The following is a 57,000-nucleotide window of genomic DNA, read 5'->3' on the forward strand; positions in this document are numbered from 1 at the left end:
AACTGGGAGTTTCGCAACTGCTTATCTGCACCTATCCGCACGCTGCGCTTGGCTTCGCGCGATTCTGCAAGACCGACGATTTATTTGGAAGTTGAAATTCCATGTATCGATAGACATTCACGCGGCGCGCAATATATAAATACCGCTCATTCAACGAGCCGGATACTTTTTAATGCGCGCCGTTTCAATGGAGAAAGCCGAATGAATGCAAAATGGAATATGGCCTGGATTATCGCAATTGCGTCGATTGCCGCGCCCGTTTATGCGCAAGATACGTCGCTCGCCGACGCCGCGCAAAAAGTCGTGAGCGCGGCGGAGCCGGTTCACAAGCAGGCGGAGATCATCGGTATCGACGCCGCCACGCGCACCCTGACGCTGCGCGGGCCTAAAGGCGCGACGACGACGGCGGTCGTGAGCGATCAGGTCAGGAATTTCGACCAGCTGAAAATCGGCGATAAGGTCGACGTGTTATATAAAAACGCGCTGCTCGTCACGGCCAGTAAGGCGACGGGTGCGGACAAGGGCATTCGAAAGCGCGTCGATACTGCGGTTTATGCGCCGGCGTCCGGTGCGAACGGATTCGAATCCTCGCGGCAGGTGGAAATTCTCGCGACGGTTGAAAGCATCACTCGCAAGAACGGAACGATTACGCTGCGCGGTCCGTGGCGCACGGATACCTTCGATATTCCGCACGACCTGGATACTAAAAACCTCAAACCCGGCGACACCATCCACGCGGTTTTCGTTTCAGCCGCAGCGGTGGAAGTCACACCGAAAAGCGTCGCGAAATAACAAAAAAGCCTGGCGTGACGCCAGGCTTTTTTTCACCGCTTCAACGGCAAATCAAACCGCCATGCACAGATACTTGATCACGACATAGTCGTCGATGCCGTAATGCGAGCCTTCTCGGCCCAGGCCCGATTGCTTCACACCGCCGAACGGCGCGACTTCGTTTGAAATCAGCCCGGTATTGATGCCGACCATGCCGTATTCCAGCGCTTCCGCGACGCGCCACACCCGCCCGATGTCGCGGCTGTAGAAATACGCAGCCAGCCCGAATTCGGTGTCGTTTGCCATGCGCACGACTTCTTCATCCGACGAAAACCGGAAAATCGGTGCGAGCGGACCGAACGTCTCTTCCTTCGCGACTTTCATGTCCGGCGTGACGCCGGTCAGCACGGTTGGCTCGAAAAAGCCGTGTCCGAGCGCGTGGCGCTTGCCGCCGGCCACGATCGATGCGCCTTTCGTCAGCGCGTCCTCGATGTGCGATTCGACCTTCAGCACCGCCGCCTCGTTGATCAGCGGCCCGAGCGCGACGCCGCTTTCCGTGCCGCGTCCGACCTTGAGCTTGCCGACCGCTTCGGCGAGCTTGGCGGCAAAGGCGTCGTAGACACGCTCGTGCACGTAGAAACGGTTCGTGCAAACACAAGTCTGCCCGCTGTTCCGATACTTCGACGCGATCGCGCCTTCCACGGCAGCGTCGACATCGGCGTCTTCGAACACGACGAAGGGCGCGTTGCCGCCGAGTTCCAGCGAGACTTTCTTGATCGTCGGCGCGCTTTGCGCCGCGAGCAGCCGGCCGACCGCCGTCGAGCCGGTAAACGACAGCTTGCGGACGACCGGATTGCCCGTCATTTCGCCGCCGATCGCTTTCGGGTCGCCGGTCACGATGTTCAGCACGCCCTTCGGCACGCCCGCGCGCTCGGCGAGCACGGCCATCGCGAACGCGGAGAACGGCGTCGCTTCGGCCGGTTTCACGACGATCGGACAGCCCGCCGCGAGCGCCGGGCCGACCTTGCGCGTGATCATCGCGGCCGGGAAGTTCCACGGCGTGATCGCGGCGCACACGCCGATCGGCTCCTTCGTCACGACGATGCGCTTGTCGGCGGCGGGTGTGGCGAGCGTGTCGCCCGCGACTCGTTTGCCTTCTTCCGCGAACCATTCGATGAACGACGCCGCGTACATGATCTCGCCCTTCGCCTCGGCGAGCGGCTTGCCTTGCTCGGTCGTGAGAATGAGCGCGAGGTCGTCGGCGTTGGCGAGCGTCAGCTCGTACCAGCGGCGCATGATCGCGGCACGTTCCTTCGCCGTCTTCTTGCGCCATGCGGGCCACGCGGCGTTGGCCGCGGCGATCGCGCGGCGCGTCTCGGCCGCGCCCATCATCGGCACGCCGCCGAGCGACGCACCGTTCGACGGATCGACGACTTCAAAGGTCGCGCCGCTGTCGGCGCCTTGCCATTCGCCGTCGATATAGGCTTCGTGACGCAGAAGTGTCGGATCTTTCAGATTCATCAGCAATACTCCTAGATCAGGCCGTTGCGCCAATCGTTTCGGTCAGCACGTCTTCGAGGATGGCGAGTGCTTCGTCGAACACGGCGTCCTGAATGGTGAGCGGGAACAGGAAGCGCACGACGTTGCTGTACACGCCGCACACGAGCAGCAGCAAGCCGCGTTCGAGCGCGCGTGCCTGGACGCGTTTCGTGAATTCCTGATCGGGCTCGTCGGAGCCCGGCTGGCAGAATTCCACCGCAACCATCCCGCCGGGGCCGCGCACGTCGGCGATCTGGGGCACTTCTTTCTTCAGTGCGTTGAGCTTCGCCTTCAGCTTGTCGCCGAGGACCGTCGCGCGCTCGCACAGCTTTTCATCGTCGATGATGTCGAGCACCGCGTGCGCCGACGCCACCGCGAGCGGATTGCCCGCATACGTTCCGCCGAGGCCGCCGGGCGCCGGGGCATCCATGATCTCCGCGCGTCCGACGACGCCCGACAGCGGCATGCCGCCCGCGAGGCTCTTCGCCATCGTCATGAGATCGGGGACGACGTCGTAGTGCTGCATCGCGAACAGCTTGCCGGTGCGCGCGAAGCCGGTCTGAACTTCGTCCGCGATCAGAAGAATGCCGTGCTCGTTACAGATTTTTCTCAACGCACGCACAAATTCGAGCGGCGCCTGATAGAAGCCGCCTTCGCCCTGAACCGGTTCGAAGATGATCGCCGCGACGCGTGTCGCTTCGATATCGGCCTTGAACAGGTGCTCGATCGCGCGCAGCGAATCAGCGACCGAGACGCCGTGCAACGGATTCGGGAACGGCGCGTGGAACACGTCCGACGGGAACGGCCCGAAGCCGATCTTGTACGGCGCGACCTTGCCGGTCAGCGCCATGCCCATCAGCGTGCGGCCGTGGAAGCCGCCCGTGAAAGCGATCACGCCCGGACGGCCGGTCGCGGCGCGCGCGATCTTGATCGCGTTTTCGACGGCTTCCGCGCCGGTCGTGAAGAACGCGGTCTTTTTCGGATGATCGCCGGGCGCGCGGGCGCTGATCTTCTCGGCGAGAGAAAGATAAGACTCGTACGGAACGATCTGATACGCGGTATGCGTGAAGCAGTCGAGCTGCGCGCGGATCGCCTCGACGATCTTCGGATGGCGGTGGCCCGTGTTGCACACCGCGATGCCGGCCGCGAAGTCGATGAAACGGCGGCCTTCGACGTCCCACAGTTCGGCGTTCTCGGCGCGCGCCGCATAGAAATCGCACATCACGCCGACGCCGCGCGGGGTCGCGGCATTCTTGCGCGTTTGCAGGTCGGCGTTTTTCAGATTGTTGGTCACGGCAGGGATCTCCTTCGCGCGGGGCGCGGTTGGTCAGTCGAGTCGATGTGTCGACTATAGTAAGATTTGGCTCTTAAGTTCAGAGCCATTTCAATAAATCTATAGGAGCCAATTCAATGCGGGCGAGCGTGCTGTCCGACTGGCTGGCGCAGCGGCTCGACCGCGGAAACGGCCAGCCGATCTATCGGCAACTGCATCGGCTGTTGCAGCAGGCGATCCTTTCGCGCGAATTGCCGGCCGGGACCAAAGTGCCTTCATCGCGGCTGCTCGCAGCCGAACTGGGCGTCGGGCGCAATACCGTCACGCAGGTGTACGAGCAACTGGCGCTGGAAGGGTATGTGTCGTCCGCGACGGGGCGCGGCACGTTCGTCGCGGACAGCGCGCCCGACGAGATCGTCTTCGATGAACGGCCGTCGCGCATCGAGGTCGCGCCGGCCGTGCTCTCGACGCGCGGCGAGCGGCTGATTGCGGGCGCGGGCGTCTCGAAGCGCCAGGGCGGCGCATTCATGCCGGGCGTGCCGGACGTGTCGCGTTTTCCGGCGCGCGTATGGAGCCGGCTGCATGCGAAATACTGGCGGCGCCCGCGCTCCGATCTGCTGACGTACGCTCCGGGCGGCGGGCTCGCGTCGCTGCGCCACGCGCTCGCGGACTATCTGCGCACCTCGCGCTCCGTGCAGTGCTCGCCGGAGCAGATCGTCGTGACGACCGGCATCCATCAGTCGATCGACCTCGCCGTGCGCCTCCTTTCCGATGCCGGCGACATGATCTGGACCGAGGACCCGTGCTATTGGGGCGTGAGAAGCGTCTTACAGGTATCGGGCCTCGATCTGAGGGCGATCCGCGTGGATTCGGAAGGCATCGATCCTTCGCCCGACGATCTTGCGAATCCGCCGAAGCTGATGCTCGTGACGCCGTCGCATCAGTATCCGCTCGGGATGGTGATGAGCCTCGCGCGGCGCCGGATGCTGCTCGAATACGCGCGCCAGCACCGCTGCTGGATCATCGAGGATGACTATGACAGCGAGTTCCGCTACGGCAGCCGGCCGCTCGCGTCGCTGCAGGGGCTCGACACGGCGGGGCAGGTGATCTATGTCGGCAGCTTCGGCAAGACGCTGTTTCCGGGCTTGCGGATCGGCTATATCGTCGTGCCCGAGGCGCTCGCGGCGAGTTTCGCGACCGCATCCGCCGAGTTGTATCGCGAAGGGCAGTTGCTGCAGCAAGCGGTGCTCGCGGAATTTATCGCGGAAGGGCATTTCACCTCGCATATCCGGCGCATGCGCGCGCTGTACGGCCAGCGGCGCGAACTGATGCTCGCGACGATTGCGAAGCGTTACGGCGGGAAGCTCGACATCGTCGGCGGCGATGCGGGGCTGCATCTCGTGCTGCGGCTGCCCGATCACGTCGACGACCGCGCGGTCGCGGCCCGGGCGCTGGCGGAGAACATCGTCGTGCGGCCGCTGTCGGGATATTTCGCGCGGCGCGCCGATGCGCATTCGGGGCTTCTGATCGGCTACGCGTGCGTGCCGGACGAGGAGATCGAGCCGGCGTTCGAAACGCTGGCGGGGGTGATCGACGGGTTTCTCGGCTGACCGTTACGACGCGATACGTAGCGCGCAAAACTGGCGCCGGACTTCCGTCTGTTGGATCATGTGCGCTTCGGCTGAAAAGCCGCCGCACCGACTCCGACAAATAAGGTTTCCCCCGATGACTCTTGCTTCCCGCTACACCGAAGTCGCCGATCTCTCCGACGACATCCTCTCCCTGCGCGAAATCCGCCACCACATCCACCAGCACCCCGAACTCGCCTACGAGGAACTGCAAACCGCGGCGCTCGTCGCGGAGAAGCTTGCCGAATGGGGCTGGCAGGTGACGCGCGGTGTCGGCGAGACGGGTGTCGTCGGCACGCTGAAGGTGGGCGAGGGCACGCGCAGCATCGGCCTGCGCGCGGACATGGACGCGCTGCCGATCGTCGAGCAGACCGGCAAGCCCTACGCCAGCGCGACCCACGGCAAGATGCACGCATGCGGCCACGACGGTCACACAACGATGCTCCTCGGTGCCGCCCGCCATCTCGCACGCACGCGGCGTTTCAGCGGCACGGTGCATCTCTATTTCCAGCCGGCGGAAGAACACGGCGTGCCGAGCGGCGCGCAGAAGATGATCGCGGACGGCCTCTTCAAGCGCTTTCCCTGCGACGCCGTGTTCGGCGTGCACAACCATCCGGGCATGCCGCCGGGCACGTTCCTGTTTCGCAAGGGCGCGTTCATGGCCGCGGGCGACAAGGTGACGATCACGATCGAAGGCGTCGGCGGCCATGCGGCGCGGCCGCACCTGACGGTCGATCCGGTTGTGGTGGCGTCGAGCGTGGTGATGGCGCTGCAGACTATCGTCGCGCGCAACGTCGATCCTTCGCAGCCGGCCGTCGTCACGGTCGGATCGCTGCATGCGGGCACGGCGAACAATGTCATCTCGAATTCGGCGAAGCTGGAACTGAGCGTGCGCTCGTTCAGCGAGGAGGTGCGCGCGCTGCTCAAGCGCCGCATCGCGGAACTGGTGCAGGCGCAGGCCGCGAGCTACGGCGCGACGGCGGTGGTGGCCTACGAGGAGGGCTATCCGGTCGTCGTGGACACCGACGCGGAGACGGAGTTCGCCACGCAGGTGGCACGTGAACTGGTCGGGGAAGAGAACGTCGTCGCGAACGCGGACATCCTGATGGGCAGCGAAGACTTCGCGTTCATGCTGCACGAGCGCCCAGGCTCGTTCCTGCGCATCGGCAACGGCGCGGGCGAGGACGGATCCATGGTCCACAACCCGCACTACGACTTCAACGATGCGAACCTGCCGGTTGGCGCGGCCTACTGGACGCGCCTCGTTGAAAAGTTTCTCGCGCAATAACTTTTATAAAACTTTATGCGCATAACGCTCGCGAGCGTCATGCGCTTCGTCGATTAGTCGGTCAGGCCGGCAGCGAGAAGCTTTCGATCGCTTCGCGCAGTACGTCGACCTGATCCTTCAGCGAATGGGCGGCGGCCGCCGCTTCTTCGACGAGCGCGGCGTTCTGCTGCGTGACCTGATCCATCTCGACCACCGCGCGGTTCACCTGCTCGATACCGGCGCTCTGTTCGCGCGACGCGTGGCTGATCTCGTCGAGGATCTCGTTGACGCGGCGCACCGACTGCACGATTTCGCCCATCGTCGCGCCGGCGTTCGTCACGAGCGACGCGCCTTCCTCGACCGTCTGCGTCGACGTCTCGATCAGCGCCTTGATTTCCTTCGCCGCCGTCGCCGAGCGCTGCGCGAGGCTGCGCACTTCCGCCGCGACTACCGCGAAACCGCGTCCCTGTTCGCCGGCCCGCGCGGCTTCGACCGCGGCATTGAGCGCCAGGATGTTTGTCTGGAACGCAATGCCGTCGATTACGCCGATAATGTCGCCGATCTGACGCGAACTGTCGGTAATGCGCGTCATCGTGTGGATCACGTCGTCGACCACGCTGCTGCCGCGCGTCGCGACGTCCGCAGCCTGCTCGGCGAGGCGCGCGGCCTGCGTCGCGCTGTCGGCGTTCTGTTTCACGTTGGCCGTCATCTCGTCCATGCTCGACGCCGTCTCGACCAGCGCGGTAGCTTGTTGCTCCGTGCGCTGCGACAGGTCGGTGTTGCCCGCCGCGATCTCCGACGCGCCGACGTTGATGTTTTCCGTGCCGTTGCGAACGCGCGAAACCGTCTCGACCAGGCCACTTTGCATCGTCGAAAGCGCGTAGAGCAGGCTCGACGTGTCCTTTTCGTGGACATGGACGGGCGTCGTCAGGTCGCCGCGCGCGATGCGCTGCGCCGCGCTCACCGCGAGTTCCAGGTCGCCGCCGAGATTGCGCTTGACGCTCTTCAGCACCAGCAGCATCGCGACGGTCGCGAGCACGCCGAGCAGCGCCGTGATCGCGAGCCAGCGCAACGCGCTCGCGTAGAACGCGGACTGCACGTCGTCCATGTACATGCCTGTGACGAGATACCAGTCCCACGGCGCGAAGCGCTGCGAATAGCTCATCTTCGCGACCGGCTTGTCGTGGCCCGGCTTCGGCCAGAGGTAGTTCACGAAGCCGCCTTTCTCGTGATTGCCCGCCTTGACGATCTCGACGAAGAGCTTCGTGCCTTGCGGATCAGCGAAATTCGAGACGTCCTGCCCGTTCATCGCGGACTTGATCGGGTGCATCACGATGGTCGGATGCGAGTCGTTGATCGAGATGTAGCCGTCGGTGCCGTAGCGCATCGAGGCGATCACTTCGAGGGTCTTCTTCTTCGCTTCGTCCTCGGTGATCGTGCGGTTGACCGCGAGGGTCTGGAAATGCGACGCCACGCTGTGCGCCTCGCCGATCAGCGTGGTCAACTGGTCGCGCCGGTCCTCGATCATCGACGCGCGGTTCTGCCACGCGCCGATGATCCCGATTGCGATGAGGCCGATCCACAGCACGGCGATCATCGAGCCGAGCTTTTGATTCAACGTCAGTTTGTTCATGTTCCGCGGGCCGCCTGTTATATGTCCAAGGCGCGGCAAAAGGCCGCGCATGAGGGCATTACGGCAAACGGCGGCGCGGATGTAGGGGCGGGGAAACCCCTAGCGGGAATATCTGCTGAAAATTTTCTTTTTAGTGACTTGCGCGATTCGTGTCTAGATCGGGTCCTTGTCAGGCGGGGCGTCGGGGTGCTGCGGCTCGTCCGGGCGATGGCCCGGCGAGGGCGGCGTGAGCGGGTCGGCTTCAGGGTCGCGGTTCGGATCGGCGATCGGGTCCGGAACGGGAGAAGTCTGCATCTCGAAAGTCATGGTCTCGCACTCATTGGGTAGGGAAGGCGCCGGCCTGCGCTATGCCGCGTCGTGCAGCGCCGGGGTGTGCAGCGTGAAGGGGTCGCCCGGGTGCGCGCTGTCCTCGCTCGCGAGCGCGGCGCGCGCTTCGATTGCGACGGCTTCACTCGTCGCGTCGCCGTGGTGTTCTTCCAGCGCGATCAGCGGCGTGCCGAGCGCGCGCGCCGCGGCCACTGGCGAAGGCGTTGCGGCGTCGTCGGAGAGGACGAGGCGCGCGTCGCCGATCAGCCGCATCAGCGTTTCCGGCGACATCGTGCCGGCCAGAAAGAGCGCCGCCGTCTGCATCGCGCCGAGCACGGCGCCGGTGCGCTCGGGTTCGAGCGCATCTCCGACGATCGCGATCTGCCAGCCGTCGGCGCCAAGCTGGTCCGCGACTTCCGCATAGCGCTCGACGGGCCACGCGGGCGTGGCGCCGTGGCTGCCCGGATGGATCAGCACGAGCCGCTCTCGCTCGATGCCGTGAAACACCACGAGTTCGTCGTAATCGGCATCGGGCCGTGCGGGCGAGGGCGCGCAGGCGCGGGGTGCGGCGGGGGCGTCAGGCATCAGGGCGAGATTGTCGGACAGCGCGTTGAGGGAACGGGATCGCATCGTGGCTCCTGCTCTGGAGTGACGGTTGGGACCGCCCGGGGACGTCGCGCGTCGCCTCGAGCAGCCGATTGCCTCAGCACGTGCCGTGCCCGCTGCCTGTTTTTTATCGCACGGTCCCTGGCTCACGATCCGGTCTGCGCGGCCCGCGCCATCCCCCGCACGGTCACCGGCACGGCCTTGGCCGCCGGCACCTTGCTGCGCTTCGCGTGATGCGCGAGCGGAATCAGCGGGTTGCATTCCGGGTAATAGCCCATCGCGCAGCCGGCCGGGATGTCGAAGGCGTGAACCCGCAGGCCGTCGATCTTCCGTCCGACGCCGTCGCCCGAGACGGTTGCGACCGTCACCGCTTCGTCTTCCGTGAGGCCGAGCCGCGTCATGTCGTCGCGATTCATCAGCAACACCTGTCGGGTATTGAAGACACCGCGAAAGCGATCGTCAAGGGAATAAACCGTCGTATTGAACTGGCTGTCGCCGCGCGTGGTCATGAGGCGCAGTGTGCGATCGCCGTCGAACGACATGTCGGGGTCCTCGCCCATGTCCGGCGGCGTGATGAAATTCGCCTTGCCGGTCTTCGTCTTCCATTCGCGCTTCGCCGCCGCGAGCGGCCGGTGAAAGCCGCCCGGCTGCGACATGCGCTGGTTGAAGTCGTTGAACTGGTCGGGATAGGTCTTCTCGATGGCATCGCGCACGAGCGAATAGTCGCCGACCCACGCGTCCCAGTCGACCGAGCCGCTTGCGGGCGTCAGCGTCGCCTTCGCGAGTCCCGCGACGATCGCCGGCTCCGACAGCAGATGATCGCTCGCGGGCGCGGCGAAACCGCGTGACGCGTGGATGCACGCGGTGCTGTCCTCGACAGTGACGATCTGCGCGCCTCCCGCCTGCCGGTCGACTTCGATTCGTCCAAGACACGGCAGCAAATAAGCCGCCCGCCCGTGCAGCAGATGACTGCGGTTCAGGTGCGTCGCGATCTGCACGGTGAGCGGCAGCTTTTTCCACGCGGGTTCGAGCACGCCGTGATCGGGCGTCGCGCGCGCAAAATTGCCGCCAAGGCAGATGAACGCATCGACAGTGCCGTCGCGCACGCCTTCGCAGGCATCGACCGTGGTCATGCCGACATCGCGCGGCGGGTCGAAGCGATACATCTCGGCGAGCTTGTCGAGCGGCACGAGCGACGGCTTTTCCGTGATGCCCACCGTGCGCTGTCCCTGCACGTTCGAGTGTCCGCGAATCGGGCAGATGCCTGCGCCCGGCTTGCCGATGTTGCCGCGAAGCAGCATCAGGTTGGTGAGCATCTGCACGGCGAGCACGCCTTCACGGTGCTGCGTGATGCCCATGCCGTACAGGATCATGACAGCTTCCGACTTCGCGTAGTCGGTGGCGGCGGCTTCGAGCGCCGAGCGCGTGAGCCCGCTTTCCACTTCGATGTCGCGCCAGTTCGCGGATCGCATCGCGCCCGCAAAAGTGTCGAAGCCGTGCGTGTGCTCGGCGATGAACGCGGTGTCCAGTACGCGCGGTGCGCCTTCTTTTTGCGCACGGTCGTCGGCTTCGATCAGCGCCTTGCAGATGCCGGTGACGGCCGCGATGTCGCCTCCGATTTTCACCTGATGGTATTGCGTGCTGATGCAGGTCTCGTCAGGCGTCAGCATTTGTCCGGGCGACTGCGGATTCGCGAACGAAACAAGCCCGCGTTCCTTGACCGGATTGAACGTGACGATGCGCGCGTGACGCTTCCTCGCTTCCTGCAGCGGATGCAGCATGCGCGGGGCGTTGGTGCCGGTGTTGTGGCCGAAGAAGAAAAAGCAGTCGGTGTGCTGGAAGTCGTCGAGCGTCACGGTGCCCACGGGAACGCCGATCGTTTCCGGCAGCGCCACCGACGTGCTCTCGTGACACATGTTCGAGCTGTCCGGCAGGTTGTTGGTGCCGTACATGCGCGCGAAGAGCTGGTACATGTACGACGTTTCGAGCGACGCGCGGCCCGACGCATAGAACACGACGCGCTTCGGATCGAAGCCGCGCAACTGCGCGCCGATTTCGTCGAAGGCCTGCTGCCAGGGGATTGGCAGATAGCGGTCGGTGACGGCGTCGTAGCGCATCGGTTCGGTCAGGCGCCCTTGCGATTCGAGTTCGAAGTCGGTCCAGGCTTCGAGCGCGGCGAGCGTGTGATGCTGGAAGAATTCGGGCGTCGCGCGCTTGCTCGTGACTTCCCAGGCGGTTGCCTTCGCGCCGTTCTCGCAGAACTCGAAGAGATGGGGATCGGCGGGCTTGGCCCACGAGCAGCTGACGCACGCGAAGCCGTCGGGCTTGTTCTGATGCATCAGGATGCGCGAGCCGTTCACGGCGACGTGCTCCTTCAGCAGGATCGACGCGACCGCTTTCGCGGAGCCCCAGCCGCCGGCCGGATGACTGTATTTCTCGATGCGCGGGAGCTTGCTCATTGCGGGTTTTCTCCACGTGGATGCAGGGTTATCCGTGGATCAGCAATAAACAGACTCGGCGCGCGGCGCGTGAGGCGGTCAGGAAAACGAAAGCCGCCGGCCCGCAGGAGCGGGGCGGCGGCTTTCAGTGGGCGACGGGCAGGCGTCCCGTCTGTTGCTCAGGTTTCCGTATTCCCCTCATCCACCGGCAACATCTTCGGCACGAAGGCTTCGGCGCGTTCGCGGATCGCGTCGATTTCGCCGGTCACGAAGGTCCGGTTGTCGGCGGCGAGGGCGCTCTGGTACGACGCGCCTTCCGGCACGCGATGCAACAGCGCGCGCAATTCGCCTTGCGTCGTCTGCTCGACGGGTTCGAAGTTGTAGAGCCTGAGCATCAGTTCCGCGCGCTCGTGGAGCACGAACAGACACCCGGCGAACACCGCGACGCCCAGCACTTCCTGCGCGCCGAAGCGGAATTCGCCTGGCACCGGCGAGAACGGCAGCCACAGGATCACGGCGAGGCCGGCGAGCGCCAGCGCGATGGTCGCGTTGAGCAGGAGGCCGGTGCGCGCGACGATCCGGTCGCGTTCCGCGCGGAGCTGTCCTGCCGATTTCGGCACGAGAGCGGCGAGGGGTTTCTGTTGACGGAGTGCAGAGAACGGAAGGGCGGCCATGTGAGCGGTATGCCTCGGGTAGCGGACGGTAACGATCGTATTAACGCCTCGCTTACAGGAACGTTGACGCGGGTTACGTCCTGTTGCACCTGAATCATCCGGAAAAACTCACGCCTTGAACGGCGTCCTCACGCTGGCGGTGCCTTCGGCGATCTGGCTCGCGAACACGAGCGCCTCGACGATCGTCCCGATCACTTCGTCGCGCACCTTCGGGTCCATCACGCGCAGCGCATACGTCGGATGATAGGTCGGCACGATGAGCCGTCCGCGATGCTCGATCGTCTTGCCGAGGTACTCCGAGAGCGCCGTGCGATGGCCCGTCAGCGACTTGAGCGCCGTCGCCCCGAGCGCGACGACGACTTTCGGCGCGATCCGCGTCAGTTCTTCGTCGAGCCAGTAGCGGCAGGCTTCGCGCTCGCGCTGCGCGGGCTGCTGCGGCAGGCGCTCCTTGCCTTGCGCTTCCCATTTGAAGTGCTTGAGCGCGTTCGTCAGATAAAGCGACTCACGGGCAAGCCCCGCTTCCTCGATCGCCTGATCGAGCAGCTTGCCCGCCGGCCCGACGAACGGCCGGCCCGCCAGGTCCTCCTGATCGCCCGGCTGCTCGCCGACCAGCATGATGCGCGCATCGGCGGGACCCGCGCCCGGAACGGGCTGCGTCGCGTTGCGCCAGAGCGCGCAGCGCTTGCAGCCGTCGAGCGAGACGGGCTTCGTCTTCAGCGACGGGCCGTCGAGCGGCTCCATGTCGATCGCGACTTCCATCTCCGGCGGCACATTGCGCGCGCGGCGGTCGCGGCGGGCGGCGGGATCGGCGCGGGCGATCAGCGTGGGATCGCTCTTCGCGTCCGGGCGGCTCTTCCAGTAGCGCACCGGCATGTGCGACGCCATTTCCTTCGCGTGGGCGACGGCCGGCGCGAACGTGCTCTCGTAGTACGCGAGCCAGAGCGCTTCGATCGCGTCGCCGCTGACCGCCTCGCCCGGCGACGCCAGTTCGGTCGGCTTCGGCTCCGGCTCGCTCGTGCGGTCGACGCGCAAGAGGGCGCCGTCCCAGAACGCCGCGCCGTGCGGGGTCGCGATCATCCAGGTGGCGCTGCCCATGCGCGTCGCGAAGCCGAGCGCGGCGTGCTCCAGCAAGTCGTGCACCGGCTCGAACCAGCTGATGAACTCGGGCGGCCCGAGCGACGGATCGCGATGCCGGAAACGCAGGAACTTCTGCATGCGCTCTTCTTCGGCGCGCACGTCGTCGATCATCCGGTTGAAGCGCTGGCCGTCGGGATCGCCGGCGGAAACGACCGCGCGATCGCCCTGCGTCCAGCGCCAGAGCACCTTGTAGAGGAACGGCCAGCGGTCGCGCACGCGACAGCACGCGGCCGTCTCCAGAAGCTCCAGAAAGCCGCGCGCGATCTTCACGGGTGGCGGCGCGCCCGGTTCGGCAGGCTCGGCGTCGAGCGTGCCGAACACCGTCGCGGATTCCGATGCCTCCCGCCACAGCAGCCCCTCGGGCGACACGCCGCGCGCGAGCAGATCGCGCGCGGCGCTGCGCCAGGAGGCAAATGAAGGTTCGATGACGACGCTATTCATCGGCTGGCGGGAGGTGAGTTGTTGGCTCGAAATACTGTATATGCATACAGTGATTCTAGCGATGCCAGCACCGTCGCCGCAACTTTTTTGGGATGATCCGGCCCCGTTGGAGTTTTTGTCCGCGCGCCGTCGCGATTATTTTGCGACAAGAAACGGTGGGAATGGCCATTGCTGTAAGCCGTGCATCGCGGCCGCCGGGGCGGCTCGCCGGACCATACGAACGGAGTCAACAATGCTCGGCATCATCATTCCCGCCCATGACGAGGCGGCGCACATCGGGGAATGCGTGACAAGCGCATGGCGGGCCGCGAACCACCATCAGTTGCTAGGCGAGGAAGTGCGCGTGATCGTCGTGCTCGATACCTGCACCGACGACACCGGGGTAATCGCCCGGTCGCTCGGCGCGGACGTGACGCACATCGATGCGCGCAACGTCGGCATCGCGCGTGCGCACGGCGCCGAACGGGCGCTCGCACTCGGCGCGCGCTGGCTCTCGTTCACCGACGCCGACACCGCCGTCGCGGACGACTGGCTCGTGCAGCAACTCGATTGCTGCGCTGATGCGGTGTGCGGCGTGGTCGGCGTGCGCGACTGGTCGCCACATATCGCCGCGGTGCGAGAGCATTTCGGCAATACCTATACCGACGCGGACGGGCATCGGCATATTCACGGCGCGAACCTCGGCGTGTCGGCGCATGCGTACCTGCGCGCGGGCGGTTTTCCGCCACTGGAATCGAGCGAGGATGTCGCGCTGGTGGAGGCGCTGATCGCGAGCGGGGCGTGCATCGAGTGGAGCGCGGCGCCGCGCGTGGTCACGAGCGCGCGCACGGATTTCCGCGCAAAGAAGGGGTTCGGTGCGACGCTGGCGGAAGTGGGCAGGCGATATTTCGGTGCGGTGCCCGCGCCAGTTGGGGCGGAACCGGCGGTGCTCGCGGCTTAGGCCGTTCGCCGGTCGCATGGCCGTAGCGGCCTATCGTCCCGACAAATCCGCCGGGAAATCCACGTCCCGCAGGATATTCGGATCGTCGACATCGATCCGCCGCACCGGATTGAGCGCGAGAAGCGAGCGCGCGCCCGCGTCGCCGTCGAGCGTGCCGAGCGCCTCGCGGTGTGCGCGGCCGAAGCCGACCGGATGCCCGCGCTCGCCGCGATAATACGGCGCGACGAGCGATGTCCCGCCGTCGAGCGCGCGCGCCACTGCTTCGATCGTCTGCGCTTCGATCCACGGCATGTCGCCAAGCGCGACGAGCCAGCCTTCCGCGTCGGACCTCGCCCGTACGCCGGCCGCGAGCGTCGCGCCCATGCCGCGCTCGGCATCGATCACGAAGATCACGTCGCAGCCGGCTTCGTTCAGCACGTCGGCGAGTTTTTCGGCGCCGGGCCTGACCACCGCGACCACCTGTTCGACCACCGACAGCAGCCGCCGCGCCGACTGGAACACGACCGGCGTGCCATTAGGGAGAGGCGCAAGCAGCTTGTTATGGATACCGGACGGATCGAAGCGAGTGCCGAGACCGGCGGCGAGCAGGATGCCGGTCGCGTTCGATGAATAGGTCATGGCCGGTCGTCCACGTTGAGGGATGCGTCGATTGTGCAGTGCGTCGAAGAGGGTCGCAAGGGAGCGCCCGCATGCGCGCCCCTTCGAGGTCATACCATCGGCTTTGGCAAGACTTCGTCGAGCGTCACTGGCAGATCGCGCACGCGCACGCCGGTTGCGTGATACACCGCGTTCGCGATCGCCCCCGACACGCCCGTGATCCCGATCTCGCCGATTCCCCGCGCGCCGAGCGGATTGATGTGCGGATCGGGCGGACCGACGAACGAAATGTCGAGTTCGCCGATGTCGGCATTCACCGGCACGTGATACTCGGCGAGATTCGCGTTCGTATAGCGGCCGTAGCGCGCGTCGAGATCGCTTTTCTCCAGCAGCGCCGAGCCGATGCCCCACACGATGCCGCCCATCAGCTGGCTGTGCGCGGTCTTCGCGTTCAGCAGCGTGCCGACGTCGTACACGCCGACGATGCGTGCCACCCGGATCGTGCCGAGATCTTCATCGACGTGCACTTCCGCGAACACCGCGCCGAACGAGTGAAACGAGTACTGCTGCTTCTCGTTGCCCGGCTTGACGGTCGCCGTCGCTTCGATCGGCCGGCCGCCGTTGCGCGCGATGATCGCCGCCGCCGGATCGCGCTTCGCAGGCGTCGTGCGGCTGACGACCCAGCCGTTGTCGACCGTCACGTCGTCGCGCGACATGCCGGCGAGCGGCGAGCCCGCATCCGCGAGCGCCATCGCGATCAGCTGGTCGCGGGCCTGCATCGCCGCCGCCTGCACCGCCGGCGACACGCTCGCGGCCGACTGCGATCCGCCCGACACCGGCGCTTTCGGCAACGACGAATCGCCGAGCGCGAAGCGCACGTTCTCGGGCGCGAAGCCGAGCGTGTCGGCGGCGACCTGCGTCATCACCGTGTAGGTGCCGGTGCCGAGATCCTGCGTGCCCGAGGCGACCATCGCGGTGCCGTCGGGCAGGATGCGCGCGATCGCGGAGGCCTCGCTGCGGTTCGCCGGGTAGGTCGCGGTGGCGACGCCCATGCCGATCAGCGTGTGACCGTCGCGCATCGAACGCGGCTTCGGGTTGCGCCGCGCCCAGCCGAATTTCTCGGCGCCGGACTGGTAGCACTCCCGCAGCGCCTTGCTCGACCACGGCTTCTTTTCCTGCGGCTCGTTTTCCGCGTAGTTCTTCAGGCGAAACGCGAGCGGGTCCATGCGCAACTGATACGCCATCTCGTCCATCGCGGATTCGAGCGCGAACGAGCCGCTCGTCTCGCCGGGCGCACGCGTGAAGGTCGGCGTGCCGATGTCGAGCTTGACGAGCCGGTGCGACGTCGACTGGTTCGGCACCGCGTACATCATCCGCGAGACGATCGCGGAGGTTTCGGTCCAGTCCTCGAAGGTCGAGGTGGTCGAGATCGAGTCGTGGCGCATGCCGGTGAGCGTGCCGTCCTCGCGCGCGGCCACCTGGATGCGCTGCTCGGTGAACGGCCGGTTGCCGATGATGCCCCACATCTGCGGACGTTCGAGCACGAGCCGCACGGGGCGCCCGGTCTGCTTCGCGGCCATCGCGGCGAGCACGACGTGCGACCACACCGAGCCCTTGCAGCCGAAGCCGCCGCCGACGAACGGGCAGATCACCCGCACGTTCGCTTCCGGAATCCCGAGGATCTTCGACACCGCGCTCTTCGCGCCTGACACGCCTTGCGTGGCGTCGTAGAGCGTGAGATTCGGGCCGTCCCAGCGCGCGAGCGTCGCGTGCGGCTCCATCGGATTGTGATGCTCGTAAGGCGTCGTGTAGACGGCATCGAGCCGCGTCGGACCCTGGCTCAGACCGGCATCGGCGTCGCCGCGCGAGGTGTTCACCGGGCGGTTGTTCATCTTCTGCGGCGAGTAGGCGGAAGCCTTCGCGCGCTCGAAGTCCGCGTTCGGCGCGGCGGCTTCGTAGCGCACCTGCACGTGGCGTGCGGCATCGACGGCGCGTTCCCGCGTATCCGCGACCACGACGGCCACCGGCTCGCCGCTGTAGCGCACGTCGCTGGTCTGCAGGAGCGTGAGCTTGCGCACGGCGGGCGGCTGCGCGTCGGGGTTGCCGCCGTTCGGCAGCCGCATCGCCGTCTGGTAAGTCATGACGAGCAGCACGCCCGGCATTGCCTGTGCGCCGGATATCTCGATCGACGCGATCCGGCCTTTCGCAATCGTGCTCGTCACGATGACTGCGTGCGCGAGCATCGACTCGGGGTTGTCGGCCGAATAGCGGGCCTGGCCGGTGACTTTGAGCACGCCGTCGGTGCGGTCGAGCGGTTTTCCGATGACGCTCATGCTGCACCTCCTGCCTGCGCTCCGGCTTGTTCGACCGCGCGCACGATCGCCCGCTGCGCGAGTTCGACCTTGAACGCGTTGTCGCGATACGGCTTCGCACCGCGCACCGCGAGCGCGGCCGCGCTTTGCAGCGTCGCGCGGGAGAGCGGCTTGCCGGCGAGCATCTGTTCCGCCTCGCTCGCGCGCCACGGCTTGTGCGCGACGCCGCCGAGCGCGATGCGCGCTGTCTTTACGGTGTCGCCGTCCATTTCCAGCGCGGCCGCGACCGAAACCAGCGCGAACGCGTAGCTCGCGCGGTCGCGCACTTTCAGGTATTTCGCGTGCTGCGCGAAGCGCGACGGCGGCAGATCGACGGCCGTGATGAGTTCGCCCGGCTGCAGCGTCGTGTCGAGTTCGGGCCGCTCGCCCGGCAGGCGATGGAATTCAGCGATCGGAATCGCGCGCTCGCCTCTCGGGCCGGACACGCGCACGACGGCTTCGAGCGCCGCCAGCGCGACGCTCATGTCGGACGGATTGGTCGCGATGCACTGCGCGCTTGCGCCGAGGATCGCGTGGATGCGGTTGTTGCCTTCCAGCGCGGCGCAGCCGCTGCCGGGCGTGCGCTTGTTGCACTGGGGAAAACCGGTGTCGTAGAAGTAATAGCAGCGCGTGCGCTGCATCAGGTTGCCGCCGACGGTCGCCATGTTGCGCAGTTGCGCCGACGCGCCCGCCAGAAACGCCTGCGACAGCAGCGGGTAGCGCTCCCGCACCCATGCGTGATTGGCTGCGTCGCTGTTGCGGGCGAGCGCGCCGATGCGCAGTCCGCCGTCGGGCAGGGGCGTGATCCGGTCCATGCCGTCGATATGCGTGATGTCGACGAGCTTCACCGGCCGCGCGACGCCGCCCTTCATCAGGTCGAGCAGGTTGGTGCCGCCGCCGATGAACACCACGCCCGGCTGGCTAGCCGAGCGGATTGCCGCGGCCGCGTCGGGCGCGCGTTCGTAGGAGATCGCATCCATGTCGTCTCCTAGGACTGGTTCGACGCCACGGCCGACACTGCCGCGACGATGTTGGTGTACGCGCCGCAGCGGCAGATGTTGCCGCTCATGCGCTCGCGGATTTCGTCGGCGGAGAGTTGCGGCGGACGCGCGCGGACGTTCGCCGTGACGGCGCTCGCGTTGCCGGCGCGGTATTCGTCGAGGAGGGCGGTCGCCGAACACAGCTGCCCGGGCGTACAGAAGCCGCACTGGAAGGCGTCGTGTTCGATGAATGCGCGCTGTATCGGGCTCAGGTTCTCGCCGGATGCGAGGCCTTCCACTGTCGTCACCGATTCGCAGCTGTGCATCACCGCCAGCGTGAGGCACGAGTTGATCCGCTTGCCGTTTGCGATCACCGTGCACGCGCCGCACTGGCCGCGGTCGCAGCCTTTCTTCGTGCCGGTGAGGCCCGCGTATTCGCGCAGGGCGTCGAGGAGCGTCGTGCGCGCTTCGAGTTGCAGTTCGTAGGGACGCCCGTTGATCGTCAGATGCACCGGCATCAGCGGCGCGGCGGCGGGCGGCGGCGCGACCGCCGGCGTGACGGCAGCCGGCTGCTGGGCTCGCGCGAGCGGCGCGGCGCTGACGGCTACCGTGGCGGCCGCGGATTGCAGAAAGCGCCTGCGGGACGGCTTCTGCGCCTGCTCTTCGTTGTGTGGGGGATTTTTCGCTTTGATATCGGACATGGCGATACGACGCTCCTCGCTCGTTCGAATGGGCGCTGCGCTGGCTGGCTCGTCGGGCGCGGATGCGGAGCGTGCGTCGGGCGCGCTGGCTGATGGCGGCGCTGATGCGGAGCGCCGGATAATGGGCGCGCCGCGACTTACGGCTGCGAGCAAGTCCGGTGCCACGCGCGCGCATGCAGCGTCCGCATCGACGACGATTATTTGTTCGCAGGTAAATGCTGCATCGAGCGGTAAATTTGCACAACGGGCGAAGGATTCGCATGACAGCCGCGAAAGTGGCGCGACCGGCTGTTGTTGGTCTGTTGCCGGGCGGCCGTTTGCTGCGCGTCAGGTTCGCGTCATCTGACCGGTTAGTTCATCTGATGGGACGCAGGCGCGCCGCGCGCCATGCGGGCCGGCCCGTAGGGATCGGGATTGCCGTAGCGCGGAATGGTGCCGTCGGAACGGGCACGCGCGAGGTCGGCGCGCACCTGCGCGCGCGTGACCGGAGTGTTTGCGGCCATCATGCCACCGGCCGCCGGTGTCCCGACCATGTCCTCGTACGTGTTCATCTGGGCGTATTGCTTCGGGTCCTGGCTCGACTGCGCAGCCGCAGCCGTCGAGCCCGCGGCGAGCGCGCAGACCGCGAGCCATGTCGTCAACTTCATGATCGTCCTCCTTCGATGGCGGCGAGGGTCGTCGCTCCTTCGTTATACGCGCCTGCACCGAAAACGGATGCCGTTGAAATTGCAACTAACGGTCATGTCTCCGACTATCCGCGAATTGGCGGCGATGCAGAGCGCAGGGGAATTGATCAGTTGAGCAGGAGGGTGAGGCGCTCAAAAGAGCCAGGAAGGACAGGACGAAGCCGAGAGGGTTGGAACTCGCGCGGCGGGCAGCCGGTTCGACCGGCCGGCGTCTGCGGAAAACGGGGCGAACTTCGCCCCGCACAGGATGTTTCTGCGCCAGCAGAACTCAAAGATCCGCCGGATACGGCGCCTTCAGCCACTTCATCGAGAGCGTGTTCAGCGTGCCGTCCTTCTTCGCCTGGGCGATGGCTGCATCAACTTCCTTCAGCAGACGCGGTTCGTTCTTGTTCAGGCCGACGTGATCCGGCGAGCTGAACAGTTCGAACTTCTGTTCCGGCTGGATCGGCGGATTGCGCGCGATGATCGTCGCTCCGACGTCGTTGCCGACCACCATCAGTTGCGCCTGGCCCGATAGGAACGCGGAAATCGCGCCGTTCGGGTCGTCGAAGCGCTTGATCGTTGCGCTCGGCGGTGCGACCTTGCTCACGCTCAGGTCCTCCAGCGTGCCGCGCGCGACCGCGATCGTCTTGCCCGCGAGATCGGCCGTGCTTTTGACCGGCAGCGACTTCGGCCCGAATACCGCGAGGTAGTAGGGCGCGTAGGGCCGCGAGAAATCGAGGATCTTCTCGCGCTCGGGCGTCTGGCCGACGGAGAGCAGCATGTCGGCCTTGTGCGTCGCGAGATACGCCATGCGGTTTTCGCCCGTAATCGCCACCAGTTCGACCTTCGCCTTCAGCGCGCGGCCGAGGTAGTCGGCCATTTCGATGTCATAGCCCTGCGGCTTCATGTCCGGTCCGATCGATCCGAACGGCGGATAGTCCATGAACACGCCGATGCGCACGACGCCGTTCTTCTGGATGGTATCGAGCGCATCGGCGTGAGCGGACGACGTGAACGCGGCGAACGAGGCGACAAGGGCGAGCGTCGCACACAACTGCGCGGCGAGGCGGGAAACGCGTTTCGTCATGGTGAGGACCTGAAGGGTGAGCAAGTAGGAAGGGTCGATGCACTCTAGGCACGCAAAAATCGCGTCACAATCGAAATGTGCGCATGCCAGCCATGCGCCTCGCGCATGGCTTCACTTGATCAGCTTGAGCGCCTCGCGGAACTCTGGACGCCGGCAGGTGCCGAGCCAGTTGAAGATCGCCGTTTCGGTCGTCGTCAGGCGCGCGCCTTCCTGTGCCGCGCGCGTAAGCGCGATCGCGCGGTTGGCCGGATCGCGCGAGCCGACGGCATCCGCGACGAGCCGACGGCATCCGCGACGAGCTCCACGCGATAGCCGAGCCGCAGCAGGCCGAGCGTCGTGAGCAGCACGCAGACGTGCGCCTCCGCGCCCGCGACGACGAGTACGCCGTCATCCGGCGGCGCCAGCGCGGCGACGAAGGCATCGTCGAGCGTGGCATCGAAGGTATGTTTTTCGATCACGCGCTGATCGGACACAAGCAGACCGTCGACGGTCGCGCCGAGCCCGCGCGGATTCTGCTCGGTTGCGAGCACCGGCACGCCGAGCAGGCCGGCGGCGCGCACGAGCGTCTTGCAGTGGCGCAGCAGCGTCTCGCCGCCGTCGATATGCGGCAGCAGGCGCTGCTGCATGTCGATCACCAGAAGCATCGCTTCAGGTTTCACTTTCCATGATCCGGTCGATGAGCCGCGCGTTTTCGCCTGCCGAGCCGATGCCCGCGTGCTTCGCCATCGGCACGAAGAAGTGCATCGCGACCGGCAGCTTCGAGCGTTCGAGCCACGCCGTCAGGTGCGCGTTCAGCCGATGCGCCGGTGCCTTCAGTTCCTCGCGCAGCACGGCGGGCAGCTTCTCGAAGTGCTTCATCTCGGTCTGATACGGCTCGGGCGCAACGCAGAGCGCATTCGGCCGGCCGTCGACATCGACGGGCAGGCGCTCCAGCGCCTGATGCAGTAACGCGACGCCGAGCCCTTCGCCGCGCCACGGCTTTCTCACTTCCCACATGCTGATATAGACCACCCGATGCTCGTTGAACACCCGGCACAGGTCCGGCCCGAGCGCCTCGGTGGCGGCGAGCGCGAGCGAGAGCATCTCGCCGGAATAGGTGTCGAGCACGTAGACGAGGTCCGCGCTGCTGTGTATCGGCGGCACCTTCACGAGTTTCAGTTCGACCGCCGCCGCGACGATGTCCGTGCCCGCCTCGTGGAACACGGCAAACGCGGTGCCGAGCCGTTCGTCGTCGACTTGCGGATATTCGTGGCGGTAAGTCATCGTGAAGAGAAAGGGGCCGATCTTCTCCCGGTAAGCGAGCGGCCGGTCGACGTCGTAGTCGCTCGTGCCTTCGAGGCCGTAGGGATCGTAGTCGCGCTTCTCGCGATTCTCGCCGGGTTCGCCCGACTTCAGCGCGACGAGCGGCCGCCGCGATTCGGGGACGAAGTCTTCCGGCAGGCCTTCCCACGCGAGGCGCAGGAACTCGCGGCCGCCGCGATAATGCGTTTCGAAGAGCGCGATGACCTGATGGGCCGCAACCGGATCGACAATTTTCTGCACGCAGTCGAGCGCGCGGTCGATTAGCTGGTCGGCTTCTTCCGGATCGGGTGCGGGATGCGGCTCGCCGGGCCCGGGCATCGCCGGCAGTCCTTGCGCCGCACGCGCCCGGCGCGTGAGGTCGAGCCATTTGTCGGCGGCGCGCTCGGCGAGAAAACCCGCCGCGATGCGGTAGCCGGAGAGCACGATCGACTGGCCGGTGTCGCCGAGGGGGAACACGTACTCGTCGGACAAGGCCTCGTCCACGGTGGTCGCGCGGAACGTCTCGCGCGGCGAAACCGCGTTCGCCGCGGAATCGAAGCGGGTGTGCGACAGCACATGCGCGACGAGATCGGACGCCGTCGGACCGAAATCGGACTCTACGCCGGGAAGCAGCTTCAGCAAGGACAGGTTGCTCATGTAGGCCATCTCCGTGACGTGGGTGTACATCGTAACAAACCGTCAGGCGGACCGTCGCGCAACGTTCGGCCGCGTTCAGGCGCTTTGGACCTGGGTCGCGGCGCGCGGGTTGCTACCTGAACAGTCGATCCTGCATGGGGGACGAGGCATGACTACGGTTAAGGAAGGAGGCTGCGCCTGCGGCGCGGTACGGTTTCGCGTCGGCGGGGCGCCGCGGCGCGTCGGCATGTGCCACTGCATGACCTGCCGACGGATTCACGGCTCGGCGTTTGGAGTCTATGCGGTTTTCGCGCGCGGCGACGTGGAGTTTTTCGGCCGGACCGAGGCCTGGCGCAGTTCCGACGAGGCACGGCGGCATTTTTGTCCCGTCTGCGGATCGGTGGCGTACATGGAGTACCTGGCTACGCCGGAAATCGACTTGCCGCTCGGCGCCTTCGATGAAACCGGGATCTACGAGCCGGGCTATGAACTCTGGTGCCGTCGCCGCGAGCCGTGGCTGCCGCGTGGCGTGCGCACGGAGTACGAAGAAGACCGTCCGTGAGGGTGCCGCGCGGGCGCCCGACGAATTCGTGCGTGAGGCTACTTGGGACCAGAGTAAGGCGCATGGGACCCGAGTAAGCGCTAAAGCGCTAACTCGGGTCGACAGAACCCGCACCGTGATCCGCCTCCACCAGCCACGTCCGCGCTGCTCGGCCGGCTCGAACACGCGTAACACCTCGTCACGAACCCGCGGCCGAAGAGCAGGAACCGGCCTCGCCGTGAAGAGTCCGAAGAATTGCATTCGGCGCCGGAAAATACGACGATACATCCGCGCGGTCGCTGAGCGCGTTGCCTTCGCGGGCAACCTGAATGCATGGCATGGCAACTCGGGCAGCCTTTGAACTTCAGTACGAGCGAGGAGCATCGATACTATGGCGAAGCAACCGGTGAGCGGCAGCGACAAGAACCATCCCGAAGGCGCGACCTGCGTGGGCGCGTGCAATCCGGCGGAAGAAATCGAAGTGGTCGTGATGCTGCGGCGTCAGGACGAAAGCGGCTTCAAACAGCTGATGGCGAAGATCGATACGGGCGAGGCCGAGCCCGTAGCGCGCGACGAGTTCGAAAAACGCTTCGGCGCATCGAAGGAAGACGTCGAGAAGGTCGAGAAATTCGCCGCGCAGTACAGCCTGAAAGTGGCGCGCTCCGATCCGGGCTCGCGCAGCGTCGTGCTCAAGGGGACCATCGAGCAGTTCCAGAAGGCGTTCGACGTGAAACTCGAACGCTTCGAGCATCACAACATCGGCGAATATCGCGGCCGAACGGGGCCCGTCAACGTGCCCGACGAGATGCACGACGCCGTCACCGCGGTACTCGGTCTCGATAGCCGTCCGCAGGCGCGTCCGCACTTTCGCTTCCGGCCGCCGTTCAGGCCGGCGCGCGGTCTCGCGCCCGCGTCGTTCACGCCGGTCGACCTCGCGCGCCTCTACGACTTCCCCGATGGCGACGGCGCCGGCCAGTGCATCGCAATCATCGAGCTCGGCGGCGGCTACCGCACGAGCGATCTCACCGCGTATTTCTCCAAGCTCGGCGTAAAGGCGCCGAAGGTCGTCGCGGTCAGCGTCGACGAGGCGAAGAACGCGCCCACCGGCAATCCGAACGGGCCGGACAGCGAAGTGACGCTTGACATCGAGATCGCCGGGGCGGTCGCGCCGGGCGCCGTGATCGCCGTCTACTTCGCGCCGAACAGCGACTCCGGGTTCGTCGACGCCGTGAATCGCGCGATCCACGACGCGACTCACAAGCCCTCGGTCGTCTCGATCAGCTGGGGCGGCCCGGAGTCGATGTGGACTTCGCAATCGCTCAACGCGTTCAACGACGTCCTGCAAACGGCCGCCGCGCTTGGTGTGACCGTGTGCGCCGCATCGGGCGACAGCGGTTCGAGCGACGGCGTCGGCGACGGCACCGATCACGTCGATTTCCCGGCTTCGAGCCCGTACACGCTCGCGTGCGGCGGGACGAGCCTGTCCGCTTCGGCCAACGGCATCCAGCAGGAAGTCGTCTGGAACGACGGCGATCAGGGCGGCGCGGGCGGCGGCGGCGTGAGCGGCGCGTTCGCACTGCCGGTCTGGCAAAAGGGGCTCACGGTCGCGCGCACGGGCGGCGGCCACACGGCGCTCGCCAAACGCGGCGTGCCCGATGTCTGCGGCGACGCCTCGCCGCAGACCGGCTACGAAGTGCTGATCGGCGGCAACGAGACGGTGGTCGGCGGCACCAGCGCCGTGGCACCTCTGTGGGCGGCGCTCCTCGCGCGCATCAACGCGATCAACGGGAAGCCGGCCGGCTTCGTCAATCCGAAGCTGTATCGCTCGAAGACGGCCTGTCGCGACATCACGGAGGGCAATAACGGCAGTTTCGCGGCGGCGGCCGGCTGGGATGCCTGCACGGGACTCGGCAGCCCGGACGGGGCGAAAGTGGCGGCCGCGCTGAAATGACCGCACTGCAATAAAGACAGCGCAACGAGCACGACTTCAACCACGGCAATAACAACGACGACGAACCAGGAGCGACGACGATGAACTCCGATCCAGCAGTAGAGAACCCCGCCGACGGGGCGCAGGAAACGGCCGCGAAGGCACCCGCGACGCCGGCGCCTGCCGCGAAGACGCCGAAAAAGACTGCGAAGCCAGCGAAGAAGACGACGACCGCGAAGCGCGACCAGCCGTACTTCGATCCGATCGCGTACGGCAACGGTCCCGACGATTCGGTCGCCGCGACCGAAGCCGACGAGAACGCCGCCGTCACGCATCACACGGTTACGGTGGGCGGCGCGAAGATCGCCTATACGGCGACGGTCGGGCATCTCGTGACCGTCGATCCGAGCAGCTCGAAGCCGGATGCAAAGATGTTCTACGTCGCGTTCACGAAGGACGCGCAGAAGGAGGAAGAGCGCCCGCTCACGTTCTTCTATAACGGCGGACCGGGGTCGTCGTCGGTGTTTGTGCTGCTCGGCTCGTTCGCGCCGCGGCGCATCAAGACCGCAATGCCGAGCTTCACGCCCCCAGCGCCGTACGAGATGGAGGACAACCCGGACAGCCTGCTCGACAAAAGCGACCTGATCTTCATCAATCCGGTCGGCACGGGCTATTCGGCGGCGATCGCGCCGAACAAGAACCGTGATTTCTGGGGCGTCGATCAGGACGCGGATTCCATCAAACAGTTCATCAAGCGCTATCTGACGAAGAACAATCGCTGGAATTCGCCGAAATTCCTGTTCGGCGAGTCGTACGGCACGGCGCGCAGCTGCGTGCTCGCTTACAAGCTGCACGAGGATGGCGTCGACCTGAACGGCATCACGCTGCAATCGTCGATTCTCGACTACCGGCAGGCCGGCAATCCGGTGGGCGCGCTGCCGACCGCCGCCGCCGATGCCTGGTATCACAAGAAGCTCGGCGTGCATCCGACGCCGACCAATCTGGAGGCGTTCGCCGAGGAAGTCGCGGAATTCGCGCGCACGGATTACCTGAACGCGCTGCGCAAGTTCCCGCAGACCGACGACGAAGTCGTGCAGAAGCTCGCCGACTTCACCGGCATCGACAAGGCGACGCTGCTCGCGTGGAGCCTCGACATCGCCGCCTACGACAGCCGCGGCAATTCACTCTTTCTCACGACGCTTTTGAAGTCGAAGGGGCAGTCGCTCGGTTCGTACGACGGGCGCGTGACGGGCGTGTCGAGCGGTATCGCAGGCAAGATCGATCCGAATTCCGGCGGCAACGACCCGACGATGACGGCGGTGAGCGGCGTCTACACGTCGATGTGGAACAGCTACCTCAACGAGCAGTTGAAATTTACCTCAACGTCTTCGTTCACCGATCTCAACGACCAGGCGTTCCTGAACTGGGATTTCAAGCATACGGACCCGACCGGCGCGCAGAAGGGGATCGATTCGAAGGGCAACATCATCCTGTACACGGCGGGCGACCTGGCGGCGGTGATGGCGCTGAACGTCGATCTGAAGGTGCTTTCCGCGAACGGCATGTACGATTTTGTCACGCCGTTCTACCAGACCGTGATCGATCTCCAGCAGATGCCGCTCATCGACAAAACCGTGCGCCAGAATCTCTCGGCGACGTTCTATCCGTCGGGACACATGGTCTATCTCGACGGCGGTTCGCGCACGCAGTTGAAAAAAGATCTGGCGACGATGTACGACGCCGCGACGTCGAACCATGTTGCGATGAGCCGGATCATCGCGTTGCAGCGGACGACGGCGGCCAAGATCGCCTAGCTTCATCCGGGAACACCGTTTGCGCCTTGAAAGGCCTGGCGCTATCGAAAGCGCCAGGCCAATTGTCAAACGGAGTCCTCCCAATGCCGACCCAGAAGAAGACGGCCAGCGCCGTCGCTCGTACCCCGTCGCAGAGCAATACGAACCAGAAGGTCGAGAGCCTGGAAACATTCCGCTCCGACGCAACCGATCAGGCCCTGACCACCAACCAGGGCGTCAAGGTCGCCGACAACCAGAACACGCTGAGCGCCGGCCCGCGCGGCCCGTCGCTGCTCGAAGATTTCATCATGCGTGAAAAAATCACGCATTTCGACCACGAGCGCATCCCGGAGCGGATCGTGCACGCGCGCGGGTCCGCCGCGCATGGCGTGTTCAAGGTCTACGAATCGCAGGCCGCGCTCACCAAGGCCGCCTTCCTGCAGGACCCGAAGAAGGAAACGCCGGTGTACGTGCGCTTCTCGACGGTTCAGGGTTCGCGCGGTTCCGCCGACACCGTGCGCGACGTGCGCGGCTTCGCCGTCAAGTTCTACACCGAGGAAGGGAATTTCGACCTGGTCGGCAACAACATGCCGGTTTTCTTCATACAGGACGCGATCAAGTTCCCCGACTTCGTCCACGCCGTGAAGCCCGAGCCGCACAACGAGATGCCGCAGGGCGGTTCGGCGCACGACACCTTCTGGGACTTCGTCTCGCTCGTGCCCGAATCGGCGCACATGGTGCTCTGGACCATGTCCGACCGCGCGATCCCGAAAAGCCTGCGGACGATGGAAGGCTTCGGCATCCACACGTTCCGTTTCGTCAACGCCGAGGGCAAGGGGCGCTTCGTCAAGTTTCACTGGCGTCCGACGATCGGCTCCGCGTCGCTCCTGTGGGACGAGGCGCAGAAGCTCGCGGGCAAGGATTGCGACTTCCATCGCCGCGACCTGTGGGACGCGATCGACATGGGCGACTATCCGGAATGGGAACTGGGCGTGCAGATCGTCGAGGAAGAAGACGAGCACAAGTTCCCGTTCGACCTGCTCGATCCGACCAAGATCATCCCCGAGGAACTCGTGCCGCTGAAGATGATCGGCAAGCTCACGCTCAATCGCAATCCGGACAACTTCTTCGCGGAAACCGAGCAGGTCGCGTTCTGCCCGGGCCATATCGTGCCGGGCCTCGATTTCACGAACGATCCGCTCCTGCAGGGACGGCTCTTTTCCTACACCGACACGCAGATCAGCCGGCTCGGCGGCCCGAACTTCCACGAGATTCCGATCAACCGGCCGCTTGCGCCGATGCACAACGGCCAGCGCGACGCGATGCATCGCCAGACGATCGACAAGGGGCAGGCGTCCTACGAGCCGAATTCGATCGACGGCGGTTGGCCGAAGGAAACGCCGCCAGCCGCGGCGGGCGGCGGGTTCGAGAGCTATACGGAGCGCGTCGAGGGCTCGAAGATCCGCGTGCGCAGTCCGTCGTTCATCGACCACTACTCGCAGGCGACGCTCTTCTGGAACAGCATGACGCCGCCTGAAAAGGATCACATCGTCGGCGCGTATTCGTTCGAACTGAGCAAGGTCGAGCGCAAACCCATCCGCGAACGGCAACTCGGCATTCTCGCGAACATCGACGGCGAACTGGCCTCGCGCGTCGCCGCGAATCTCGGCTTGCCGGTGCCGAAGCAGAGCGCGAGCGCTGAGGAACTGGGCAAGCCGTCGGTGAACGAATCGCCGGCGCTGTCGATCGTCGCGAAGACGCCGCCTTCGGTCAAGACGCGCAAGGTCGCGATTCTCGCCGCGAAGGGCGCGGATGCGGCGAGCATCAAGGCCGTCAAGGACGCGCTCGCCGCCGAGGGTGCGCACGCGAAGGTAATCGCGCCGGTGCTGGGAACGCTCGACGGCGGCATCGAAGTCGACGCGACGATCCTCGCGATGCCTTCCATCATGTTCGATGGCGTCGTGGTCGCGGGCGGCAAGGAGAGCGCGAAGGCGCTCTCGGAGTCGGGCGACGCGCGGCACTTCGTGCTGGAGTCGTTCAAGCACCTGAAGGCGATCGGCGCGATCGGCGACGGCGAGGACGTGCTTGCGGCCGCCCATCTGCCGACGGGGAACGATGGCGTGTCAGTCGGCGGCGATGCGAAGGCGGTGATGAAGGCGTTCATTGAGGCGCTCGGCAATCATCGCGTCTGGGCGAGGGCGCAGAAGGCGGAAAGTGTGCCGGCTTGATTTTCCGGCGCGGCGAAGCGAGAAAATCCCCCGACTTGGTTGGGGGATTTTTTTGCAGCGGGGCGTCCGCCAATCCCTCGGAGTGGTCGTTCTTAAGATAAAACTGCGTTGACTTCGCGCTGCAGCGCATCGAAGCTGCGTTTCGTGCGTTCATCTGCGCCAACGCCCGGGCGACGTGCGTCGCCTGACAAACGCGCTTCGCCTTCGATCGATGCAATTCTTCACGCGATTGCGTCAAAAACCGGCATTTCTCATCCCCTACATTTTTGAGACACTGGCCGGAGCCAATATGCGGCCTAGAGCGTGTCACCTACACCGATCAATTTGTGGCGTAGCGCGCGGCTGATCGTCTGCGCGCTGTCGCTGTCTACCTGCGCTTGCGCTGCCCTGGCGGGCGAGCGCGACGCGTTCGTCGTCGGCGCGGTTCCCGGCGCGATCCTGCCGCTCGAATTCGCCGCGCCGTCGACGGTGCCTGGCCCCTCTGGCCCCTCTGGCGCCGCAGGAGCCTCGGAAGCCGCGCCCGCCGTGCAGGGCATCTCGGCCGACTATGCCAGGGAAGTCGCGCTCAGGCTGAGCCGCCCGCTCGAATGGCGCGTCTATCCCGACCGGTCCGCGATGATGGAGGCGCTCGCGCACAGCGAGATCGATGCCGCCACGGCGGCCACAGGCAACGACACCGACCTGCCGGTCGTACTCAGCCATCCTTATCTGCCGACGCAGCAGATTTTCATCGAAGCGCGGACGAAACACGCGCCGACCGGCCGCGTAGCCTACGTCGAGGCGCAGACCTCGCCCACGCGGCTGCAGTCGGCGTACCCGCACTTGCATCCGGTGAGCTACCGGAGCGTGAGCAGCGCGCTCCTCGCCGTGGCGATCGGCGATGCGGACGCATTCGTCGGTGATCTCGTCGCCGCGTCCTACACGATGGACCACTTCGATCTGACCGGTCTCAGGGTCAGCGGCTTCGCCCCATTCGACGAAGGCGGCTACATCTTCGCGTTCGCCGCCGGCAAGCCGGGCGTGACGGAACTCGTGGAGCAGGTGAACGCCGCGCTCGCCCGGCTGCCTGCGCGCTTCCAGCTTGAAGCGCACTCGCGCTGGGGCGTGACGACCGCCGCGGTCGATGCCAACGGCCCGCTCGACCTGACCGATGCCGAACGTGCCTGGATCGCCGCGCATCCGGTCGTGACGTACGCGATGCTCGACCGTGCGGCGCCGCTCGGCTTCCGGGACGCGCGCGGAAATCCCGCCGGTTTCGCCGTCGACATGCTTGAAGCGATCGAGCGTCTCACCGGCTTGCATTTCGTACCGCGCGTGGACTTTTCCATCGAGGACATCGAGCGCGACCTGAGCGACGGAACCGCGCTCCTGACGCCGGTGCCGCTGCCGCCCGTCGAGGGTGTCCGATTGCTGAGCAGCCGCCCGTTCGGGGAGGGCCTCTTCGTGATCGTTACCCGCACGGGTTCCACTCCGCGCCGCAATCCCGACGCGCTCAAGGGCGTGCGGGTAGCGGTGCCGGCCAGCAGCCTCGTCGGCGCGGAGGTGCAGCGGCGGGTACCGTCGGTGCAGCTTGTCGAGACGACGGGCCACCACGCCATATTCGACGCGCTCGCCAGCGGCCGGGCTGACGCCGCCGTCTCCGAGATGGGATTCGCGAACTACGCGGCGTCGAACCCATATCGGGACAAACTGGAGATAACGGGTGTCTTCTCCAGCGAGCCGGAGCAATACAGGTTTTCGGTTGTGGAGCGCGAGCCGGTGCTCGCCGGCATCCTCGACCGCGCGCTCGGCCGTCTGCATGGTGCGCAGCTCGACGCAATCCGCAGCCGCTGGTCGCTCGGCGAGCATCCGGAAACGCTCTGGGAGCGGCGGCGCCCGCTGGTGCAGTTCACGGCGGCGATTGGCGCGGGCATCGTCGTGCTGCTGTGCGCGTGGGCCATGTCGCTGCGCACGCAGATCACGCGCCGCGCCGCCGCCGAGGCGGCGCTGCGTGCGGCAAAGGAGGAGGCAGAGACCGCGAACCGCGCCAAATCCACCTTCCTCGCAACCATGAGCCACGAAATCCGCACGCCGATGAGCGCCGTCCTCGGCTTGCTGGAACTGGAACTGCGCGGTCCGGGGGACCGCGCATCGACGGAGCGCTCGCTCGCGACGGCGCAGCAGGCCGCGCGCGAGCTGCTCAGCCTGATCGACGACATTCTCGACGTCGCGAAGATCGAAGCGGAGCGGCTCGACCTCGCGCCCGCGCCGCTCGAACTGGATGCGTGGGTGGAGAGCGTGGCCGCGATCTACGGGCAGGCCGCGCGCGGCAAGGATATCCGGCTGACGGTGGAAAAGCGCGGCAGCGCAGGCCCGGCCTGGGTCACCGCCGATGCGCTGCGGTTGCGGCAGGTGGTAGGCAACCTGCTTTCGAACGCGATCAAGTTCACGTCGAAGGGCGGCGTGACGCTGGCGTATCGCGTCGGTGAAATGGCGAACGGAGTGAGGGAAGTGGTGTTCGATATTTCGGATACCGGGATCGGCATGACGCGCGAGCAGCAGTCGGCGCTCTTCGCGCCGTTCGTGCAGGTGCACGACAACCGCAGCGGGCATTTTGGCGGGACGGGCCTCGGGCTGTCGATATGCCGCCGCCTCACGACGATGATGGGCGGTTCCGTGGCCGTGGAAAGCGAGCCGGGCTGCGGCAGCCGGTTCACGGTGCGGCTCGCGCTGCCCGCGGCGCAGCCGGTGGCCGGCCCGGCGGCAATCGAGGCGGACGAACGCACGAAGGCGGCGTCCGAACTCGCGGCGCTCGCGGGGTTGCATGCGCTCGTGATCGACGACCACCTGGCGAACCGCATCGTGGTGAGCGGCCAGCTCGTGGAACTCGGCTGCACGGCGGACACGGCGTCCGACGGCGCCGAGGGACTGGCACGCTGGGTGTCGGACCCGGCGGCGTTCGATTTGATGATGGTCGACTGCTCGATGCCGGTGATGCGCGGCGAGGAGGTCGCGCGGCGGGTGCGGGCACGCGAGGCGAGCGCGACGGTCCCGGCGGGCCCGGCGGGTTCGGCCCGCGGGCCGGTGCCGATCGTCGGCATGACTGCGGATGCGCAACCCGAAGCCGCAGCGCGAGCCGTCGAGGCGGGGATGAACGTGTGTCTCGTGAAGCCGGTGGCAATCGACGACTTGCGACGGGTGCTCGCTGCGGTGCTGGCCGGGGCGCCGGCGTCGCTGCGAGCGCATGCGCAGTCCGCCTCCCTGATCGATCCGCAGCCGGCGCATCCCAGCGAAGCGGAGCGGGTGCCTGTAGGGAATGCGCAGCCAGCGTCCCAGCCGCTGCCGTCTTCCAAACACGACGGCCGGCCGGCACATCGGCCGCCGACTTTTTCCGGCAAGGCCGTCGCGCGCGCCAGATCGCAGCGGCGCCCGCTTTTCGACTTCGGTACGAAGCTGCATCCGGAGTCACGGGCGGACGCGCCTCTGCGGTCCGGACGATCCAGTGAGGATCGCCCGGCGCAGGCTGCGCCGTCCCCGGCCGTCTCCGACGCCACCTTCGACCGCGCGCTCGTCGACGCTTTCGGCGCGCAGGCCGATGGACTGATCGACGCGCTGAGAACCGCGAACGCGGAGGACTTCGACAAGGCCCGCGCCGCCATGACCGCGCGCGACTACGCGTACCTTCACGACACGGCGCATCGCATGAAGGGCGCGGCCGTCGTTATCGGGGCGGCGCCGTTCGTCGCCGCGTGCGCGGCGCTGCAGCTTGCCTGTCGCGCCGCATTCAACCCAGACCCAGGCAGCGCGACGCACAACGACGACCACACTGCCACGCCGCCCGACACGCGGGTCGTTGCCGCCTTTCGCGCGTTCGTCGACGAAGGTGCGGCGCTCGAGAACGCGCTCTCGAACCACACGCCATCGCCGTCCGTCGAGCCGTTTCCGAAGCAGCGTGTGTTTTAATGGACCTTTCCCTTGTCTTGAAATCAGACCCCGGCGCCCGCTGCGCGTCGCGCAGGAGGCATCCGACGCATGAACCGAAGACCCATCCTGGTCGCGCTTGCCGCGGCGGCGTTCGCCGCCGCGCCGTCCTTCGCGCAGCGCGCCGAGTGGCTCGATCCGCACGTCACGCAGGCGACCATCGTCGAAACGATTTGCGTGCCGGGCTATGCCGACCGGGTGTCGCCATCGTTCGACGTCCAGATGCGCCAGAAGCAGCGTCTGCTGAAACAGCGCGGCATCGACGAGGCCTTCGCGTCCGAATACGCGCTCGATCACCGGATTCCCGTGCTGCTCGGCGGCCTCGCGAGCGCGCCGGCGAATCTCGATCTGCGGCCTTGGGAAGGCCGCAGCGGCCAGCGCCGCAAGGAGCGGCTCGCGGTGTTCCTGAAGCGCTGCGTCTGCACCGGCGACATCACGCTCGCCGTGGCGCAAGCGGCCATCGCAGGAGACTGGGCAAATCGCTACCCGAATCTGTCGAGCCTGACGTGTACGGGCTCATGAACGAAACCACCGAACTCCGGAGAAATTTCATGCAGGCAATTCTCGATCACGCACGCAGGCGCATCGCGGCTGCCCGGTTCACGCTGGCCGCGCTCGGCGTGGCGGCGCTCGCCGTCGCGAGCCAGGGCGCGGCGGCGCAGCCCGCGGGCAAGCACGGCAAACCGTCGGCCGATTGCGGAAAAGGGCAGGCGATGACGATCGTCGGCGATACGCCCGGCGCGATCAGCTTCGACGTCTACCGGCAGTTGCATCCGGTCACGGCGCAACATCTTGCGCTGTTCGCCGACAGCGGGCAGGTCAGGATGCTGCATGACGGACTGCGCGTGTGCACGGTCCACGACGACGGCGTCGACGATCCGAGCGCCGTTCTCGTGCGCCCGCCGAGCGACAGGATGAGCTACTGGGTCGGTGCCGGCGACCTCGCCAAAGCGCGCTGAACGCAGCCGTCCATATCCTGAAAATAGCGGTGACGGCCACGCGGAGGCTTGCGGTGCGATCCAACTCGTAGCGGCCGATCTCCGCCGGACGGGGTTTGCGGATCACGACGACACAAAAAGTCAAAATGTCGCAGGGCAACACACGTCCGGGTGACTAACATGTATTTGTCTTGAAATTAGCTTCGTGGAGCCGCGATGATCGTCCTGTACTTCTCTGTCCTGCTTGCTGGCGCGAGCCTCGTCCATACCTTGATGAATCGCCGCGAGCGGCTGCAGCCGGCGCGCGTCGAGCGGCGTTCTGATGCGTATCGCGAGCGGTGAGCACCATGCATCTATTGATCTGGAACCTGCCGCGGCGGTGCGCCGCGTCCGAGGTCCGGCGCTTTCTGGAGCATGAGCTGGGCAAGTACGTGTCGGCGATCGAGGTCTACGGCGCAGGCACGCCCGACGCTTACGCCGACGCCACGCTCACCACCGACCTGCCCTATATCGGCGAAGTGATTGCACAGCGACTGTCCCAGCGGCGCCTGCACGACACGCCGCTGCGCGCGCGGGCGTCGGTCTCCGGCGACGCATCGACGTGGCTGCATTAGACGGGCGTCATCAGGCCGGGCCGCCTCGCGTTGAACTTTGCGGGACAGAACGCGACGAACCGGATGTGCGGTGCGTCGAACCACTCCGATTCTTCGATTTTTTCAAGGAAACCGGTGCAGTCGAATGCACCGGTTTTTTTGCGACCGCGCGGCGCGCGTGACAAGGCGCGGCAGGTCGACCGCAACGGAAGGCACCCAGGAGTTCGATGCTTCAGGCAGGTTCGAAGGACACAAAGCGCGGGGCGGTCTGCCTTGCGATTATCGCCATAGTTGTCACGGCCACGCCCGCGTTCGGTCAGAGCGCTCAGAACGCAGCGGGCGCGGTGTCGTCGGGCTCAGTGGGGAAGCCACAGCGTGAAATGCCGCCCTTGCTCCCGACGCCCGGCGCGCCGCCGCCGGTGACCGGCGGCCCGGTGCAATTTCCGCAACCAGGCGAAGAGAGCCGGCCGCTGCCCGCGATGCCCGTGCCGCCCTCGCCAGGATCCGGTGTTTCGTCCTCGCCCGCGAGCGGTGCGGAGGTGCCGCCGCAGGAGACCGGCGCGTCGGAGGTCGAAGCCGAGATTCCGCCGCCGCCCGCGCCGAACGTCGCACAGCAGTCCGGGCTCGACTCCGCCGGCGCGTTCGCGCTGCGGCAGATCTTCGCGAATGAGGTGAAGCGCCGGCTCGCCGTGCCCGCCGCCGATCAGCAGGCTTACGGGCGCCTCTTGCAACAGACGCTTGCCGCGAACGGGCACGGCGATCTGGCGAACGAATACGTCGTGCTCGTCGATCGCAGCCAGAACGCGCAGGCGCTCTTCATCTACTTCCGCGCGAAACCGGGCGACGCCTGGTCGATGATCGGCGCGACGCCGGTTTCGACCGGCCGCCCGGGCACCTACGACCACTTCCTGACGCCGCTCGGCGTCTTCGCTCACACGCCGCTCAACATGGACTATCGCGCGGAGGGCACGGAGAACGAGTTCGGCATCTGCGGCTACGGCGCGCGCGACATGCGCATCTACGATTTCGGCTGGGCCGATGGCGAGCGCGGCTGGGGCAAGGGCGGCATCTCGCAAATGCGCTTCCAGATGCACGCGACCGATCCCGACAAGCTCGAACCGGTGCTCGGCATCCGCCATTCGAAAGGCTGCGTGCGGATTCCTGCGGCGCTGAACGTGTTTCTCGACCATCGCGGCATCCTCGACGCCGATTACGAAGCGCGCGCGGCCGAAGGCGAATCGCTCTGGATCCTGAAGAACAAGCGCGAGGCGACGCCGTGGGCGGGGCGCTATCTGGTCGTCGTCGATACCGCGCGCAAGGTGCGGCCGGCGTGGTCGCCCGCACCGGGCGGCGCAGTCCGGGCGAAAGTCCCGGCCAACGCGGATACGGCGGACTGACGGGCCGGGTGCTCTGACGCCGTCGCGCGCGTCACTCGATGGAGAACGTGTCGAGCGGCTGGTTCGCACGCGCGTCGCCGGCGAAGCGCGCGGCGAGCTGTTCGTGGAGCCTGCGCGCCTCGTCGAGCGTCAGGTCGATCCAGTACGGGTCGCCGGCTGCGTCGTTCAGGCGCTCGGGCGGAAACTGGATCTCGATGACGACGCCTTTTTTATACATCTGAAAGCCTTCTCTGGAAGCGGAACGTTAGGCACCCAGTCTAGCAACCGAACGCGCGCCGATTGGCCACGCTCGGGAAAGAATGCGTTGAACGCGCGCGGGTTGACGCGGCGTTCCGATGAACGTCACGGCGATGTCACGAAGTTCGGCGATGCTTCCGTCGATCGGCACCCGGCGCAACGCCGGTGCCCGTTTTCATCGACCCCGCTTCGACCAGAGAGACCATGACCCGGACCCAATCCTTCGCGCGCGGCCTGCTGCCGGCGCTCGCCGTCACTGCGCTGTCGGCAGCCGCCATGCCCGTTCAAGCCGCAGACGCCGTCGTCCTTTATACCGCCGACGGCCTGGAGAACCTCTACAAGGACGTGCTGCCCGCGTTCGAGAAGAAGGAGGGCGTGAAGGTCAACATCGTCACGGCGGGCAGCGGGGAAGTCGTGAACCGCGCAACCGTCGAAAAGGATTCGCCGAAAGCCGACGTGATCGTCACGCTGCCGCCGTTCATCCAGCAGGCGTCGCAGTCGGGCCTCTTGGAGCCGTACCAGAGCGTGAACTACAAGAACGTGCCCGCGATCGCGAAGGCGCCCGACGGCGCGTGGGCAACCTTCGTCAACAACTATTTCTCGTTTGCGATCAATCCCGAAGTCACGAAGACCGCGCCGAAGACCTTCGCCGACCTGCTGCATCGCGACTACAGCGGCAAGGTCGCGTATTCGAACCCGGCGACGGCCGGCGACGGCATGGCCGTGATCATCCTGACCTCGGCGCTGATGGGCGAGGACAACGCGTTCGACTACCTGAAGAGGCTGGAGCAGAGCGCGAAGTTCCATACGAAGGGCACGGGCTACCTCGACGTGCTGCTCTCGCGCAACGAGATCGCGTTTGCGAACGGCGACCTGCAGATGGACCTCGACGACGCCGCCAACGGCGGTCTGTCGATCAAGCCGCTGTTTCTCTCGCACAAGGCGGGCGAAGCGCCGACCACGTTCCAGTTGCCGTACGGCATCGGCCTCATCAAGAACGGGCCGAACCAGCCGGCGGGCAAGAAGCTGATCGACTATCTGATGTCGACGGACGTGCAGTCGAAGGTGCCGGACATCTACGGCATCCCGGCCCGCACCGACGTGCCGCTTGCCGGCAAGAACGGCGAGACCGTCAAGCACGCGATCGCGGGCGTCAGGCTGATTCCGGTCGACTGGAACCAGGTCATGGAGAAGAAAGCGGGCTGGACCGCGCGCTGGAAGAACGAGGTGATCGGCAATTCCGGCAAACAGGTCGAAGTCGTCAAGCCGAAGTCGTGAATACGCTCGCTCTTGCGCCCGCCGCCCGCGAGGACGGCGCGGCCAGCCGCACGCACGGTGCTCTGGGCGTGCACATCGACCGGCTGACGGTGCGCTTCGGCACGCGCACCGTGCTCGACGACCTGTCCCTCACGATCCAGCGCGGCGAACTGCTGACCGTGCTCGGCAAGAGCGGCTGCGGCAAGACCACGCTCCTGCGCTTCATCGCCGGCTTCGTCGCCGCCGACGGCCTCGCGGGCACGCTGACCGTCGCGGGCCGCGATCTCACGCACGTCGCGCCGCATCAGCGCAATCTGGGCCTGCTGTTCCAGAGCTACGCGCTTTTTCCGCATCTGTCCGTGTTCGAGAACGTCGCGTTCGGGCTGCGCGCGCGGCGCCTGAAGGCGGGCCAGATCGCGCGGCGCGTCGCCGATGCGCTCAAGCTCGTGCAGCTCGGCGACGCCGGCCACGTGATGCCGGCGCAACTGTCGGGCGGCATGCAGCAGCGCGTGGCGCTGGCGCGCGCGCTCGTGATCGAGCCGGACGTGCTCCTGCTCGACGAGCCGCTCTCCGCGCTCGATGCGAACCTGCGCGCGTCGGTGCGCTCGGAACTGAAGGCACTGCACGAGCGCCTGCCGAACCTGACGATCGTCTGCGTGACACACGATCAGGACGACGCGCTCGTCCTCTCCGACCGCACGCTCCTGATGCGCGATGGCCGCATCGCGCAACTGGGCACGCCGCGCGAACTGTACGACGCGCCCGTCGATGGTTTCGTTGCGCGCTATCTTGGTGCGGCGAATCTGCTGCCGCCGCGCGTGGTGTTCCCGGTCGGGGACGCGCGTCATGCCGAACGCGAGCGCGTCGCGTGCTTGCGGCCCGAGCGGCTCGCGATCGTCCCGCTGGGCGCGGGGCAACTGCACGGCACAATCGCGTCGGTCGAGTGGTACGGCGCGGTGCTGTCGGTATCCGTCGCGCTCGATGCATATCCCGAAGAGCATGTTCTCGTCACGATGCAGCGCAATCACGCCGCGATGCCCGAAAAGGGCGCGCGGGTTTCCCTTCGCTACGAGGCAGCCGATGTCGTCCTTGTTCGTCCCTGACGACGTTGCAGCCGATCCGCGTCTGGCAGCGCAGTTCGCCGCGCACGCGTCCGTAGTCCGGCGCCGCGAGCGCTACGCGCAGTGGCAGTTGCTCTTCATCCTGGTCGTGATTCTCGGGCCGCTCGTCGCGTATCCGCTCGCGCGGCTGGTGATCCTGAGCGTGAGCGCGCCCGGCGGCTTCAGCCTGCACGCGTACACAGCGTTCTTCGCGAATCCGGAGACGCGCGGCGTGATCGGCACGACGCTCGGCATCTTGTTCGCGAGCGCGGGTCTTGCGTCGCTGCTGGGCGTCGCACTCGCGTCGATGCTGTTCTTCCGCCCGTTTCCCGGCACGAAGCTGCTGACGCGCTTTCTCGAACTGTTCGTGGCGTTCCCGTCGATTCTGGTCGCGTTCACGCTGATCTTTCTGTACGGATCGCAGGGATCGGTGAGCATCGGCCTGCAGCGGATCTTTCATCTCGACGCTCCGCCGCTCGACTTCCTGTTCGGCATCGGCGGGGTGGTTCTCGCGGAAGTCGTGTTCTACGCCCCGTTCGTTGTCCGGCCGACGCTCGCGTCGTACGCGACGCTCGACATGCGGCTCGTCGAGGCCGCGAAAAGCCTCGGCGCGAACGGCTGGCAGGTCGCGTTCAAGGTGGTGCTGCCGCTTGCGTGGCCGGGCATCGCGGCGGGCACGATCCTCTGCTTCCTGCTGACCCTCAACGAATTCGGCATCCTGCTCGTGCTCGGCAGCGCGCATCTGATCACGCTGCCGATCGCGATCTACAGCGCCGCCACCGTCGATCTCGACCTCGCGACGGCCGCAGCCGGCTCGGTCGTGATGCTCGCGATGTCGCTGTCGCTGTACGCGCTGTATCGGCGGGTGAATCGCCGCACGGGAGGCCGCGATGGCCGCTAGTCCACAGCCGCTCGCGCTCGCCGCCTCGAAGCCGCGCAAATTGCTCGGCGCCGTGTTCACGGGGTTCGTCGCGCTGCTGTGCTTCTGGCTCTTCGTGTTGCCGGTGCTCGTGGTGGCGGCGTCGAGCGTGGCGTCGCACTGGTCGGGCACGATCCTGCCGGACGGCGTGTCCATGCGCTGGTTCGAGCGCCTCGGATCGAGCGACTTCGATGCGCTCACGACGAGCCTTCAAATCGGTTTCGGCGTATCGGTGCTTGGCACGTTGCTCGGGCTGTGGCTCGCGCTCGCGCTGGAAGGCCGCGACCGGCGCGGCCTCGGCGCGCTCGTCGACGCCGTCGCGATGATGCCCAACGGCGTGCCGAGCGTCGTGCTCGGCTTGTCGGTGCTGATCGCGTATCACAAGAAGCCGGTCGATCTGTCGGGATCGGCGGCGATAGTCGTGCTGGTGCAACTGGCGCTCGTGCTGCCGTTCTGCTACCGGAGCGCGGCCGCCGCGCTGCGCCCCGAGCTGACCGTGCTGCGCGAAGCCGCTGCGAGCCTTGGCGCACCGCCGCGCATGGTGCTCGCGAGCGTCGTGCTGCCGCAACTGGTGCCGGCGATCCGAGCGAGCCTTGCGCTCGGCTTCGCGCTGTCGCTCGGCGAACTCGGCGCGACGCTGACCGTCTATCCCCCGGGTTTCGCGACCGTGCCGATCGTCGTGGTCGGGCAGGTGAATCGCGGCTACTACCTGCCGGCGTCGGCGCTGGCGCTGATTCTGCTGGCCGTCTCGCTTGCCGCGCTGCTGCTGATCGCCGCGCGCGTGCCGCGCCGGCGCGGCTGACTGCATCGTGGGTTGTCGTTGCGCGCCTGCACGCAAGCGCAGAAGATATGCCTCTTTCGGGTGCAAACATCAGGATCACGAAGCAGTTCGACGCAGCCTCCGCCGCTCGCCCTACGTTGAAAATGTTACAGAATCAAGCACGTTTCGCGTGAGCTGTGTCGAAAAATCATCCATCGTGCGGTCATACCAAAAAAAATAGAAATAGCGTAACCTGCACCTTCACCCATGCCACGGGCGCCTGGCGTGGACCGCCGCCTTCCGTTCGGGAATGCGCGGCACGCGCCTTGCCCCGTTGCATACGCTGCAAAAAACCGGAGGCTTCGATGACATCCGTCGACCTGGAATTCGACCAGCTCAACAGTACTGTCGACGCGCTGCGGCGCTCCATTTCAAACCGCCTGATGTACGGCGTCGGCAAGGATGCAGTGACCGCGCAGCCGCGCGACTGGCTGCATGCGGTCGAACTGGCGGTGCGCGACCGGCTCGTCGCGCGCTGGATGCGCACCACGCGCCAGCAATACGAACAGGACGTCAAGCGCGTCTATTATCTGTCGATGGAGTTCCTGATCGGCAGAACCTTCACTAACGCGCTGCTTGCGCTCGGCATCCACGACGAGGTGCGCGACGCGCTCTCGGGCCTGGGCGTCGACATCAACGCGCTGGAGGATCTCGAACCGGACGCGGCGCTCGGCAACGGCGGGCTCGGGCGGCTGGCGGCGTGTTTCCTCGATTCGATGGCGACAGTCGGCATTCCGGGCTTCGGCTACGGAATCCGTTACGAATACGGCATGTTCCGGCAGACCATCGTCGACGGCAATCAGGTCGAGACGCCCGATTACTGGCTGCGCGCAGGCAATCCGTGGGAGTTCCCGCGTCCCGAAGTGGTCTATCTGGTTCATTTCGGCGGCCGCACGGTGCAGTACGACGACCGCACCGAGTGGATCGAGACCGAGCACGTGAACGCGATGGCGTACGACACCGTCATCCCCGGCTTCGCGACCACCGCGACCAACACGCTGCGGCTCTGGTCCGCGCGCGCAACCGACGAATTCGATCTCTCCGCGTTCAACCAGGGCGACTACCGGCGCGCGGTGGAGGCGAAGAACACGTCGGAACACGTGTCGCGCCTGCTCTATCCGGACGACTCCACGCAGGCGGGCCGCGAGCTGCGACTGCGCCAGGAATATTTCTTCGTCTCGGCGACCATGCAGGACCTGATCCGCCGCTACCAGCGCACGCATTCGCACTTCGGGCGCCTCGCGGAAAAAGTCGCCGTGCACCTGAACGATACGCATCCGGTGCTCGCGATCCCCGAACTGATGCGGCTTCTGGTCGACAAACATCGCGTGCCGTGGGACAAGGCGTGGAAGCTCGTGCAACAGATGTTTTCGTACACGAATCACACGCTGATGCCCGAGGCGCTCGAAACGTGGGACGTCGAGATGCTCGCGCGCCTCTTGCCGCGCCATCTGGAAATCATCTTCGATATCAACGCGCAGTTTCTCAAGCAGGTCACCGAGAAATTCGGCCGCGACGTCGATCTGATCCGCCGCATCTCGCTCGTCGACGAATACGGCCAGCGCCGTGTGCGCATGGCGCATCTCGCGATTGTCGCGAGCCATAAGGTGAACGGCGTGTCGAAGCTCCACTCGCAGTTGATGACGCAGAACATCTTCTCCGACTTCGCGCGCATGTATCCGGAGCGCTTCACCAACGTGACGAACGGCATCACGCCGCGCCGCTGGCTCGCGCAGGCGAGTCCGTCGCTGTCGTCGCTGATCGACGAGCGGCTTGGGCCGCGCTGGCGCACCGATCTGTTCGAGCTCGGACGCCTGCGCGAGTGGCGCGACGATCCCGATTTCCGCAAAGCCTTCCACGAAGCGAAGTTCGCGAACAAGCTGCGACTCGTCGAGCGAGCGAAGCGCGAGACCGGCTCGATCATCGACCCGAACGCGCTTTTCGATTTGCAGGTCAAGCGCATCCACGAATACAAGCGGCAGTTGCTCAACATCCTGCATGTGATCGTGCGCTACAACCGCATCCGCGAGGAGCCGGAGCGCGACTGGACGCCGCGCGTCGTCATGTTCGCGGGCAAGGCGGCGTCCGCATACAAGATGGCGAAGAACATCATCAAGCTCATCAACGACGTCGCGAAGAAGATCAACGCGGACCCGCTAATCGGCGACCGGCTGAAGGTGGGCTTCATTCCGAACTACGGCGTGAGCGTGGCGGAACTCATCATTCCCGCAGCCGATCTGTCGCAGCAGATCTCGATGGCCGGCACGGAAGCGTCTGGCACCGGCAACATGAAGCTCGCGCTGAACGGGGCGCTGACCATCGGCACGCTGGATGGCGCGAACATCGAAATCTGCGATGCTGTCGGCCGCGAGAACATGTTCGTGTTCGGCCATTCGACCGACGAGATCGAGTCGTTGCGTGCGGCGGGTTATCGGCCGCGGCAGATCTACGAGAGCAATCCGGAATTGAAGGTTGCGCTCGACCAGATCCGGCTCGGACATTTTTCGCCTGACGAGCCGCATCGCTTCTACGACATCTTCCACACGCTCGTGGACTGGGGCGACCACTATATGGTGCTCGCCGATTTCGACAGCTTCGACAAAACGCAGGCCGAAGTCGACGCGAAGTTCCTCGACAAGGAAGCGTGGACGAGAAGCGCGATCGAGAACGTTGCGGGGATGGGCATTTTCTCGTCGGACCGGACGATCGGGGAGTACGCGAAGGAAATCTGGCACGTAGAGCCGCTCGACCTCGGCTGACGACTGACGGCGCGAGCCGCCCGGACTTTGGGCGGGAACGTGAGGGCGAAGGCGACCGCTTCGGTCACTTCGCTTGCATGATATCGAGACGCGGCTGAACGGCTCGCCCGGGTTCACGGCGCTCGAAGCAACCTTCGCGTCAGCTCGCTGACGGAGCCGCGTTCTGTGCGTGCTTCTCGATCGCTTGATGCACGAGCCCGGCGACGCGGTCGGCGAATTCCTGGTCCTTCGTGATGAGCACTTCGCGCTCGCCGTCGGGCGTCGTCACGAGCAACTGATAGATGACGTCCTGCGTGATCCACGACAGATAACCGACCACGGCAATCATCACACCAAGCACGAGCGCGGGCCCCGAGCCCGTGATCGCGCCCGCGACGAGCGTCGCGAATCCGATCGCCGCCATGATGATCGGCAGAGGCTTCTTGCGTGCAATGCGCACGACGCGCGCCGAACGCAGATCGCGCAGTGGAAACATCTGACCGGCCGCGGAGAGGCCGGCGCGCGACAGCGTGACGCCACGTTCGTTGAATGGAGGTTCCGTTTGCATCGAATGGGAAAAAGCGGCTGAAAGAAGCGCGCAGATTACCAGACGCGGCGCCGCTTTTGTATTGCGCCGGTGCCACAGGCGGACGGTCGAACGTGAAAGCCGAAATTTTTTCGCGCGGCGTGTCGATTCGCGCGCTCCTCAAACGACGATCCATTGAGCCCATTCCTGGAGACGTCGATGAAATACCTTTGTCTGATCTATTACGACGAACGCAAGCTCGACGCGCTGTCGCCGCCGGAATTCGATGCGCTCGTCAGCGAGTCGGTCGCCTACGACGAAACGATGCGCGAAAGCGGCCATTACGTCACCTCGAATGCGCTGCAGCCGGCTCAGACCGCGAAGTCGCTGCGCCCCCGGGACGGCCGTGTTTCCGTGACGGATGGCCCGTTTGCCGAGACCAAGGAGCAGCTTGGCGGTTTCATACTGATCGAGGCGAAGGATCTGGACGACGCGATTCGCGTGGCATCGAACATTCCGCCGGCGCGCCTCGGCTGCGTGGAAGTGCGGCCGGTCAGGGATCTGAGCGGCTGGGGCGGCCCGGCTTGAGCGCGGAATTGCGCCTTCGTGGGGGAAACTTTTTTTGCAGGAGAGAAACGATGCAACACGACCTTCTTAAAACCAGCCGCGCCTTCAGCGGCTATTCGGTGAACGACATCGCGAAGGCACAGGCCTTCTACGGCGAGACGCTCGGGCTGGCGGTTTCCGAATCGAACGGACTGCTGACGCTGCGCCTCGCGGGCGGCAACAATGTGCTGCTTTACCCGAAGCCGAACCACACGCCGGCGACGTTCACGGTGCTCAATTTCCCTGTGGAGAGTGTCGACGATGCCGTCGATACGCTCACGAAACGCGGCGTGGCATTCGAACACTACGACGAGCCCTCGCTGAAAACCGACGCCAGAGGCATTTGCCGCGCGAGCGGCGGACCGGTGATCGCGTGGTTCAAGGATCCGGCGGGTAATGTGCTTTCGGTGCTGGAAGCGGATTGATGGAGCGGGGCGGCGAGCCAGGATGCGTCACCTTGGCAACAGAGGCGGCGCATCACTGCATGTGCATCAAAGGCCGAACTTCTTGAGAAAGCCGGGAAGCAGTTGCGCGATGAAAACAGCGGAAACGACCCAGACGATGACCGAGTTCTTGGCTTCCAGCACGTCTGCCTTGGTGGCGTAGTTGGACTTTACGACGGCCATGTCGACCTTCAAGTCGGCCACATCGGTCTTCAAGATGGATACATCTGTTTTCAAGACAGACACATCGATCTTCAAAACTGATACGTCTGCCTTCAAGACCGATACGTCGGTCTTCAAGACGGCCACATCGGTTTTCACTGTCGTGAGATCCGACTCGAGATGCGATACGCGTTCTATCAGTTCCATATTCGATTGCTCCTGCCCTGATCGTCGAACGAGGCGCCCCCGGCGCGAGGGATAATCCTGAGGAGCGTTCCCATTCCCGTTCTCCGATTCAACACTCCTCATCTTATCAAAGTTGCGAAAAAAAACGATCTGATCATCGTGCTGTTCGGGTCTCGTTTTCATCGATCGAGCGGCGTTCCAGGTCATGCGATTCGGTGCGATATTCGTTCGGACTGCTGCGCCTTTTCAGCGCCTGAATTCATCTTCATACAACTCTGTCTTGTGTCCCGACGGGGTCTTGGTCGTGACCCGCGAGATTCGGAAAAGCGCCCCAAAATGCACCCAGGTCTGCGACAAATCCGTTGGCTCTTTATACCTGCGACAAGCGTCCCGGCGAAACTCTGCCAAACGGCCATCACGCGACCGAAGTCCGGGAATACCCTTGCTGAGAATAGTGCCAAATCTTGCATATCGGAGTTTATCGATATATAGTTCGACTCAAGACGATTCTTAAAGCCCCATCGGCAATCACATGGACATCGACGCGATTCACAAAGCCCTGGCCAATCCGGTCCGGCGGGAGATTCTCGCCTGGCTGAAGGAGCCGGAGGTGTATTTCAGCCGGCAGGAACTGCCGCTGGCGAATGGCGTGTGCGCGGGTCAGATCGACGAGCGCTGTGCAATGTCCCAATCGACCGTTTCAGCGCATCTCGCCACGCTGCACAAGGCGGGGCTCGTGACCTCGAAGCGGATCGGCCAGTGGGTCTTTTTCAAACGCGACGAGGCCGTGATCCAGGCGTTCCTCGATCACATCAACAAGGGTCTGTAGGAAGTTCGTGCAGGCGCTGAAAGTCGTCGAAGCCTTCCGAGTCCTTTCAAATTCATTAAGGATCACTATTCATGCCAACTCTTTTTGACCCGCTCAAAGTAGGCGCGCTTACGCTGCGCAACCGCATCATCATGGCTCCGCTCACGCGTCAGCGCGCGGGCGTCGAACGCGTGCCGAACGCGCTGATGGCCAAGTATTACGCCGACCGCGCCGCGGCCGGCCTGATCCTGAGCGAAGCGACGTCGGTCACGCCGCAGGGCGTCGGATACGCGGATACGCCGGGCATCTGGTCCGACGAGCAGGTCGAAGGCTGGAAGCTCGTGACGAAGGCCGTGCACGAAGCGGGCGGCAAGATCTTCATGCAGTTGTGGCACGTCGGCCGCGTTTCGGACCCGGTCTTTCTCGACGGCGAACTGCCGGTGGCGCCTAGCGCCATCGCTGCGGGCGGTCATGTGAGCCTCGTGCGTCCGAAGCGCGAGTACGTGACGCCGCGCGCACTCGAACTCGACGAAATCCCCGGCATCGTCGCGGCCTATCGCAAGGGTGCGGAAAACGCGAAGCGCGCCGGCTTCGACGGCGTCGAAGTGCATGGCGCAAATGGCTATCTGCTCGACCAGTTCCTGCAGGACAGCACGAACAAGCGTACCGACATCTACGGCGGCTCGATCGAAAATCGTGCGCGCCTGCTGCTCGAAGTGACGGACGCGTGTATCGACGTGTGGGGTGCGGACCGTGTAGGCGTGCATCTCGCGCCGCGCGCGGATTCGCACACGATGGGCGACAGCGACCGTGCGGCGACCTTCGGCTACGTAGCGCGCGAGCTGGGCAAGCGCAAGATCGCGTTTATCGCGGCGCGGGAGCATGAAGCCGCGGATAGCCTCGGACCGCAACTGAAGAAGGCATTCGGCGGCGTGTACATCGCGAACGAGAAGTTCACGAAGGAAAGCGCGCAGGCCGTCATCGAGCGCGGCGACGCCGATGCAGTCGCCTGGGGCCAGCCGTTCATCGCGAATCCGGACCTCGTGCGCCGCTTCGAAGTGGACGCGTCGCTTAACGCGCCGGACGCGTCGACGTTCTACGCGCCGGGCCCGGAAGGCTATACCGACTATCCGATGCTGGAAACGGCGGAATAAGCGGGTTGAGAGAAAACAGCGGCTTCGGCCGCTGTTTTTGCGTTTACAGACGCTCTTTCAAATACTTCGCCGTGAGGCTCGCTGCGACCTTCGCGACTTCGCGCGGCGTGCCGCAAGCCACCATCGTGCCGCCTTCGTCGCCGGCGCCGGGGCCGATGTCGAGCACCCAGTCGCTGTTCGCCGCGACGCGCATGTCGTGTTCCACCACGATCACCGTGTTGCCAGCATTGACCAGTCCCTGCAGTTGCGTCATCAGCCGGTCGACGTCGGCGGGATGCAGGCCTGTGGTCGGCTCGTCGAGGATATAGAGCGAATCGCCGCGTTGCGCGCGCTGCAGCTCGGTTGCGAGCTTGATGCGCTGCGCCTCGCCGCCGGAGAGTTCCGTCGCGGGCTGGCCGAGCCGCAAATAACCGAGCCCGATGTCCTGGAGTACCTTCAGCGCGCGCATCACCTGCGGTTCGGCGACGAAGAATTCGCAGGCAGTATCGACCGTCATCCCGAGCACTTGCGCGATATTCCTGCCGCCCCATTCGATTTCGAGCGTCTCTGCGTTGTAGCGCGTGCCGTGGCAGGTCGAGCAAGGCGCGTACACCATCGGCAGGAACAGCAGTTCGACGCTGACGAAGCCTTCGCCCTCGCAGGTCGGGCAGCGCCCCTTCGCGACGTTGAACGAGAAACGGCCCGCGTCGTAGCGGCGCTTGCGCGCGGCAGGCGTGTCGGCGAACAGCTTGCGCACGTGGTCGAAAAGGCCGGTGTAGGTCGCGAGGTTCGACCGCGGCGTGCGGCCGATCGGCTTCTGGTCGACCCGCACGAGCCGCCGGATCGACGTCATGCCTTCGACGATGTCGCCGTCTGTCGGCTGCGTCTCGCCGGCGAGGAGCGGGTCGAGTTCGTCGTCGGGATCCGGTGCGATGGCGCGCCCGAGATGACCCGCGACGAGTTCCGGCAGCGCCTGGCTCACGAGGCTCGACTTGCCCGAACCCGAGACGCCCGTCACGGTCGTGAAGCAGCCGAGCGGAAACGCGGCGTCGAGTTCGTGCAGGTTGTTGCGCGTGATCTTCGAGAGCCGCAGCCAGCCGGAAGGCTCGCGCGGCGCATGCGTCCCGCGCTTGTGCGTAGCGAAGAGATGCTTGCGCGTCTCCGACGCCTCCACCTTCGCAAGCCCCGGCGGCGGCCCGCTGTAGACGACGTGTCCGCCGTGCTCGCCCGCGGCCGGCCCGACGTCGACGAGCCAGTCGGCGCGCCGCATCATGTTGAGATCGTGCTCGACGACGAAGAGCGAATTGCCCGCCGCCTTCAGGCGTTCCAGCGCCGCGAACAGCGCTTCGCCGTCAGCGGGATGCAGGCCGGCGGATGGCTCGTCGAGCACGTACACGACGCCGAACAGTTGCGACGACAGTTGCGTCGCGAGCCGCAGGCGCTGCAGTTCGCCCGACGAAAGCGTCGGCGTCGCGCGATCGAGCGCGAGATAGCCGAGGCCGAGATCGGTGAGCGTCGTGAGGCGTTCGAGCAGTTCCTCCGCGATGCGCTGAGCCGCGACGCGCTTCTCGTCGGACATGTTCGGCGTGCGCCGCACATCGGGCGAGGCCTTGTGCGCCGAGCCGCCCGCCGCGACGCGACGCTCGGTCGCCTCGCGCATCGCGTGGCGGCTGAGGATCGCGTCATCGTTCGCGACGGCGTGCGCGGGCACTTCGCCGCGCGCGATCGGCGCGAGCAGCTCGGCGACGCGCGCGAGCGGCATCTGCGAGAATTCGGCGATGTCGAGCCCCGCGAACGTCACCGACAACGCCTCGCGCTTTAACCGCTTGCCGTCGCACGTCGGGCAAACGCTGCCGACCATGTATTGCGACACGCGCTTTTTCATCAGCGCGCTCTGCGTGTTCGCGAACGTGTGCAGCACGTAGCGGCGCGCGCCGGTGAACGTGCCCTGATAGCTCGGCTCCAGCTTGCGTTTCAGCGCGACGCGCGTTTCCCCGGGCGTGAGCCCGGCGTAGACCGGAACCGTCGGCGTTTCGTCGGTGAAGAGAATCCAGTCGCGATCCTTCTTCGGCAGGTCGCGCCACGGTGTGTCGACGTCGTAGCCGAGCGTCACCAGGATGTCGCGCAGGTTCTGGCCATGCCACGCGGGCGGCCACGCGGCGATCGCCCGCTCGCGGATGGTCAGCGAATCGTCGGGCACCATCGATTTCTCGGTGACCTCGTAGATGCGCCCGAGCCCGTGGCAGGTCGGGCAGGCGCCCTGAACCGTGTTCGGCGAAAAGTCCTCGGCGTAGAGCATCGGCTGCTTCGGCGGATAGTGGCCGGTGCGCGAATAGAGCATGCGCACGAGGCTGGAAAGCGTCGTTACGCTGCCGACCGAGGAGCGCGTGCTCGGCGTGCCGCGCTGCTGCTGAAGCGCGACGGCGGGCGGCAGCCCTTCGATCGCATCGACCTCGGGCACGCCGACCTGCTCGATCAGCCGCCGCGCGTAAGGCGCGACCGACTCGAAATAGCGCCGCTGCGCCTCCGCGTAGAGCGTGCCGAACGCGAGCGACGACTTCCCCGAGCCGGACACGCCGGTAAACACGACGAGCGCGTCGCGCGGAATATCGACATCGACGTTCTTGAGGTTGTGTTCTCGCGCGCCTCGTACGCGCACGAAGCCGCGCAGGCTTTCCGCAGTTTTTTCGACGGGCAGGGTGTTCATGCGTTGCGACGCCAGCAAGTCTCGCACCCGAACCCGACGCGGCTACGACGGCAGCTTCGCCGCGAGTACATCGATGTTCATGATTTCCGGCGGTTTGGCGAAGAGATCGGGCGCCTTCGCCATCAGCGCCTCGGCTACTTTGCCCGAGAGATGCTCCTGGCGTCCGGCGTCGTCGGGGAACGCATCGAAGATGCCGTACACCGACGGCGCGATTTTCAGCCCGAACCACGCGACCGTCGCGGGTTCCTGCTCGACGAGCGGCAATCCGCCCATCAGGAAGCTTTCGACTTCCTGCTCCTTGCCCGGCTTCGCTTCGAGCCGGACGAACAACGCGGTCTTGACCATGCCTGCCTCCTTGTTGATGCCGTTTGCGGGTATCGACGGGAACCCCCTATGATCTCTTCACGCATGCATGGCGCGTGCCCAAACCGTCGCCGATGGTGTATTGATTGGAAGTACCGTCGCACCAGCATATAGCGAGGAGCCTCATGATAGGCAGTCTGATCTCCGACATCCTGTTCGGCTTCACCGGATTGATCAGCATCATCAACCCGCTCGGGGTTGCATTCGTGTTTCTCGACCGCACGGAGGGGCTCGCGGGCGACGAGCGCGACGCGCTCGCGAAGAAGGTGGCGGTCAATTCGGCGTGCGTGCTGCTCGTCGCGTTCTTTCTCGGCACGCCGATCCTGCATCTGTTCGGCATTTCGCTGGAGGCGCTGCGCATCGGCGGCGGGCTCGCGGTCGCGGTGAGCGGCTGGCAGATGCTCAACGCGCCCGACGTGCGCACCAAGGAGGCGACAGCGCGCAACGTCGACGCCGACAACGCGATGTCGAAGGCATTCTTTCCGCTGACCATTCCGCTCACGACCGGGCCGGGTTCCATCGCGACCGCCATCGCGCTCAACGCGAACCGGACGCACAAGCTCTCGGAGTTTCTGGTGTCGGCGGTGGCGTCGATCGCAATATCGGCGCTGATCGCGCTCGCGGTCTATATGACGCTCAGCCACTCGGCGCGGTTTGCGCGCTATCTCGGCATCGAAGGCACCAAGGTGGCGATGCGGATTTCGTCGTTCCTGCTCCTGTGCGTCGGCGTGCAGATCATGCTGACCGGCATCTCCGAATTCCTGATCCCGATCGCGAACCTGCATTAGCGCACAAAAAAGACGGGCCGCACGATACCGTGCGGCCCGCTTCGGAGGCGACAGCGCGCGCCTTAGAACTTGTGGCGCATGCCGATCCGCACGGCAACCTGGTTGTTCGAACCGGTGCCCGAGGTGCCGAAGTAGCTGGTGCTCGAACCGATCTGCGCCTGGACGTCGACGCCATTGTTCGAACCCGACGCATGCTGGTAGATGCCGAGCAGATAGACATCGGTGCGCTTGCTGAGCGCGTAGTCGACGCTCGCATCGACCTGCTGCCACTTGCCGTCGGCTGCGTCCGTCAGCTTCATGTACGTGTAGCCGAGGCCGCCCGTCAGCGCCGGCGTGAACGCGTACTTGCCGCCTGCTTCATACGCATTCAGCTTGGACGTCGCGCCCGTGGTCGATTCGAAGCGCGTGTTGGTCCAGAGGCCGAACACCGTCGCGCCGCCGAACGCATAGTTCGCGCCGATGCCGAACGTGCTCAGGTCCTTGTTGCCGCCCGTCGCGACGTTCGCCATCGCCGTGCTGAACGCCGGCGTGGAGGAGCCGGGGAAGCGGATGTCGGTGTAGGCTGCGCCGATGCCGAACGAGCCGAGCTTGTAGTTCAGGCCGAAGCTGTAAGCACGCGACGAACCCTGCGTCGTCACGCCGCCGGTCGTCGTGGTCGGCGAGCCGGCGAACGCGCCCGCCTGGTTCGAGAAGCCGTACATGCCGCCGAACGTCACGCCGTAGAAACTCGCGCTGCTGAACTTCACCGCGTTGTTGATGCGGCTCGACGTGAGCTGGTCGACGTCGTTAATGTGGTATGCGTAGTTGCCGGCAACGGTCTGCCCGCCAATCGAGTAGTTCGCGCCGAGATAGTCGGTCGAGAACGAATACTGGCGGCCGAACGTGAGCGACCCCGCGTCATTCTTCGCGAGACCCACATACGCCTGGCGCCCGAACATCGCGCCGCCCTGGCCGAGCGTGCCGTTGCCGCTGTTGAAGCCGTTCTCCAGGACGAAGATCGCCTTCAGGCCGCCGCCCAGGTCTTCCGTGCCGCGCAGGCCCCAGCGGCTGCCTTGCGCAACGCCGTCGTCGTACTTGAAGAGATGGTCGCTGCCGGTGCGCGTCGCGCTGTTGTTCACGTAGCTGATACCCGCGTCGATGATGCCGTACAGCGTCACGTTGCTTTGCGCGTGCGCGGTCGATGCGAAGGCGGCGAAGGAGGCGAGCGCGGCGGTCGCCAGCAAATTCTTGTTCAAAACTTTCTCCGATGAGCGATGGTTCGCAATGTGGTTGATGTCGTCGGCGGCGCGTCGGACTCTTTGGCCCGTGGCGGCGACGGGCGGAATGTAGCGGACGCTCAAGAAAGGAATGTGACAACGCTTTCGACGCGCTTGCATGTCTCGCGGATGCGACAGCGGGCTTGCGAACGGGCTTCGGGTTATCCTCGCGGCTCGAACGTTTGCAAGGACAGGGGACAAAGATGGACGAAAACGGAATCCGCGAACTGGAAGGGCGCCTGCAGAAGGCGATGCTGTCCTCCGATGCCGACGCACTCGACGCGCTGCTCGCCGACGACCTGAGCTTCGTCGATGCAACGGGCAAGGTGTGGACCAAGACCGACGACCTGAACGGCCATCGCTACGGACTTCAGCGTATCGAGCAACTGGATGTGGAAGAGCAGACGGTTCGCGTCTACGAGAAGTGCGCGGTGACGGTCACGCGCGTGGCGTTGCGCGGGTCGTTCGGCGGCGCGCCGTTCGCCGGCAGCCTGCGTTATACGCGCACGTGGTGCGAGACGGGCGGCGCATGGCGCGTCGTGGCGGCGCACTGCGGGCTCGTGCCGTTCTGAGCGGCGCTTTTATCGGCCTTGATCCGCGTCTTCGGCGAGAAAACGCCGGCGCGCGGCCTCGTCGCTCGGCGATTCGGGACCGAGGCCCTGGAGGTCCGGCGCGCGCGTCGGGTCGGCGGCGAGGCGCGGGAAGACGCGGGCCCGGCGCGCATCGGCGGCCGGGCCGGTTTCGTACATCAGCTGCGTCATCCAGCCGTGCAGGCGGTGCAGCGCGCCGTAGTACGCATCGTGCTCGCTTGCGTAGGCGTGGGCGGCCGCGTCCCAGTCGGCGGATAGCAGGAGGCGATCGCGCAGCACGCGCGTATCGCGCAGCGTGAGCGCGAGGCCGCAGCCCCACGCGGGATTGCTGGCCGCGGCGGCATCGCCGATCAGCACGACGCCTTCGCGATACGGATGGTCGACCCACATATCCGCGCCCGGATACGCCGCGAGCGGCCCGATGGCTTCGGCTTCTTCGAACCACTCGGGCGGCGCGCCCGCTTCGATGCACGACGTCACGAAGTCGCCGGCATGACCGTTGCCGCTCATCGTGCGCGGCGCATTCGCCGACGAATACACGAAGTAGGACCGAAAGCGCCCCTGGCCGAGCGGAAAGACGAGCGCCGCGCGCGCCTCGGAAGGCTTCTGCACGTAGTGCACGGTGTCGTCCGGCACCTGCACGCCTTCGTGCAGCACGCCCGCGATCATCAGCGCGTGTTCGTCGCGGCGCACCGTGAATCCCGCCGTGCTGCGCACCTTCGAACTTCGTCCATCGGCGCCGACGACGAGCCGCGCCTTCACGCGCTCGTCGCCGTGGGCGGTGTGAATCCGGATGAACGGGGGACTGCCGGACTCGATCGCCGTGACCTCGACGCCGCGCCGTACGTGCGCGCCAGCCGACTCGGCTGCGTCCAGCAGTGCGCGCTGCATGTCGGGATGATAGAAGTCGAGACAGCCTTGGCGGCCCGGCGTGGTCGCGACCAGATCGCGGCAGTCGCGCGGCGCGCCGCCCAGATAGCGTTTCCAGTAGCGCACTTCGATCGCACCGGCGCTGTCGAGCAGCGGCTCGATGCCGAGCTTTGCGGCCTCGACGCGGCCCCACGGCAACAGGCCTTCGCCGCGCACGCGATCCTTGAAAGCGTGCGCGCGCTCGACGACGAGCGTGCGCATGCCGCTGCCGGCGAGCGAACGCGCAAGCGTCGCTCCGGCCAGTCCGCCACCGACGATGGCGACGTCATAGTCGGACGGTGTCAATCGGACGCTCCTTTGCGGCACACATGGCTCGGGCCATGCTATGCCGGGGCGTCTTCGCTATGCAATTACCGCGTAGACGCGCTCACGCCGACAGCAGCGAGCCCGTGCGGAACGCCTTCGGCCCCGCGATGCGCGCGATTTCGAGGCCAGCGGTCGCAAAACGCGTGATGTGTCGCGCGTACATTACGCCGGACGTCGTGCAGTTGAGCGTGGTGACGGTATCGGTGAGCGGATCGACGACGTCCGCGATCGCTTCGCCCGCTTCGATGAAAGCGCCGACCTTCGCGCGGAACACGATGATGCCCGACACGGGAGCCACGATCGGTTCGGCGCCCGCGAGCGGCGTCGCCGGAAAGGCTAGCGGTGGCATGGGCGCGGCCGGCGCGTCGATCACGCCGCGATGAATCAGGAAATTGACGATGCCCTGCGCGTCGGCGTTGGCGAAGTCGTACGAGACATCGTGCTGGCTGCGCAATTCGACGGTCACGGAAATGCCGCCATTCGGAATCGGATGGCGTTCGCCGAAGCGCGTGCGCAAGTCGGACCAGCAGAAGCTGTGGATTTCGTCGAACGGATTGCCGACCGAATTCAGCGCGAGCAGTTGCGCCTTCGAATCGAGGTAGCGCGCGAGCGGCTCGACTTCTTCCCAGATGTCCGGATTCGTGTAGAGATGCAGCGCGGCGTCGAGATCGCAGTGCAGGTCGAGCACGACGTCGGCGTCGAAGGAGAGTTTTTGCAGCGCGAGGCGTTGCGATTCGAGTTCGGTGGCGGGCGTCTGCTCGTCGAGCGCTTCACGCATCGCGGCACGCACGGCACGCTTGTTCGCGTCGATGTCGCCGGTCAGGCGCGCTTCGATACGCGGCGCGACGAGCGCAGCGAGATCGTGGAAATTGCGGTTGAAGTTGTGGCCGCTATTCGCCTCGAAGCGGCCGAGCAGTTGCCCGTGCAGCAACTGGTTCAGTCCGATCGGGTTCGGCACCGGCACGATGACCACTTCGCCGCGCAGCTTGCCCGCGGCTTCGAATTCGGCAAGCTGACGGCGCAGCCGCCACGCGACGAGCATGCCGGGCAGTTCGTCCGCGTGCAGCGACGACTGGATGTAGATTTTCTGACCGTCGCCGGGACCGTAGTGGAAGCTCGTGATGGAGCGGGCAGTGCCGAGCGTCGGCGAAATCAGCTGATGGGTTCTGGTCTGCATGGTTTTCTGCGCGCGACGCATGCACGGTCGCGCTTTGGATGGTTGCAAGGTGTGGAAGGCGCATTGCGCCGGTGTCTCGGGCCGGCCGCGCGCTTCAGCCGTTCGATCTTAGCTGAAAAAGCCGCGGACAAGCCCGAAAGGCGCCGCGCCCCAAGCAAAACGGGCTCCGCGCGAAGCGCGGAGCCCGTTCCAGTGAAGCTTCAGCCGCCTTGGGCGGCGTCGGCTTTAGCCGCCGTACACGTCGAAGTCGAAGTACTTCTTCTCGATCTTCTTGTACGTGCCGTCCTTGATGATGTCGGCGATCGCCTTGTCGATGCTCTTCTTCAGGTCGGTGTCTTCCTTGCGCAGGCCGATGCCGGCGCCGTTGCCGAGCGTCTTCGGATCGTCGATGTTCGCGCCTGCGAAGTCGAAACCCGCGCCGCGCGGCGTCTTCAGGAAGCCGATTTCGGCCTGCACCGCGTCCTGCAGCGCTGCGTCGAGGCGGCCAGCGATCAGGTCGGCGTAGACCTGGTCCTGGTTCTGGTACGGCGTGACCGTCACGCCCTTCGCGGCCCAGTAGGTCTTCGCGTAGGTTTCCTGGATCGTGCCCTGCTCGACGCCCACCGTCTTGCCGGCGAGGCTTTCAGGCGTCGGCTTGATGTTGCTGCCCTTCTTCGCGACGAGGCGCGTCGGGGTGTTGAAGAGCTTGCTGGAGAACGCGATCTGTTCGGCGCGTTGCGGGGTCATCGACATCGACGAGAGCACGCCGTCGAACTTCTTCGCCTTCAGTGCCGGGATCATGCCGTCGAAGTCGTTCTCGACCCACACGCACTTCGCCTTCAGGCGGGCGCAGATTTCGTTGCCGAGATCGATGTCGAAGCCGACCAGCTTGCCGTCCGGACCCTTCGATTCGAACGGGGGATAACTTGCGTCGACGCCGAAGCGGATCGTCGAATAATCCTTGGCTTGTGCGGCGGTGACGGCGGTAAGCGACGTGACTGCGATGAGGGACATCGTCAGGGCGGCAAGCAGTTTTTTCACTGTTTTAAACTCCAGAGGGTGGTCGTTACATCCCGGCAGGTCTCGTTTCCGGGTCGGCGGCGCGAGTTGCACCGCACGGTTGCTATTCCGAGGATCGTGTCCTGTCAGAATCCGCAGCAGATTAACATCCCAAAATAGTTGCGGAGTTAGTGAAAGCCCCGATGGCGCAGGTTTAGAGGCAATCCTCGAGCGACGTTCGCAGCACGCGGCGTTTTGACGCCGGGTTGCGACGCGCCTGCGCTCGTCATGCAAGCGCGGCGTAATGTTCGATCGCCGCGCGCGCGCCGCCTTGCAAGCGGACGATTGCCGCGTGAAGCGGACGCCGGAAATCGTCGCGGCGGGCGAGTTCGGGCGGAAAGACTTCCTTGATCGCGAGCATAGTTTCGACCAGTTGCTCCGGCTCGTCGGGGACGTTCGCCGTCAGGCGCGCGGCCATAGGATCGCTGATTTCGTAGCGCGTGCCGTCGTCGGCGTGGCCGCGCAGGAACACGAGCCACGCGGCGACCGCCAACGCGAGGCGTTCGATCGATTGACCCGCGTTCAGGCGCGCTTCGATCGTCGCGAGCAGGCGCGGCGGAATCTTCTGGCTGCCGT

51 protein-coding genes (1 of these 51 only partly in view) are annotated in these 57,000 nt (G+C 65.7%); 25 read left to right on the top strand and 26 right to left on the bottom strand.

Annotated elements, in window-relative coordinates; all coding sequences use genetic code 11:
• A partial coding sequence (locus AWB81_RS05055; RefSeq protein ID WP_327371545.1) for a copper-binding protein occupies window positions 1-792 on the top strand: 792 nt, incomplete at its 5' end.
• Between the two features lie 51 nt (window positions 793-843).
• Here AWB81_RS05055 and AWB81_RS05060 read toward each other — a convergent pair.
• Together AWB81_RS05060 and AWB81_RS05065 are read right to left on the bottom strand one after the other, a co-directional pair.
• The gene (locus tag AWB81_RS05060; protein WP_062632865.1) at window positions 844-2,292 is read right to left on the bottom strand and encodes an NAD-dependent succinate-semialdehyde dehydrogenase; all 1,449 of its coding nucleotides are present in this window, start codon (window positions 2,290-2,292) and stop codon (window positions 844-846) included.
• Between the two features lie 16 nt (window positions 2,293-2,308).
• On the bottom strand, window positions 2,309-3,592 hold the full coding sequence (locus AWB81_RS05065; RefSeq protein WP_062633123.1) for a 4-aminobutyrate--2-oxoglutarate transaminase: 1,284 nt from the start codon (window positions 3,590-3,592) through the stop codon (window positions 2,309-2,311).
• 128 nt (window positions 3,593-3,720) lie between these two features.
• Here AWB81_RS05065 and pdxR point away from each other — a divergent pair, with 128 nt between their 5' ends.
• Window positions 3,721-5,193 (top strand): MocR-like pyridoxine biosynthesis transcription factor PdxR, encoded by a 1,473-nt coding sequence (gene pdxR, locus AWB81_RS05070; RefSeq protein WP_062632867.1) that lies wholly within the window; start codon window positions 3,721-3,723, stop codon window positions 5,191-5,193.
• A 115-nt stretch (window positions 5,194-5,308) separates the two neighbouring features.
• A complete protein-coding gene (locus tag AWB81_RS05075; protein ID WP_062632868.1) occupies window positions 5,309-6,499 on the top strand; it encodes a M20 aminoacylase family protein in 1,191 nt (396 codons plus the stop codon).
• Window positions 6,500-6,560: 61 nt separating this feature from the next.
• Here the strand turns inward: AWB81_RS05075 and AWB81_RS05080 are convergent, their stop codons facing one another.
• The 6 genes from AWB81_RS05080 to AWB81_RS05100 form a co-directional block, all read right to left on the bottom strand.
• Window positions 6,561-8,102, bottom strand: a complete 1,542-nt coding sequence (locus tag AWB81_RS05080; RefSeq protein WP_062633125.1) for a methyl-accepting chemotaxis protein — start codon at window positions 8,100-8,102, stop codon at window positions 6,561-6,563.
• Between the two features lie 162 nt (window positions 8,103-8,264).
• Window positions 8,265-8,417 (bottom strand): hypothetical protein, encoded by a 153-nt coding sequence (locus AWB81_RS46370; RefSeq protein ID WP_167306289.1) that lies wholly within the window; start codon window positions 8,415-8,417, stop codon window positions 8,265-8,267.
• Window positions 8,418-8,456: 39 nt separating this feature from the next.
• The gene (locus AWB81_RS05085; RefSeq protein ID WP_062632870.1) at window positions 8,457-9,047 is read right to left on the bottom strand and encodes a glycosyltransferase family 9 protein; all 591 of its coding nucleotides are present in this window, start codon (window positions 9,045-9,047) and stop codon (window positions 8,457-8,459) included.
• Between the two features lie 122 nt (window positions 9,048-9,169).
• Window positions 9,170-11,482 (bottom strand): FdhF/YdeP family oxidoreductase, encoded by a 2,313-nt coding sequence (locus AWB81_RS05090; RefSeq protein WP_062632872.1) that lies wholly within the window; start codon window positions 11,480-11,482, stop codon window positions 9,170-9,172.
• Between the two features lie 158 nt (window positions 11,483-11,640).
• A complete protein-coding gene (locus AWB81_RS05095) occupies window positions 11,641-12,135 on the bottom strand; it encodes a hypothetical protein (RefSeq protein WP_062632880.1) in 495 nt (164 codons plus the stop codon).
• Window positions 12,136-12,243: 108 nt separating this feature from the next.
• Window positions 12,244-13,713 carry a UdgX family uracil-DNA binding protein gene (locus AWB81_RS05100; protein ID WP_062632882.1) on the bottom strand — a complete coding sequence of 490 codons (1,470 nt, stop codon included), beginning with the start codon at window positions 13,711-13,713 and terminating at the stop codon, window positions 12,244-12,246.
• Window positions 13,714-13,945: 232 nt separating this feature from the next.
• Here AWB81_RS05100 and AWB81_RS05105 point away from each other — a divergent pair, with 232 nt between their 5' ends.
• Window positions 13,946-14,653: a glycosyltransferase family 2 protein gene (locus AWB81_RS05105; RefSeq protein ID WP_062632884.1), complete on the top strand. Its 708-nt coding sequence runs from the start codon at window positions 13,946-13,948 to the stop codon at window positions 14,651-14,653.
• A gap of 30 nt (window positions 14,654-14,683) precedes the next feature.
• Here AWB81_RS05105 and AWB81_RS05110 read toward each other — a convergent pair whose 3' ends face one another.
• The 8 genes from AWB81_RS05110 to AWB81_RS05145 all read right to left on the bottom strand — a co-directional run bounded on the left by AWB81_RS05110 (window position 14,684) and on the right by AWB81_RS05145 (window position 22,975).
• The gene (locus AWB81_RS05110; protein ID WP_062632887.1) at window positions 14,684-15,271 is read right to left on the bottom strand and encodes a nucleotidyltransferase family protein; all 588 of its coding nucleotides are present in this window, start codon (window positions 15,269-15,271) and stop codon (window positions 14,684-14,686) included.
• Window positions 15,272-15,360: 89 nt separating this feature from the next.
• Complete coding sequence (locus AWB81_RS05115; protein WP_062632889.1) at window positions 15,361-17,583, bottom strand: xanthine dehydrogenase family protein molybdopterin-binding subunit; 2,223 nt, start codon at window positions 17,581-17,583, stop codon at window positions 15,361-15,363.
• Window positions 17,580-18,581: an FAD binding domain-containing protein gene (locus AWB81_RS05120; RefSeq protein WP_062632892.1), complete on the bottom strand. Its 1,002-nt coding sequence runs from the start codon at window positions 18,579-18,581 to the stop codon at window positions 17,580-17,582. Before AWB81_RS05120 ends, AWB81_RS05115 begins: the two co-directional genes overlap by 4 nt.
• An 8-nt stretch (window positions 18,582-18,589) precedes the next feature.
• On the bottom strand, window positions 18,590-19,282 hold the full coding sequence (locus tag AWB81_RS05125) for a 2Fe-2S iron-sulfur cluster-binding protein (protein WP_062632894.1): 693 nt from the start codon (window positions 19,280-19,282) through the stop codon (window positions 18,590-18,592).
• 350 nt (window positions 19,283-19,632) lie between these two features.
• Window positions 19,633-19,929 (bottom strand): DUF4148 domain-containing protein, encoded by a 297-nt coding sequence (locus tag AWB81_RS05130; RefSeq protein ID WP_062632895.1) that lies wholly within the window; start codon window positions 19,927-19,929, stop codon window positions 19,633-19,635.
• A gap of 307 nt (window positions 19,930-20,236) precedes the next feature.
• Entirely contained in the window at window positions 20,237-21,037 is an 801-nt protein-coding gene (locus AWB81_RS05135; protein ID WP_062632897.1) for a transporter substrate-binding domain-containing protein, read from the bottom strand.
• A gap of 194 nt (window positions 21,038-21,231) precedes the next feature.
• Complete coding sequence (locus AWB81_RS05140) at window positions 21,232-21,696, bottom strand: isochorismatase family protein (RefSeq protein ID WP_235025719.1); 465 nt, start codon at window positions 21,694-21,696, stop codon at window positions 21,232-21,234.
• A complete protein-coding gene (locus AWB81_RS05145) occupies window positions 21,686-22,975 on the bottom strand; it encodes an inositol monophosphatase (protein ID WP_235025720.1) in 1,290 nt (429 codons plus the stop codon). The genes AWB81_RS05140 and AWB81_RS05145 overlap by 11 nt, the downstream gene beginning before the upstream one ends.
• Window positions 22,976-23,123: 148 nt before the next feature.
• On the opposite strand from AWB81_RS05145, the gene AWB81_RS05150 reads away from it, so the two are divergent.
• The 10 genes from AWB81_RS05150 (at window position 23,124) to AWB81_RS05195 (ending at window position 36,334) form a co-directional block, all read left to right on the top strand.
• Window positions 23,124-23,516, top strand: a complete 393-nt coding sequence (locus AWB81_RS05150; protein ID WP_062632901.1) for a GFA family protein — start codon at window positions 23,124-23,126, stop codon at window positions 23,514-23,516.
• Window positions 23,517-23,886: 370 nt separating this feature from the next.
• Window positions 23,887-25,446 carry a S53 family peptidase gene (locus tag AWB81_RS05155; RefSeq protein ID WP_062632903.1) on the top strand — a complete coding sequence of 520 codons (1,560 nt, stop codon included), beginning with the start codon at window positions 23,887-23,889 and terminating at the stop codon, window positions 25,444-25,446.
• A gap of 80 nt (window positions 25,447-25,526) precedes the next feature.
• Entirely contained in the window at window positions 25,527-27,239 is a 1,713-nt protein-coding gene (locus AWB81_RS05160; RefSeq protein WP_062632904.1) for a S10 family peptidase, read from the top strand.
• Between the two features lie 83 nt (window positions 27,240-27,322).
• Window positions 27,323-29,446 carry a catalase HPII gene (gene katE / locus AWB81_RS05165; RefSeq protein WP_062632906.1) on the top strand — a complete coding sequence of 708 codons (2,124 nt, stop codon included), beginning with the start codon at window positions 27,323-27,325 and terminating at the stop codon, window positions 29,444-29,446.
• Between the two features lie 303 nt (window positions 29,447-29,749).
• Window positions 29,750-33,388: an ATP-binding protein gene (locus AWB81_RS05170; protein ID WP_087134811.1), complete on the top strand. Its 3,639-nt coding sequence runs from the start codon at window positions 29,750-29,752 to the stop codon at window positions 33,386-33,388.
• A gap of 69 nt (window positions 33,389-33,457) precedes the next feature.
• Window positions 33,458-33,928 (top strand): hypothetical protein, encoded by a 471-nt coding sequence (locus tag AWB81_RS05175; protein WP_062632910.1) that lies wholly within the window; start codon window positions 33,458-33,460, stop codon window positions 33,926-33,928.
• 29 nt (window positions 33,929-33,957) lie between these two features.
• The gene (locus tag AWB81_RS05180; protein WP_062633127.1) at window positions 33,958-34,365 is read left to right on the top strand and encodes a hypothetical protein; all 408 of its coding nucleotides are present in this window, start codon (window positions 33,958-33,960) and stop codon (window positions 34,363-34,365) included.
• A 195-nt stretch (window positions 34,366-34,560) separates the two neighbouring features.
• The gene (locus tag AWB81_RS48270; RefSeq protein ID WP_268811735.1) at window positions 34,561-34,686 is read left to right on the top strand and encodes a hypothetical protein; all 126 of its coding nucleotides are present in this window, start codon (window positions 34,561-34,563) and stop codon (window positions 34,684-34,686) included.
• 5 nt (window positions 34,687-34,691) lie between these two features.
• A complete protein-coding gene (locus AWB81_RS05185) occupies window positions 34,692-34,958 on the top strand; it encodes a hypothetical protein (protein ID WP_062632912.1) in 267 nt (88 codons plus the stop codon).
• 206 nt (window positions 34,959-35,164) lie between these two features.
• Entirely contained in the window at window positions 35,165-36,334 is a 1,170-nt protein-coding gene (locus AWB81_RS05195) for a L,D-transpeptidase (RefSeq protein ID WP_062632915.1), read from the top strand.
• 31 nt (window positions 36,335-36,365) lie between these two features.
• Here AWB81_RS05195 and AWB81_RS05200 read toward each other — a convergent pair whose 3' ends face one another.
• Window positions 36,366-36,551 (bottom strand): hypothetical protein, encoded by a 186-nt coding sequence (locus AWB81_RS05200; RefSeq protein WP_062632917.1) that lies wholly within the window; start codon window positions 36,549-36,551, stop codon window positions 36,366-36,368.
• A 224-nt stretch (window positions 36,552-36,775) separates the two neighbouring features.
• Here AWB81_RS05200 and phnS point away from each other — a divergent pair, with 224 nt between their 5' ends.
• From phnS to AWB81_RS05225, 5 genes are all read left to right on the top strand, one after another.
• Window positions 36,776-37,849: a 2-aminoethylphosphonate ABC transporter substrate-binding protein gene (phnS, locus tag AWB81_RS05205; RefSeq protein WP_062632919.1), complete on the top strand. Its 1,074-nt coding sequence runs from the start codon at window positions 36,776-36,778 to the stop codon at window positions 37,847-37,849.
• A complete protein-coding gene (phnT, locus tag AWB81_RS05210) occupies window positions 37,846-38,931 on the top strand; it encodes a 2-aminoethylphosphonate ABC transport system ATP-binding subunit PhnT (RefSeq protein ID WP_062632921.1) in 1,086 nt (361 codons plus the stop codon). Before phnS ends, phnT begins: the two co-directional genes overlap by 4 nt.
• Window positions 38,909-39,829, top strand: coding sequence for a 2-aminoethylphosphonate ABC transporter permease subunit (gene phnU / locus AWB81_RS05215; RefSeq protein ID WP_062632923.1), 921 nt, complete (start codon window positions 38,909-38,911; stop codon window positions 39,827-39,829). The genes phnT and phnU overlap by 23 nt, the downstream gene beginning before the upstream one ends.
• Window positions 39,819-40,649 (top strand): 2-aminoethylphosphonate ABC transport system, membrane component PhnV, encoded by an 831-nt coding sequence (phnV, locus tag AWB81_RS05220; protein ID WP_062632925.1) that lies wholly within the window; start codon window positions 39,819-39,821, stop codon window positions 40,647-40,649. The genes phnU and phnV overlap by 11 nt, the downstream gene beginning before the upstream one ends.
• A 323-nt stretch (window positions 40,650-40,972) precedes the next feature.
• On the top strand, window positions 40,973-43,426 hold the full coding sequence (locus AWB81_RS05225) for a glycogen/starch/alpha-glucan phosphorylase (RefSeq protein ID WP_062632927.1): 2,454 nt from the start codon (window positions 40,973-40,975) through the stop codon (window positions 43,424-43,426).
• Window positions 43,427-43,565: 139 nt separating this feature from the next.
• On the opposite strand, the gene AWB81_RS05230 is transcribed toward AWB81_RS05225, so the two are convergent.
• Complete coding sequence (locus tag AWB81_RS05230) at window positions 43,566-43,973, bottom strand: DUF6232 family protein (protein ID WP_062632929.1); 408 nt, start codon at window positions 43,971-43,973, stop codon at window positions 43,566-43,568.
• Window positions 43,974-44,150: 177 nt separating this feature from the next.
• Here AWB81_RS05230 and AWB81_RS05235 point away from each other — a divergent pair, with 177 nt between their 5' ends.
• Both AWB81_RS05235 and AWB81_RS05240 read left to right on the top strand, forming a co-directional pair.
• On the top strand, window positions 44,151-44,519 hold the full coding sequence (locus AWB81_RS05235) for a YciI family protein (RefSeq protein ID WP_062632931.1): 369 nt from the start codon (window positions 44,151-44,153) through the stop codon (window positions 44,517-44,519).
• Between the two features lie 50 nt (window positions 44,520-44,569).
• A complete protein-coding gene (locus AWB81_RS05240) occupies window positions 44,570-44,962 on the top strand; it encodes a VOC family protein (protein WP_062632933.1) in 393 nt (130 codons plus the stop codon).
• 66 nt (window positions 44,963-45,028) lie between these two features.
• Here AWB81_RS05240 and AWB81_RS05245 read toward each other — a convergent pair whose 3' ends face one another.
• Window positions 45,029-45,349 carry a hypothetical protein gene (locus AWB81_RS05245; protein ID WP_062632935.1) on the bottom strand — a complete coding sequence of 107 codons (321 nt, stop codon included), beginning with the start codon at window positions 45,347-45,349 and terminating at the stop codon, window positions 45,029-45,031.
• Window positions 45,350-45,860: 511 nt separating this feature from the next.
• Between AWB81_RS05245 and AWB81_RS05250 the strand changes: the two genes are divergently transcribed.
• Together AWB81_RS05250 and AWB81_RS05255 are read left to right on the top strand one after the other, a co-directional pair.
• Entirely contained in the window at window positions 45,861-46,157 is a 297-nt protein-coding gene (locus AWB81_RS05250) for an ArsR/SmtB family transcription factor (protein ID WP_062632937.1), read from the top strand.
• Between the two features lie 71 nt (window positions 46,158-46,228).
• The gene (locus AWB81_RS05255; protein ID WP_062632939.1) at window positions 46,229-47,290 is read left to right on the top strand and encodes an alkene reductase; all 1,062 of its coding nucleotides are present in this window, start codon (window positions 46,229-46,231) and stop codon (window positions 47,288-47,290) included.
• A 43-nt stretch (window positions 47,291-47,333) separates the two neighbouring features.
• Here the strand turns inward: AWB81_RS05255 and AWB81_RS05260 are convergent, their stop codons facing one another.
• Both AWB81_RS05260 and AWB81_RS05265 read right to left on the bottom strand, forming a co-directional pair.
• Complete coding sequence (locus AWB81_RS05260; protein ID WP_062632941.1) at window positions 47,334-49,976, bottom strand: excinuclease ABC subunit UvrA; 2,643 nt, start codon at window positions 49,974-49,976, stop codon at window positions 47,334-47,336.
• A gap of 42 nt (window positions 49,977-50,018) precedes the next feature.
• Window positions 50,019-50,321 carry a putative quinol monooxygenase gene (locus AWB81_RS05265; RefSeq protein WP_062632943.1) on the bottom strand — a complete coding sequence of 101 codons (303 nt, stop codon included), beginning with the start codon at window positions 50,319-50,321 and terminating at the stop codon, window positions 50,019-50,021.
• 143 nt (window positions 50,322-50,464) lie between these two features.
• On the opposite strand from AWB81_RS05265, the gene AWB81_RS05270 reads away from it, so the two are divergent.
• Window positions 50,465-51,127: a MarC family protein gene (locus tag AWB81_RS05270; RefSeq protein ID WP_062632945.1), complete on the top strand. Its 663-nt coding sequence runs from the start codon at window positions 50,465-50,467 to the stop codon at window positions 51,125-51,127.
• Between the two features lie 62 nt (window positions 51,128-51,189).
• On the opposite strand, the gene AWB81_RS05275 is transcribed toward AWB81_RS05270, so the two are convergent.
• Entirely contained in the window at window positions 51,190-52,362 is a 1,173-nt protein-coding gene (locus AWB81_RS05275; RefSeq protein WP_062633129.1) for a porin, read from the bottom strand.
• Window positions 52,363-52,586: 224 nt separating this feature from the next.
• Here AWB81_RS05275 and AWB81_RS05280 point away from each other — a divergent pair, with 224 nt between their 5' ends.
• Window positions 52,587-52,955, top strand: coding sequence for a nuclear transport factor 2 family protein (locus tag AWB81_RS05280; RefSeq protein ID WP_062632947.1), 369 nt, complete (start codon window positions 52,587-52,589; stop codon window positions 52,953-52,955).
• 9 nt (window positions 52,956-52,964) lie between these two features.
• Here AWB81_RS05280 and AWB81_RS05285 read toward each other — a convergent pair whose 3' ends face one another.
• The 4 genes from AWB81_RS05285 to AWB81_RS05300 form a co-directional block, all read right to left on the bottom strand.
• Window positions 52,965-54,188, bottom strand: a complete 1,224-nt coding sequence (locus tag AWB81_RS05285) for an FAD-dependent oxidoreductase (protein ID WP_062632948.1) — start codon at window positions 54,186-54,188, stop codon at window positions 52,965-52,967.
• 82 nt (window positions 54,189-54,270) lie between these two features.
• Entirely contained in the window at window positions 54,271-55,386 is a 1,116-nt protein-coding gene (locus AWB81_RS05290; RefSeq protein WP_062633131.1) for a succinylglutamate desuccinylase/aspartoacylase family protein, read from the bottom strand.
• 225 nt (window positions 55,387-55,611) lie between these two features.
• Window positions 55,612-56,406, bottom strand: a complete 795-nt coding sequence (locus tag AWB81_RS05295) for an ABC transporter substrate-binding protein (RefSeq protein WP_062632950.1) — start codon at window positions 56,404-56,406, stop codon at window positions 55,612-55,614.
• Between the two features lie 244 nt (window positions 56,407-56,650).
• Window positions 56,651-57,000, bottom strand: the 3' end of a protein-coding gene (locus tag AWB81_RS05300) for a mannitol dehydrogenase family protein (protein WP_062632952.1). Its footprint extends 1,126 nt past the window's final position; 350 of the gene's 1,476 nt are visible here — the last part of the coding sequence; the start codon falls outside the window, past its right edge; the stop codon is at window positions 56,651-56,653.

Origin of the sequence: Caballeronia arationis, assembly GCF_001544975.2 — a bacterium.
Lineage (GTDB): Bacteria > Pseudomonadota > Gammaproteobacteria > Burkholderiales > Burkholderiaceae > Caballeronia > Caballeronia arationis.

Excerpts from the sequence above, each read along its gene's own strand:
- AWB81_RS05100 (WP_062632882.1), bottom strand. The coding sequence starts at position 13,713 with ATGAATAGCGTCGTCATCGAACCTTCATTTGCCTCCTGGCGCAGCGCC.
- AWB81_RS05060 (WP_062632865.1), bottom strand. The coding sequence starts at position 2,292 with ATGAATCTGAAAGATCCGACACTTCTGCGTCACGAAGCCTATATCGAC.
- AWB81_RS05195 (WP_062632915.1), top strand. The coding sequence starts at position 35,165 with ATGCTTCAGGCAGGTTCGAAGGACACAAAGCGCGGGGCGGTCTGCCTT.
- AWB81_RS05225 (WP_062632927.1), top strand. The coding sequence starts at position 40,973 with ATGACATCCGTCGACCTGGAATTCGACCAGCTCAACAGTACTGTCGAC.
- AWB81_RS05125 (WP_062632894.1), bottom strand. The coding sequence starts at position 19,282 with ATGTCCGATATCAAAGCGAAAAATCCCCCACACAACGAAGAGCAGGCG.
- AWB81_RS05245 (WP_062632935.1), bottom strand. The coding sequence starts at position 45,349 with ATGGAACTGATAGAACGCGTATCGCATCTCGAGTCGGATCTCACGACA.
- AWB81_RS05160 (WP_062632904.1), top strand. The coding sequence starts at position 25,527 with ATGAACTCCGATCCAGCAGTAGAGAACCCCGCCGACGGGGCGCAGGAA.
- AWB81_RS05095 (WP_062632880.1), bottom strand. The coding sequence starts at position 12,135 with ATGGCCGCCCTTCCGTTCTCTGCACTCCGTCAACAGAAACCCCTCGCC.
- AWB81_RS05235 (WP_062632931.1), top strand. The coding sequence starts at position 44,151 with ATGAAATACCTTTGTCTGATCTATTACGACGAACGCAAGCTCGACGCG.
- phnS (WP_062632919.1), top strand. The coding sequence starts at position 36,776 with ATGACCCGGACCCAATCCTTCGCGCGCGGCCTGCTGCCGGCGCTCGCC.
- AWB81_RS05230 (WP_062632929.1), bottom strand. The coding sequence starts at position 43,973 with ATGCAAACGGAACCTCCATTCAACGAACGTGGCGTCACGCTGTCGCGC.
- AWB81_RS05280 (WP_062632947.1), top strand. The coding sequence starts at position 52,587 with ATGGACGAAAACGGAATCCGCGAACTGGAAGGGCGCCTGCAGAAGGCG.
- AWB81_RS05290 (WP_062633131.1), bottom strand. The coding sequence starts at position 55,386 with ATGCAGACCAGAACCCATCAGCTGATTTCGCCGACGCTCGGCACTGCC.
- katE (WP_062632906.1), top strand. The coding sequence starts at position 27,323 with ATGCCGACCCAGAAGAAGACGGCCAGCGCCGTCGCTCGTACCCCGTCG.
- AWB81_RS05180 (WP_062633127.1), top strand. The coding sequence starts at position 33,958 with ATGCAGGCAATTCTCGATCACGCACGCAGGCGCATCGCGGCTGCCCGG.
- AWB81_RS05250 (WP_062632937.1), top strand. The coding sequence starts at position 45,861 with ATGGACATCGACGCGATTCACAAAGCCCTGGCCAATCCGGTCCGGCGG.
- AWB81_RS05270 (WP_062632945.1), top strand. The coding sequence starts at position 50,465 with ATGATAGGCAGTCTGATCTCCGACATCCTGTTCGGCTTCACCGGATTG.
- AWB81_RS05175 (WP_062632910.1), top strand. The coding sequence starts at position 33,458 with ATGAACCGAAGACCCATCCTGGTCGCGCTTGCCGCGGCGGCGTTCGCC.
- AWB81_RS05200 (WP_062632917.1), bottom strand. The coding sequence starts at position 36,551 with ATGTATAAAAAAGGCGTCGTCATCGAGATCCAGTTTCCGCCCGAGCGC.
- AWB81_RS05110 (WP_062632887.1), bottom strand. The coding sequence starts at position 15,271 with ATGACCTATTCATCGAACGCGACCGGCATCCTGCTCGCCGCCGGTCTC.
- AWB81_RS05075 (WP_062632868.1), top strand. The coding sequence starts at position 5,309 with ATGACTCTTGCTTCCCGCTACACCGAAGTCGCCGATCTCTCCGACGAC.
- phnV (WP_062632925.1), top strand. The coding sequence starts at position 39,819 with ATGGCCGCTAGTCCACAGCCGCTCGCGCTCGCCGCCTCGAAGCCGCGC.
- AWB81_RS05145 (WP_235025720.1), bottom strand. The coding sequence starts at position 22,975 with ATGAGCAACCTGTCCTTGCTGAAGCTGCTTCCCGGCGTAGAGTCCGAT.
- AWB81_RS05105 (WP_062632884.1), top strand. The coding sequence starts at position 13,946 with ATGCTCGGCATCATCATTCCCGCCCATGACGAGGCGGCGCACATCGGG.
- AWB81_RS05115 (WP_062632889.1), bottom strand. The coding sequence starts at position 17,583 with ATGAGCGTCATCGGAAAACCGCTCGACCGCACCGACGGCGTGCTCAAA.
- AWB81_RS46370 (WP_167306289.1), bottom strand. The coding sequence starts at position 8,417 with ATGACTTTCGAGATGCAGACTTCTCCCGTTCCGGACCCGATCGCCGAT.
- AWB81_RS05090 (WP_062632872.1), bottom strand. The coding sequence starts at position 11,482 with ATGAGCAAGCTCCCGCGCATCGAGAAATACAGTCATCCGGCCGGCGGC.
- AWB81_RS05260 (WP_062632941.1), bottom strand. The coding sequence starts at position 49,976 with ATGAACACCCTGCCCGTCGAAAAAACTGCGGAAAGCCTGCGCGGCTTC.
- AWB81_RS48270 (WP_268811735.1), top strand. The coding sequence starts at position 34,561 with ATGATCGTCCTGTACTTCTCTGTCCTGCTTGCTGGCGCGAGCCTCGTC.
- AWB81_RS05255 (WP_062632939.1), top strand. The coding sequence starts at position 46,229 with ATGCCAACTCTTTTTGACCCGCTCAAAGTAGGCGCGCTTACGCTGCGC.
- AWB81_RS05150 (WP_062632901.1), top strand. The coding sequence starts at position 23,124 with ATGACTACGGTTAAGGAAGGAGGCTGCGCCTGCGGCGCGGTACGGTTT.
- AWB81_RS05155 (WP_062632903.1), top strand. The coding sequence starts at position 23,887 with ATGGCGAAGCAACCGGTGAGCGGCAGCGACAAGAACCATCCCGAAGGC.
- phnU (WP_062632923.1), top strand. The coding sequence starts at position 38,909 with ATGTCGTCCTTGTTCGTCCCTGACGACGTTGCAGCCGATCCGCGTCTG.
- AWB81_RS05240 (WP_062632933.1), top strand. The coding sequence starts at position 44,570 with ATGCAACACGACCTTCTTAAAACCAGCCGCGCCTTCAGCGGCTATTCG.
- AWB81_RS05185 (WP_062632912.1), top strand. The coding sequence starts at position 34,692 with ATGCATCTATTGATCTGGAACCTGCCGCGGCGGTGCGCCGCGTCCGAG.
- AWB81_RS05085 (WP_062632870.1), bottom strand. The coding sequence starts at position 9,047 with ATGCGATCCCGTTCCCTCAACGCGCTGTCCGACAATCTCGCCCTGATG.
- pdxR (WP_062632867.1), top strand. The coding sequence starts at position 3,721 with ATGCGGGCGAGCGTGCTGTCCGACTGGCTGGCGCAGCGGCTCGACCGC.
- AWB81_RS05120 (WP_062632892.1), bottom strand. The coding sequence starts at position 18,581 with ATGGATGCGATCTCCTACGAACGCGCGCCCGACGCGGCCGCGGCAATC.
- AWB81_RS05265 (WP_062632943.1), bottom strand. The coding sequence starts at position 50,321 with ATGGTCAAGACCGCGTTGTTCGTCCGGCTCGAAGCGAAGCCGGGCAAG.
- AWB81_RS05135 (WP_062632897.1), bottom strand. The coding sequence starts at position 21,037 with ATGACGAAACGCGTTTCCCGCCTCGCCGCGCAGTTGTGTGCGACGCTC.
- AWB81_RS05130 (WP_062632895.1), bottom strand. The coding sequence starts at position 19,929 with ATGAAGTTGACGACATGGCTCGCGGTCTGCGCGCTCGCCGCGGGCTCG.